Source organism: Pseudomonas sp. GW823-FHT02F05 (assembly GCF_058797315.1).
This window is the reverse complement of record NZ_JBXAJM010000003.1, coordinates 117,850-173,999: the sequence shown is the minus strand read 5'-3', so window position 1 is coordinate 173,999 and position 56,150 is coordinate 117,850. Positions and strand designations below refer to the sequence as shown.

Annotated in this window: 52 protein-coding genes (2 of these 52 only partly in view); 25 read left to right on the top strand and 27 right to left on the bottom strand. The window is 59.9% G+C overall.

What is annotated here, in order from left to right; genetic code table 11:
* Positions 1–442: the 5' end (the start) of an MATE family efflux transporter gene (locus tag AC1RAC_RS05885; protein ID WP_054898797.1), read on the bottom strand. The gene continues 953 nt to the left of window position 1, outside the view; the window shows 442 of its 1,395 coding nt (coding positions 1–442); it begins with the start codon at positions 440–442; its stop codon lies off the left edge, out of view.
* A 250-nt stretch (positions 443–692) separates the two neighbouring features.
* On the opposite strand from AC1RAC_RS05885, the gene pdxB reads away from it, so the two are divergent.
* A complete protein-coding gene (pdxB, locus tag AC1RAC_RS05880) occupies positions 693–1,835 on the top strand; it encodes a 4-phosphoerythronate dehydrogenase PdxB (RefSeq protein WP_492616384.1) in 1,143 nt (380 codons plus the stop codon).
* 154 nt (positions 1,836–1,989) lie between these two features.
* Here the strand turns inward: pdxB and AC1RAC_RS05875 are convergent, their stop codons facing one another.
* Positions 1,990–2,169, bottom strand: coding sequence for a PA1571 family protein (locus tag AC1RAC_RS05875; RefSeq protein ID WP_096143684.1), 180 nt, complete (start codon positions 2,167–2,169; stop codon positions 1,990–1,992).
* 214 nt (positions 2,170–2,383) lie between these two features.
* Between AC1RAC_RS05875 and AC1RAC_RS05870 the strand changes: the two genes are divergently transcribed.
* Complete coding sequence (locus AC1RAC_RS05870) at positions 2,384–4,192, top strand: ABC transporter ATP-binding protein/permease (protein WP_492616383.1); 1,809 nt, start codon at positions 2,384–2,386, stop codon at positions 4,190–4,192.
* A gap of 133 nt (positions 4,193–4,325) precedes the next feature.
* Here the strand turns inward: AC1RAC_RS05870 and AC1RAC_RS05865 are convergent, their stop codons facing one another.
* Positions 4,326–6,254, bottom strand: coding sequence for a transglycosylase SLT domain-containing protein (locus AC1RAC_RS05865; protein WP_034126641.1), 1,929 nt, complete (start codon positions 6,252–6,254; stop codon positions 4,326–4,328).
* Between the two features lie 213 nt (positions 6,255–6,467).
* Between AC1RAC_RS05865 and AC1RAC_RS05860 the strand changes: the two genes are divergently transcribed.
* Positions 6,468–8,390 carry an ATP-binding cassette domain-containing protein gene (locus AC1RAC_RS05860; RefSeq protein ID WP_034126642.1) on the top strand — a complete coding sequence of 641 codons (1,923 nt, stop codon included), beginning with the start codon at positions 6,468–6,470 and terminating at the stop codon, positions 8,388–8,390.
* A 182-nt stretch (positions 8,391–8,572) separates the two neighbouring features.
* Here the strand turns inward: AC1RAC_RS05860 and AC1RAC_RS05855 are convergent, their stop codons facing one another.
* A complete protein-coding gene (locus tag AC1RAC_RS05855; protein WP_034126643.1) occupies positions 8,573–9,013 on the bottom strand; it encodes a universal stress protein in 441 nt (146 codons plus the stop codon).
* Positions 9,014–9,118: 105 nt separating this feature from the next.
* Here AC1RAC_RS05855 and AC1RAC_RS05850 point away from each other — a divergent pair, with 105 nt between their 5' ends.
* The 8 genes from AC1RAC_RS05850 to AC1RAC_RS05815 all read left to right on the top strand — a co-directional run bounded on the left by AC1RAC_RS05850 (position 9,119) and on the right by AC1RAC_RS05815 (position 18,234).
* Positions 9,119–9,556, top strand: a complete 438-nt coding sequence (locus AC1RAC_RS05850) for a hypothetical protein (protein ID WP_072446782.1) — start codon at positions 9,119–9,121, stop codon at positions 9,554–9,556.
* A 21-nt stretch (positions 9,557–9,577) separates the two neighbouring features.
* The gene (locus AC1RAC_RS05845; protein WP_196492034.1) at positions 9,578–9,748 is read left to right on the top strand and encodes a hypothetical protein; all 171 of its coding nucleotides are present in this window, start codon (positions 9,578–9,580) and stop codon (positions 9,746–9,748) included.
* A 365-nt stretch (positions 9,749–10,113) separates the two neighbouring features.
* Complete coding sequence (fadB, locus tag AC1RAC_RS05840) at positions 10,114–12,261, top strand: fatty acid oxidation complex subunit alpha FadB (protein ID WP_003189649.1); 2,148 nt, start codon at positions 10,114–10,116, stop codon at positions 12,259–12,261.
* A 29-nt stretch (positions 12,262–12,290) separates the two neighbouring features.
* A complete protein-coding gene (gene fadA, locus AC1RAC_RS05835; RefSeq protein ID WP_003189650.1) occupies positions 12,291–13,466 on the top strand; it encodes an acetyl-CoA C-acyltransferase FadA in 1,176 nt (391 codons plus the stop codon).
* A 98-nt stretch (positions 13,467–13,564) separates the two neighbouring features.
* Positions 13,565–13,801, top strand: a complete 237-nt coding sequence (locus AC1RAC_RS05830) for a DUF1653 domain-containing protein (protein ID WP_003189651.1) — start codon at positions 13,565–13,567, stop codon at positions 13,799–13,801.
* Positions 13,802–13,915: 114 nt separating this feature from the next.
* Positions 13,916–16,537 (top strand): type I DNA topoisomerase, encoded by a 2,622-nt coding sequence (gene topA / locus AC1RAC_RS05825; protein WP_003189652.1) that lies wholly within the window; start codon positions 13,916–13,918, stop codon positions 16,535–16,537.
* 219 nt (positions 16,538–16,756) lie between these two features.
* On the top strand, positions 16,757–17,278 hold the full coding sequence (locus AC1RAC_RS05820; protein WP_054898792.1) for a DUF6586 family protein: 522 nt from the start codon (positions 16,757–16,759) through the stop codon (positions 17,276–17,278).
* A gap of 722 nt (positions 17,279–18,000) precedes the next feature.
* On the top strand, positions 18,001–18,234 hold the full coding sequence (locus AC1RAC_RS05815; RefSeq protein ID WP_003189656.1) for a hypothetical protein: 234 nt from the start codon (positions 18,001–18,003) through the stop codon (positions 18,232–18,234).
* 37 nt (positions 18,235–18,271) lie between these two features.
* Here AC1RAC_RS05815 and sulA read toward each other — a convergent pair whose 3' ends face one another.
* Together sulA and lexA are read right to left on the bottom strand one after the other, a co-directional pair.
* On the bottom strand, positions 18,272–18,745 hold the full coding sequence (sulA, locus tag AC1RAC_RS05810) for an SOS-induced cell division inhibitor SulA (RefSeq protein WP_005786162.1): 474 nt from the start codon (positions 18,743–18,745) through the stop codon (positions 18,272–18,274).
* A gap of 10 nt (positions 18,746–18,755) precedes the next feature.
* Positions 18,756–19,364 carry a transcriptional repressor LexA gene (gene lexA, locus AC1RAC_RS05805; protein ID WP_003172575.1) on the bottom strand — a complete coding sequence of 203 codons (609 nt, stop codon included), beginning with the start codon at positions 19,362–19,364 and terminating at the stop codon, positions 18,756–18,758.
* A 263-nt stretch (positions 19,365–19,627) separates the two neighbouring features.
* Between lexA and AC1RAC_RS05800 the strand changes: the two genes are divergently transcribed.
* The gene (locus AC1RAC_RS05800; RefSeq protein WP_034126647.1) at positions 19,628–20,335 is read left to right on the top strand and encodes a TetR/AcrR family transcriptional regulator; all 708 of its coding nucleotides are present in this window, start codon (positions 19,628–19,630) and stop codon (positions 20,333–20,335) included.
* A gap of 135 nt (positions 20,336–20,470) precedes the next feature.
* Positions 20,471–21,481 (top strand): beta-N-acetylhexosaminidase, encoded by a 1,011-nt coding sequence (gene nagZ, locus AC1RAC_RS05795; protein WP_492616382.1) that lies wholly within the window; start codon positions 20,471–20,473, stop codon positions 21,479–21,481.
* 101 nt (positions 21,482–21,582) lie between these two features.
* Here the strand turns inward: nagZ and AC1RAC_RS05790 are convergent, their stop codons facing one another.
* The 3 genes from AC1RAC_RS05790 to mfd are packed head-to-tail and all read right to left on the bottom strand — an operon-like array spanning position 21,583 to position 28,309.
* A complete protein-coding gene (locus tag AC1RAC_RS05790; RefSeq protein WP_492616381.1) occupies positions 21,583–24,273 on the bottom strand; it encodes a DEAD/DEAH box helicase in 2,691 nt (896 codons plus the stop codon).
* A 9-nt stretch (positions 24,274–24,282) separates the two neighbouring features.
* A complete protein-coding gene (locus AC1RAC_RS05785; RefSeq protein WP_492616380.1) occupies positions 24,283–24,849 on the bottom strand; it encodes a CsiV family protein in 567 nt (188 codons plus the stop codon).
* 10 nt (positions 24,850–24,859) lie between these two features.
* Complete coding sequence (gene mfd / locus AC1RAC_RS05780) at positions 24,860–28,309, bottom strand: transcription-repair coupling factor (RefSeq protein WP_057975694.1); 3,450 nt, start codon at positions 28,307–28,309, stop codon at positions 24,860–24,862.
* A 340-nt stretch (positions 28,310–28,649) separates the two neighbouring features.
* Between mfd and AC1RAC_RS05775 the strand changes: the two genes are divergently transcribed.
* Positions 28,650–30,113, top strand: a complete 1,464-nt coding sequence (locus tag AC1RAC_RS05775) for a glyceraldehyde-3-phosphate dehydrogenase (RefSeq protein WP_032873405.1) — start codon at positions 28,650–28,652, stop codon at positions 30,111–30,113.
* Positions 30,114–30,284: 171 nt separating this feature from the next.
* Here AC1RAC_RS05775 and AC1RAC_RS05770 read toward each other — a convergent pair whose 3' ends face one another.
* Positions 30,285–30,818, bottom strand: a complete 534-nt coding sequence (locus AC1RAC_RS05770) for a chalcone isomerase family protein (RefSeq protein ID WP_492616379.1) — start codon at positions 30,816–30,818, stop codon at positions 30,285–30,287.
* A gap of 214 nt (positions 30,819–31,032) precedes the next feature.
* On the opposite strand from AC1RAC_RS05770, the gene sthA reads away from it, so the two are divergent.
* The gene (gene sthA / locus AC1RAC_RS05765) at positions 31,033–32,427 is read left to right on the top strand and encodes a Si-specific NAD(P)(+) transhydrogenase (protein WP_003189670.1); all 1,395 of its coding nucleotides are present in this window, start codon (positions 31,033–31,035) and stop codon (positions 32,425–32,427) included.
* 42 nt (positions 32,428–32,469) lie between these two features.
* Here sthA and AC1RAC_RS05760 read toward each other — a convergent pair whose 3' ends face one another.
* Both AC1RAC_RS05760 and AC1RAC_RS05755 read right to left on the bottom strand, forming a co-directional pair.
* On the bottom strand, positions 32,470–33,192 hold the full coding sequence (locus tag AC1RAC_RS05760) for a glycerophosphodiester phosphodiesterase (protein WP_054919943.1): 723 nt from the start codon (positions 33,190–33,192) through the stop codon (positions 32,470–32,472).
* A gap of 44 nt (positions 33,193–33,236) precedes the next feature.
* Positions 33,237–33,815, bottom strand: coding sequence for a PilZ domain-containing protein (locus AC1RAC_RS05755; protein WP_054899069.1), 579 nt, complete (start codon positions 33,813–33,815; stop codon positions 33,237–33,239).
* Between the two features lie 94 nt (positions 33,816–33,909).
* On the opposite strand from AC1RAC_RS05755, the gene AC1RAC_RS05750 reads away from it, so the two are divergent.
* The 3 genes from AC1RAC_RS05750 to AC1RAC_RS05740 are packed head-to-tail and all read left to right on the top strand — an operon-like array spanning position 33,910 to position 37,156.
* Positions 33,910–35,160 (top strand): lipoprotein-releasing ABC transporter permease subunit, encoded by a 1,251-nt coding sequence (locus AC1RAC_RS05750; protein WP_072446773.1) that lies wholly within the window; start codon positions 33,910–33,912, stop codon positions 35,158–35,160.
* 7 nt (positions 35,161–35,167) lie between these two features.
* Positions 35,168–35,851: a lipoprotein-releasing ABC transporter ATP-binding protein LolD gene (gene lolD / locus AC1RAC_RS05745; RefSeq protein ID WP_019818240.1), complete on the top strand. Its 684-nt coding sequence runs from the start codon at positions 35,168–35,170 to the stop codon at positions 35,849–35,851.
* 60 nt (positions 35,852–35,911) lie between these two features.
* On the top strand, positions 35,912–37,156 hold the full coding sequence (locus tag AC1RAC_RS05740; protein ID WP_492616378.1) for a lipoprotein-releasing ABC transporter permease subunit: 1,245 nt from the start codon (positions 35,912–35,914) through the stop codon (positions 37,154–37,156).
* A gap of 116 nt (positions 37,157–37,272) precedes the next feature.
* On the opposite strand, the gene AC1RAC_RS05735 is transcribed toward AC1RAC_RS05740, so the two are convergent.
* Together AC1RAC_RS05735 and AC1RAC_RS05730 are read right to left on the bottom strand one after the other, a co-directional pair.
* Positions 37,273–38,622: a heavy metal sensor histidine kinase gene (locus tag AC1RAC_RS05735; RefSeq protein ID WP_492616377.1), complete on the bottom strand. Its 1,350-nt coding sequence runs from the start codon at positions 38,620–38,622 to the stop codon at positions 37,273–37,275.
* Positions 38,619–39,299 carry a heavy metal response regulator transcription factor gene (locus AC1RAC_RS05730; protein ID WP_019818238.1) on the bottom strand — a complete coding sequence of 227 codons (681 nt, stop codon included), beginning with the start codon at positions 39,297–39,299 and terminating at the stop codon, positions 38,619–38,621. Before AC1RAC_RS05730 ends, AC1RAC_RS05735 begins: the two co-directional genes overlap by 4 nt.
* A 260-nt stretch (positions 39,300–39,559) precedes the next feature.
* On the opposite strand from AC1RAC_RS05730, the gene copI reads away from it, so the two are divergent.
* Both copI and queF read left to right on the top strand, forming a co-directional pair.
* Complete coding sequence (gene copI / locus AC1RAC_RS05725) at positions 39,560–40,081, top strand: copper-resistant cuproprotein CopI (protein ID WP_057975697.1); 522 nt, start codon at positions 39,560–39,562, stop codon at positions 40,079–40,081.
* A gap of 66 nt (positions 40,082–40,147) precedes the next feature.
* A complete protein-coding gene (gene queF / locus AC1RAC_RS05720) occupies positions 40,148–40,978 on the top strand; it encodes an NADPH-dependent 7-cyano-7-deazaguanine reductase QueF (RefSeq protein WP_034126657.1) in 831 nt (276 codons plus the stop codon).
* Positions 40,979–41,113: 135 nt separating this feature from the next.
* Here the strand turns inward: queF and AC1RAC_RS05715 are convergent, their stop codons facing one another.
* Both AC1RAC_RS05715 and pcrP read right to left on the bottom strand, forming a co-directional pair.
* Positions 41,114–41,380 (bottom strand): DUF4404 family protein, encoded by a 267-nt coding sequence (locus AC1RAC_RS05715; RefSeq protein ID WP_014717525.1) that lies wholly within the window; start codon positions 41,378–41,380, stop codon positions 41,114–41,116.
* 111 nt (positions 41,381–41,491) lie between these two features.
* Positions 41,492–42,100 carry an HAD superfamily inactivated hydrolase PcrP gene (gene pcrP / locus AC1RAC_RS05710; RefSeq protein WP_034126658.1) on the bottom strand — a complete coding sequence of 203 codons (609 nt, stop codon included), beginning with the start codon at positions 42,098–42,100 and terminating at the stop codon, positions 41,492–41,494.
* 195 nt (positions 42,101–42,295) lie between these two features.
* Here pcrP and AC1RAC_RS05705 point away from each other — a divergent pair, with 195 nt between their 5' ends.
* Positions 42,296–42,985, top strand: coding sequence for an MlaA family lipoprotein (locus tag AC1RAC_RS05705; RefSeq protein ID WP_003189688.1), 690 nt, complete (start codon positions 42,296–42,298; stop codon positions 42,983–42,985).
* A gap of 136 nt (positions 42,986–43,121) precedes the next feature.
* On the opposite strand, the gene AC1RAC_RS05700 is transcribed toward AC1RAC_RS05705, so the two are convergent.
* Complete coding sequence (locus AC1RAC_RS05700; protein WP_060764547.1) at positions 43,122–43,418, bottom strand: PilZ domain-containing protein; 297 nt, start codon at positions 43,416–43,418, stop codon at positions 43,122–43,124.
* A gap of 276 nt (positions 43,419–43,694) precedes the next feature.
* Here AC1RAC_RS05700 and rssB point away from each other — a divergent pair, with 276 nt between their 5' ends.
* Both rssB and rssC read left to right on the top strand, forming a co-directional pair.
* The gene (rssB, locus tag AC1RAC_RS05695; protein ID WP_014717527.1) at positions 43,695–44,876 is read left to right on the top strand and encodes a two-component system response regulator RssB; all 1,182 of its coding nucleotides are present in this window, start codon (positions 43,695–43,697) and stop codon (positions 44,874–44,876) included.
* A complete protein-coding gene (rssC, locus tag AC1RAC_RS05690; RefSeq protein WP_003172602.1) occupies positions 44,876–45,358 on the top strand; it encodes an anti-sigma factor antagonist RssC in 483 nt (160 codons plus the stop codon). The genes rssB and rssC overlap by 1 nt, the downstream gene beginning before the upstream one ends.
* Before the next feature lie 196 nt (positions 45,359–45,554).
* On the opposite strand, the gene tal is transcribed toward rssC, so the two are convergent.
* On the bottom strand, positions 45,555–46,481 hold the full coding sequence (gene tal / locus AC1RAC_RS05685) for a transaldolase (protein WP_019818234.1): 927 nt from the start codon (positions 46,479–46,481) through the stop codon (positions 45,555–45,557).
* 412 nt (positions 46,482–46,893) lie between these two features.
* Here tal and AC1RAC_RS05680 point away from each other — a divergent pair, with 412 nt between their 5' ends.
* On the top strand, positions 46,894–47,640 hold the full coding sequence (locus AC1RAC_RS05680) for a hypothetical protein (RefSeq protein ID WP_054919936.1): 747 nt from the start codon (positions 46,894–46,896) through the stop codon (positions 47,638–47,640).
* Between the two features lie 194 nt (positions 47,641–47,834).
* On the opposite strand, the gene dusA is transcribed toward AC1RAC_RS05680, so the two are convergent.
* Positions 47,835–48,845, bottom strand: a complete 1,011-nt coding sequence (gene dusA / locus AC1RAC_RS05675) for a tRNA dihydrouridine(20/20a) synthase DusA (protein WP_492616376.1) — start codon at positions 48,843–48,845, stop codon at positions 47,835–47,837.
* A gap of 103 nt (positions 48,846–48,948) precedes the next feature.
* Here dusA and AC1RAC_RS05670 point away from each other — a divergent pair, with 103 nt between their 5' ends.
* Positions 48,949–50,100, top strand: a complete 1,152-nt coding sequence (locus AC1RAC_RS05670) for a tyrosine-type recombinase/integrase (RefSeq protein WP_492616375.1) — start codon at positions 48,949–48,951, stop codon at positions 50,098–50,100.
* Here the strand turns inward: AC1RAC_RS05670 and AC1RAC_RS05665 are convergent.
* The 8 genes in view from AC1RAC_RS05665 to AC1RAC_RS05630 are tightly spaced (at most 58 nt apart) and all read right to left on the bottom strand, a layout consistent with a single transcriptional unit that may run on beyond the window.
* Positions 50,075–50,350 (bottom strand): pyocin activator PrtN family protein, encoded by a 276-nt coding sequence (locus tag AC1RAC_RS05665; protein ID WP_492616374.1) that lies wholly within the window; start codon positions 50,348–50,350, stop codon positions 50,075–50,077. The genes AC1RAC_RS05670 and AC1RAC_RS05665 overlap by 26 nt on opposite strands.
* A gap of 10 nt (positions 50,351–50,360) precedes the next feature.
* Positions 50,361–50,870: a class I SAM-dependent methyltransferase gene (locus tag AC1RAC_RS05660; protein ID WP_492616373.1), complete on the bottom strand. Its 510-nt coding sequence runs from the start codon at positions 50,868–50,870 to the stop codon at positions 50,361–50,363.
* Positions 50,867–52,618 (bottom strand): DNA cytosine methyltransferase, encoded by a 1,752-nt coding sequence (locus tag AC1RAC_RS05655; RefSeq protein WP_492616372.1) that lies wholly within the window; start codon positions 52,616–52,618, stop codon positions 50,867–50,869. Before AC1RAC_RS05655 ends, AC1RAC_RS05660 begins: the two co-directional genes overlap by 4 nt.
* Complete coding sequence (locus AC1RAC_RS05650; RefSeq protein ID WP_492616371.1) at positions 52,611–53,078, bottom strand: DUF2528 family protein; 468 nt, start codon at positions 53,076–53,078, stop codon at positions 52,611–52,613. The genes AC1RAC_RS05655 and AC1RAC_RS05650 overlap by 8 nt, the downstream gene beginning before the upstream one ends.
* Positions 53,079–53,136: 58 nt before the next feature.
* Positions 53,137–53,343 carry a hypothetical protein gene (locus tag AC1RAC_RS05645; protein ID WP_492616370.1) on the bottom strand — a complete coding sequence of 69 codons (207 nt, stop codon included), beginning with the start codon at positions 53,341–53,343 and terminating at the stop codon, positions 53,137–53,139.
* On the bottom strand, positions 53,340–53,687 hold the full coding sequence (locus AC1RAC_RS05640; protein ID WP_492616369.1) for a DUF7673 family protein: 348 nt from the start codon (positions 53,685–53,687) through the stop codon (positions 53,340–53,342). The genes AC1RAC_RS05645 and AC1RAC_RS05640 overlap by 4 nt, the downstream gene beginning before the upstream one ends.
* 25 nt (positions 53,688–53,712) lie before the next feature.
* Entirely contained in the window at positions 53,713–54,531 is an 819-nt protein-coding gene (locus AC1RAC_RS05635; protein ID WP_492616368.1) for a DUF5906 domain-containing protein, read from the bottom strand.
* 25 nt (positions 54,532–54,556) lie between these two features.
* Positions 54,557–56,150 carry the 3' portion of a toprim domain-containing protein gene (locus AC1RAC_RS05630; protein WP_492616450.1) on the bottom strand. The gene runs 1,124 nt beyond the window's last position, so 1,594 of the gene's 2,718 nt are visible here — the last part of the coding sequence; the start codon falls outside the window, past its right edge; its stop codon occupies positions 54,557–54,559.

Sequence of the window (56,150 nt, the reverse complement as noted above, 5' to 3'; positions counted from 1 at the left end):
GCATACCGGCGGCGATGCCATGCAGGTAGCCCATGGACGGCTCGATCAAGTCGGGTTCGACCTTCATCGCATGCAGGATCGGCTCGGCGCATAGCAACAACAGCGCCCCTGCGATGCCAACCACGACGGCCAGCCACAATGACTGACGCACCAAGGGCCCGATCTCGCTGAACTGGCCCGCACCGTAGCGCTGGGCGACTTTCGGCGTGGTGGCAAGCAGAGTGCCGGTCATCAACAGGTACACCGGGATCCAGATCGAATTACCCAGGCCCACCGCCGCCAGGTCCTGCGGGCTCACGCGCCCGGCCATCACCGCGTCGACGAAGCTCATCGCGGTGGTGGCCAGTTGGCCGATCATGATCGGCAAGGCCAGCGTCAGCAGGCCGCGCACTTCCCGGCTGATGCGGGCGGGGCGGGAGAGGGGAGCGGTGGCAGTGTTCACGTACAGGTGTCCAATAAAAAGGCAGTCGCAAGGACGGCGGATTCTACGCGTTGACGCAGCGGTCAGGAAAAAACCTGTGTTAGGGATTTGTAAGCGATGCGCCCAGGCCAGCGCTGACCCCTGTGGGAGCTGGCTTGCCTGCGATGCGGGCACCTCGGTCCATCAGGCAAACCGGGTCGATGCAATCGCAGGCAAGCCAGCTCCCACACAGGATCTTCTGTACACTGCCAATCCGCCAAAGGAGCCTGCCATGCTGATTGTTGCCGACGAAAATATCCCGCTGCTCGATGCATTCTTCGAAGGGTTTGGCGAGATTCGCCGGGTGCCCGGCCGTTCCATCGACCGCGCCACCGTCGAGCAGGCCGATGTACTGCTGGTGCGCTCGGTGACCAACGTCAACCGTGCCTTGCTTGAGGGCAGTAACGTGCGCTTTGTCGGCACCTGCACCATCGGCACCGACCACCTGGACCTCGACTACTTCAAGCAAGCGGGTATCCAGTGGTCCAGCGCGCCCGGCTGCAATGCGCGTGGGGTGGTGGACTACGTGCTTGGCAGCTTGCAGACCCTGGCTGAAATCGAAGGCGCTGACCTCAAGCAGCGCACCTACGGCATTGTCGGCGCGGGTGAAGTCGGCGGGCGTTTGGTCAAGGTGCTCAAGGGCCTGGGTTGGAATGTGTTGGTGTGCGATCCGCCGCGCCAGATTACCGAGGGCAGTGATTACGTCAGCCTGCAGCAGATCATCGAGCAATGTGACGTGATCAGCTTGCATACGCCGCTGATCAAGTCCGGCAACGGTTCTACCTGGCACCTGCTTGATCGCCAGCGCCTGGAACAGCTCAAGCCGGGCACATGGCTCATCAATGCCAGCCGGGGTGCGGTGGTGGATAACGCGGCCCTGCGCGAGGTGTTGCTGGCGCGCGAAGACCTGCAAGCGGTGCTGGACGTGTGGGAAGGCGAGCCCGAGGTGGACGTCGACCTGGCTGACCTGTGCGTGCTGGCCACGCCCCATATCGCCGGTTACAGCCTTGATGGCAAGCAGCGTGGCACTGCGCAGATTTACCAGGCGCTGTGCGCGCACCTGGGCCATGAACCGAGTATTCACTTAAGTGATTTGCTACCGGCCCCCTGGCTGGCCGAGATGCACCTGCATCCTGAGACTGACCCGGCCTGGGCGCTGGCGACCTTGTGCCGCAGTGTGTACGACCCACGCCGTGACGACGCGGATTTCCGTCGCAGCCTGGTGGGTACCGTGCAGGAGCAGCGCCAGGCCTTCGACCTGCTGCGCAAGCATTACCCGGAACGTCGCGAGATCGATGGCTTGAAGGTGCGCATCAAGGGGGAGTCGGCGGTGCTGTCACAGATCGTGACTGCTCTGGGTGCCGAACACCTATAACTGTAGGAGCGAGCTTGCTCGCGAAAAACGTCAACGATAACGCAGCGTTTCTGATTTAACGCGGCGCCCGCATGTTTTTCGCGAGCAAGCTCGCTCCTACAGGGGGCACAAAAAACCCGGCCACCTGGGCCGGGTTTGAAAGAGCGTGGGCGCTTCAGCCTTGCTGGGCAGGCTTGACCAGTCGCTGTTCCAGCTCGCTGCAGGCTTGCTGGATCATGTCCTCGGTAATCGGCACTTCGCGCCCATTGGCGTCAATGAATGAGCAGCGTAGATTGGCTTGATGCTCAATGCGGATTACTTCCACTTTGTCGGTGCTGCTAGTCTGCAAGGTCATGGCCTGTCTCCTCATCAGGTTGTGTACCTACTTTAATTCCCCCACATGAACGCGCTGTTACAACTCCTTACACGCTCGTCGGTTCGAACACCCAGTCCACCAGAAACCGGTACATATTTCCAGATGAGTCTTAGACCGATAGCCTCTAGGGGCCTGCATCGGTGGGCATAATTAACCTGACTCATTGTTATTTGTGCAAGTTCCCCCAATGTTGATGGATAGACTCTCCATTGGTGATCCTTCCATGTTCTCAATCCGTCAACGCCGTGCGATTCGCCTGGCCAGCCGCTTTATCGCGCCCTACCGCTGGCAGGCGCTTGGCGCACTGTTGGCGCTGATCGTCACCGCTGGCATCACCTTGTCCATGGGGCAGGGCATACGCCTGTTGGTGGACCAGGGCTTCATGACCCAGTCGCCGCATCTGCTCAACCAGTCTATAGGCCTGTTCATGCTGCTGGTGCTCGGCCTGGCCGTGGGCACCTTCACGCGGTTTTACCTGGTGTCGTGGATTGGCGAGCGGGTGGTGGCCGATATTCGCCGGCAGGTGTTCAATCACCTGATCTACCTGCACCCCGGCTTTTACGAGAACAACCGCAGCTCGGAAATCCAGTCGCGGCTGACCACCGATACCACCTTGCTGCAATCGGTGATCGGCTCATCACTGTCGCTGTTTCTGCGCAACGCCCTGATGGTGATCGGCGGCATCGTGTTGCTGTTTATCACTAACCCCAAGCTCACCAGCATCGTGGTGGTGGCGTTGCCGCTGGTGCTGGCGCCGATTCTGATCTTCGGGCGCAGGGTGCGCAGTCTGTCGCGTTTGAGCCAGGACCGTATCGCGGACGTCGGCAGCTATCTCGCCGAGACGCTGGGCCAGATCAAGACCGTGCAGGCCTATAACCATCAGGTGCAGGACGAACAGCGCTTCGCCGTTACCGTCGAGGACGCCTTTGTCACGGCACGTAAACGCATCTTGCAGCGTTCCTGGCTGATCACCCTGGTGATCATGCTGGTGCTCGGCGCGGTAGGCGTGATGCTGTGGGTGGGCGGCATGGACGTGATCAGCGGACGCATTTCCGGCGGTGAGCTGGCGGCGTTCGTGTTCTACAGCCTGATTGTCGGCAGCGCCGTCGGCACCCTGAGCGAAGTGCTTGGCGAGTTGCAGCGTGCCGCCGGGGCAGCCGAGCGTATCGGTGAGCTGTTGCAGTCAGGCAACGAGATCCAGGCGCCGACCACAGGCGGCGTACGTTTGCCGGAACGCGTCAGTGGCCGCATGGAACTGCAGGACCTACGCTTTTCCTATCCTTCGCGACCGGACAGCTACGCCATCGACGGCTTGAACCTGACCATCAACCCGGGCGAAACCCTGGCGTTGGTAGGGCCGTCCGGTGCGGGCAAGTCGACGATTTTCGATATGCTGCTGCGCTTCTACGACCCCCAGCAAGGCCGCATCCTGCTCGAAGGCCAGCCGCTGACCGAGCTTGACCCGTTAGACCTGCGGCGCCACTTCGCTCTGGTGTCCCAGAGCCCGGCGTTGTTCTTCGGCAGCGTCGAGGACAATATCCGCTACGGCAACCCCTCTGCCACCATCGCCCAGGTAGAAGCCGCCGCCCGAATCGCCCACGCCCACGACTTCATCCTGCAAATGCCCGACGGCTACCAAACCCACCTCGGCGAAAGTGGCCAAGGCCTCTCCGGCGGTCAGCGCCAACGCCTGGCCATCGCGCGCGCCTTGCTGGTCGACGCGCCGATCCTGCTGCTGGACGAAGCCACCAGCGCCCTCGACGCCCAGAGTGAACACCTTATCCAGCAAGCGCTGCCGCAGCTGATGCAGGGGCGCACCACGCTGGTGATCGCCCACCGTTTGGCCACGGTGAAGAATGCCGACCGCATTGCGGTGATGGACCAGGGCAAGCTGGTGGCGGTGGGCACGCATCAGCAGTTGATTGCGAGCAATCCGCTGTATGCGCGGTTGGCGGCGTTGCAGTTCAGTGATGGAGATGAACAGGTGAATCAGCGCCCATAAAAAATGCCCGCATCTTTCGATGCGGGCAATGAAACCTCTGTAGGAGCGAGCTTGCTCGCGAAAAACTCACAGGCGCCGCGTTTATCCAGGAAGCACGCGTTAGCGTTGACGTTCTTCGCGAGCAAGCTCGCTCCTACTGGTCGTCGAAGTACCGCTCATGCCAATCCACCAAAGGCTGTGGTGAGTTGAGCTTCTGCCCGTAGATCACCGAATAAGACAGCACGTTCTGCACATACTGGCGGGTTTCGTCGAAGGGGATGCTTTCCACCCATACGTCGAAACTCAGGTGGTCTGCGCCGCGCAGCCATTGGCGCACGCGGCCTGGGCCGGCGTTGTAGGCAGCGGAGGCGAGCACGCGGTTGCCGTTGAACTGGCTGTGCACCTGGCTCAGGTAAGCAGCGCCGAGCTGGATGTTTTTATCCGGGTCCAGCACCTGGGCCGGGGAGGCCAGGGGGATGCTGAACTTGCGTGCAGTTTCCTTGGCGGTGCCGGGCATCAGTTGCATCAGGCCGCTGGCGCCGACGCCGGAGCGGGCATCGTCCATGAACGCGCTTTCCTGACGGGTGATGGCAAAGATCCAGCTGGAGTGCAGGCCACGTACCTTGGCTTCGCGCACCAGGGTGTCGCGGTGGGCCATCGGGAAGCGGATGTCCAGATCGTCCCAGTACTGCGCCTGGCTGATGGTGCGGATGGCCGGAAAGTACCACTTCATGTCGTAGGCCAACTTGGCCTGGGCGACCATCTCGTCACGGTTGAAATGACGGCTGACGTGGTACCACTCACGGCGACCGTCGACGATCTGGCCACGGGCGTAGAACTCCAGGGCACGCCGCACCCCAGGGGTATTGCGCACCTTGTTGACCAGCGCCTGGCTCATCACCAGCGGCTTGTTGTTCAACTGGTAAGGAGATTTGGAGCGGTCAGCGGCGAGGAAACCGTAGAAGTCCCGCTCCTTGGCCACGTTTTTGTACAGGACCAAGGCTTGCGGGTTCTTCGGCTCGGCCAGCTCCAGGCTGCGTGCCTGCCAGTAGCGCCAACGGTTGGTGGTGGCCAGGTCCTGTGGGAGTTTGCGGGTCAACTGGTAGGCGTCTTCCCAGCGCGCCAGGCGCAACAGCAGGCGCAGACGCCACTCTGAAACCGTATTGTCGCGCAACTCTGGGTCGTACTTGGTCATGACCTCCAGCGCGCGCGGGTCGAAGCGCTTGGCCAGGGTCAAGCCGATCTCGCGGGCAATCGACACCTTTTCGTCACGGGAGAAGTGCATGCTGCTGGCGTAGCCATCGAGCAGCGACATGGCTTTGTCCGGATCCTGGCGCGCCAGGCGACGCAGGCCCAGGCCCACGGCGTCAGACATGGCCTCGGTGGCCGGCTGGAAGCGTGACGGGTCGCTGAGCATGTCTGGCTTCTGTGCCACATCCACCATCAGGCGGCCCTGGGCGCCAAGAGTCGGCAGGGTTTTCACCAGGCTGTTGGCCAGCGCGTAGTTACGCGCTTCGGCGGCGAGCTTGGCGCGGTCCCAGATCTTCTGCTCGGTGAGTTGGCCGGCAGCGGCCCATTGGCCAAACGTGACGTCACAGGCGGCTGGCTGGGATTTGCCGGTCATCCACAGTTTTTCGGCGGTCTTGTAGCCTTCGGCCTTCAGGTTGTGGCTGAGCTGGTATTGGCCATGCAGGCAGTCCAGCTCGACGAAATTGAGCTTGGTGTCGTAGTACTTTTCGAAAGTCTGCCAATCGCCGCGTTCGGCCAGCCAGCGCAGCCAACGCAGTTTCATCCAGTTGGCCTGGGGCAAGTCGCCGTGTTTGGCGAGGAATTGTTCGATTTCCTCGTTACTTGCGGTTTTCAGGCGCGCGGTCAGTTCGTCGTAGGCCAGGTAGGGCGTGAGCGGGTAATCGGCCAGGGCCTGGCTGTATTGCATGTAAGGGCCGGTGTCGCCCTTGGCCAGGGCGCGTTTGGCTTGATCGTAATACTGGCGTTGAGTGGTGAGATCCACCGCCTGGGCGGATTGAACGGCAGTGGCGGAAAGAAGCAGACAAGACAAAAAGTTGAAAAGGCGACTGCGCATGAGACGTCCGTGCAGAGAAATCACGACTAGCACCGGCACCGCCGACACTGATTGCCCCTAGCTTAGCCTTTTGCCAGCGGCCCGCGAAAGCTTTGCCGGCTGGTTCGTTCAAGTTCGCCGGAAATGTCCTACAGAACGTGTCTATACAGAAAATCCCGACCGCATCCCACCTTCAACTCAGGTAGAATGCGCGCCCAGTTTTTGGAGAAGCGTATGACCCTGCTCAAATTCAGCGATGTGTCCCTTGCTTTCGGCGCCATGCCGTTGTTGGACAAGGTGTCCTGGCAGATCGCCCGTGGTGAGCGGGTGTGCATCATCGGCCGCAACGGCACCGGCAAGTCCAGCATGATGAAGCTGGTAAAAGGCGACCAGAAGCCCGATGACGGCTCTGTCTGGCGTGCCCCGGGCCTCAAGATCGGCGAATTGCCGCAAGAATTGCCGGTGGCCGACGGACGGACAGTGTTCGACGTGGTAGCCGAAGGCCTGGACGGCGTAGGCGAGTTGCTCGCGCAATACCATCACCTGGCACAGAACTGCGTCACCGAAGAAGACCTGGACAAACTGATGCACGTCCAGCAAGACCTCGAAGCCCGTGATGGCTGGCGCTTGCAGCAACTGGTGGACAGCACCCTGAGCCGCCTGCAACTGCCGGCCGACAAGACCCTCGCCGAATTGTCCGGCGGCTGGCGTCGTCGCGTGCTGCTGGCCCAGGCCCTGGTGTCCGAGCCGGACCTGCTGCTGCTCGACGAACCGACCAACCATCTGGACATCGGCGCCATCGCCTGGCTTGAAGAAGCCATCAAGGACTTCCAGGGCGCCGTGCTGTTTATCACGCACGACCGTGCATTCCTGCAGAGCCTGGCCACGCGCATCCTCGAGCTGGACCGTGGCGGCCTGATCGACTGGAACGGCGACTACGCCAGCTTCCTGGTGCACAAGGAAGCCGCCCTGGCGGCTGAAGAAACCGCCAACGCGCTGTTCGACAAGAAGCTGGCCCAGGAAGAAGTCTGGATCCGCCAGGGCATCAAGGCCCGTCGCACCCGTAACGAAGGCCGCGTGCGTGCCTTGAAAGCCTTGCGCGTCGAGCGCAGTGAGCGCCGCGAGCGTACCGGCAAGGCCAATATCCAGCTCGATACTGCCGACAAGTCGGGCAAGCAAGTGATGGTGCTGGAGAACGTCAGCTTCCATCACCCGGACGGCCCGTTCCTGATCAAGGACTTCTCCATGGTCCTGCAGCGTGGCGATCGTATCGGCCTGCTGGGCGCCAACGGTACCGGCAAGACCACCTTGCTCAAGCTGATGCTCAGCGGTCTGCAACCGACCAGCGGCAAGGTAGAAGAGGGCACTCGCATCGACGTGGCCTACTTTGACCAGTTGCGCCACCAGTTGGACCTGGAAAAGACCGTGATCGACAACGTCGCCGAAGGTCGCGACTTTATCGACATCGACGGCCAGAGCCGCCACGTACTCAGCTACCTGGGCGACTTCCTGTTCAGCCCGCAACGTGCGCGCACGCCGGTCAAGGCTCTGTCTGGTGGTGAGCGCGCGCGCCTGCTGCTGGCCAAGCTGTTCAGCAAGCCGGCCAACCTGCTGGTGCTCGACGAACCGACCAACGACCTCGACGTGGAAACCCTGGAACTGTTGGAAGAGGTCTTGCTGACCTTCAACGGCACCGTGCTGATGGTCAGTCACGACCGGGAATTCCTCGACAACGTGGTCACCAGCACCCTGGTTTTCGAAGGCGAAGGCAAGGTGCGCGAATACGTGGGCGGTTATCAGGACTGGCTGCGTCAGGGCGGCTCGCCGCGCCTGCTGGGCGTGACCGAGAGCAAGTCGGGCAAGGCCGACCTGAACACGGCGGTGGTGGCGCCGGTCGCTGCCGAAACGCCTGCACCGGCTGCTGAAGCTGCGCCTGCCAAGAAAAAGCTCAGCTACAAGTTGCAGCGTGAACTGGAAGCCTTGCCAGGCGATATCGATGCCAAGGAACAGCAGATCGCTGCGGTCGAAGCGGAAATGGCTGACGCCGGCTTCTACCTGCGCCCTGCGGCAGAAACCGCCAAGGTCATCGCCTCTCTGGAGACGCTGAACCAGGAGCTGGAAGCGTTGGTTGAGCGTTGGGCCGAGCTGGATGCCTGACTGATCGACCCGCAATAAAAAAGCCCGGCGCTCTTCTATGAGCGCCGGGCTTTTTAATATGAAATGCGATTCAACTGTGGGAGCTGGCTTGCCTGCGATAGCAGTCTGTCAGTTGATGCATCGGGTGGCTGATACACCGCTATCGCAGGCAAGCCAGCTCCCACATTAGACCTTCATCGGTCTTACGAACTCTTTACCAGTTTGACGGCCAGTACATCGCACGGTGCGCCGTGCAATACATCATTGGCGGTCGAGCCCAGCAGCAGTGCCAAACCGTGTCGCCCATGACTACCCACTACGATCAGGTCACAACCCTGTTCTTTGGCCAAGTGGTGGATTTCCTGGCGCGGTTGGCCGTAGGTAAGATGGGAATTTTCCTTGCTGACCTTGGGATACTTGAGAATCAAGCGGTCAAGGCGCTCCTTGGCCTGGTCGAACTGTTGCTGCTGCAGTTGGGAAAGGTCCATTGGCACGTCACCACCAAAGGCCATAGCCATGGGCTCGACGATGTGTACCAACGACAGTTTGGCGCCATTGGCAATCGCGGATTCCTGTGCGCGCTTGATCACTGGATCGCACTCTTCGGTCAGGTCGACAGCGACCAGAATATGTTCGTAGGGCATGAGGCGTTCCTCCAGGGGGCTGCAATAAGTTCAGTATGGCTGCTTTCAAGCGGATGGGGTTGCCGCAGATCAAATCCGCTCATCTAGAAATTCGGGAGTACACATATGACGGTCTGGATAGTGGTGTCAATCCTTGCGGTGGTTTTAAGCCCCCTGGTATGGCTGCGCCCTTCGCGCCAGCAGAGTGGGCGCATGGCCCTGCGCATGGAGGCACGCCGCATCGGGCTGGCCATGCAGTTGGCGCCCCAGGAGTGGCCGCACTGGCTCAAACAGGAGCCGCCGAGCCCGTGCGCGCAGTATTGCCGGCCACGACGCGGCAACGCGCCCGCAACCTGGAGCTACTGGCAGCTGGAGCCCGGGCTGTGGGTCAATCAGTGGCGTGAACCCTGTGTGGATGAGAAGTTGTTGCCGCATTTTGCAACGCTGCCGGCAAACGTCTACAAGGTCGAGGCCGACAAACAAATGATTGCCCTGTATTGGGGCGAAAAGGGCGACGCGAGCGTCCTGAAAGATATTGATACGCTGCTCAAGGCCCTGGCCTGACCCACACCTGTAGGAGCGAGCTTGCTCGCGAAAATCGCCAACGATAACGCGGATAACCAGGCTATACGCGGCGCTCTCCAGGTTTTCGCGAGCAAGCTCGCTCCTACAGAAAAGCCGGCCAATAAAAAGCCCGACATCATCATCGGGCTGGAGCTGGCCAGGCAGGCCGGTAAATCTGTAGGTTGCCGCTAGCCTAGCCGTGTATTGCGTTCTGTACAGCTTTTTCCCACACCTTTTCTATTATTGATCCTGTGAATATTTGAATATTGGCGGGTGGCCAGCCGGTGGGCCGGGTTCTGAAATGACCGGAAAGTCGCGTTTTTCCTAGCCTTTGGAGCGATTGACAATTGCTCGGAATTGGATGAAGGTGGCGTACCCAAATCAAACGGGCGTATGAATTGAGCGTTTGCCTGTCAGACGACTCATACAAAACCCGACTATCGCACTGGCGGGTGTGCCTGGCGGATTGGCGTGAGCATTGATTCAACTGTCAATGTCAAACCAGAGACCAGCGTCCAGTGTGTACTGTTCAGCTTCCATATCGTGGAGATCAGTTGATGATTTACGAAGGTAAAGCCATCACGGTTAAGGCTCTTGAAAGTGGCATCGTCGAACTCAAATTCGACCTCAAGGGTGAGTCCGTCAACAAGTTCAACCGTCTAACCCTGAACGAACTGCGTCAGGCCGTAGACACCATCAAAGCAGATGCTTCGGTCAAGGGCGTGATCGTCTCCAGCGGCAAGGACGTGTTTATCGTCGGCGCTGACATCACCGAATTCGTCGACAACTTCAAGCTGCCCGATGCCGAGCTGGTGGCTGGCAACCTCGAAGCCAACAAGATCTTCAGCGATTTCGAAGACCTCAACGTGCCGACCGTTGCTGCCATCAATGGCATCGCGTTGGGCGGCGGCCTGGAAATGTGCCTGGCGGCAGACTTCCGCGTCATGTCTGCGACGGCCAAGATCGGCCTGCCGGAAGTCAAGCTGGGCATCTACCCAGGCTTTGGCGGTACCGTGCGCCTGCCGCGCCTGATCGGTGCCGACAACGCGATCGAATGGATCGCCGCCGGCAAGGAAAACAAAGCTGAAGATGCACTGAAAGTCGGTGCTGTCGACGCTGTCGTTGCCCCGGACAAATTGGCCGAAGCCGCGCTGAACCTGATCAAGGGCGCCATCAGCGGCGAATTTGACTACAAGGCCAAGCGTCAGCCGAAGCTGGAAAAACTCAAGCTCAACGCCATCGAACAGATGATGTCGTTCGAAACCGCCAAAGGTTTCGTGGCCGGCCAGGCCGGCCCGAACTACCCGGCGCCGGTGGAAGCGATCAAGACCATCCAGAAGGCCGCGAACTTCGGTCGCGACAAAGCCCTGGAAGTGGAAGCGGCAGGCTTCGTCAAACTGGCGAAAACCTCGGCGGCCCAGAGCCTGATCGGCCTGTTCCTGAACGATCAGGAACTGAAGAAAAAGGCCAAGGCCTACGACGAAATCGCCAAGGACGTGAAACAGGCCGCCGTACTCGGCGCCGGTATCATGGGCGGCGGTATCGCCTATCAGTCGGCGTCCAAAGGCACGCCGATCCTGATGAAAGACATCAACGAACACGGTATCGAGCAGGGCCTGGCCGAAGCCGCCAAGCTGCTGGTGGGCCGCGTTGATAAAGGTCGCATGACCGCTGCAAAAATGGCTGAAGTGCTTAACGGCATTCGCCCTACGCTGTCCTACGGCGATTTCGGCCACGTCGACCTGGTGGTCGAAGCGGTTGTCGAAAACCCGAAGGTCAAGCAAGCCGTACTGGCTGAAGTGGAAGCCCAGGTCAAAGATGACACCATCCTGGCCTCCAACACCTCGACCATTTCCATCTCGCTGCTGGCCAAGGCCCTCAAGCGTCCGGAAAACTTCGTCGGCATGCACTTCTTCAACCCGGTGCACATGATGCCGCTGGTGGAAGTGATCCGTGGCGAGAAGTCCAGCGAGCTGGCCGTTGCCACCACCGTTGCCTACGCCAAGAAAATGGGCAAGAACCCGATCGTCGTCAACGATTGTCCGGGCTTTTTGGTCAACCGTGTGCTGTTCCCGTACTTTGGCGGTTTCGCCAAGCTGGTCAGCGCCGGTGTAGATTTTGTGCGCATCGACAAGGTCATGGAAAAATTTGGCTGGCCCATGGGCCCGGCGTACCTGATGGACGTGGTCGGCATCGACACCGGCCACCACGGTCGCGACGTCATGGCTGAAGGCTTCCCGGACCGCATGAAAGACGACCGTCGTTCGGCTGTCGATGCACTCTACGAAGCCAAGCGCCTGGGCCAGAAGAACGGCAAGGGCTTCTACGCCTACGAGACCGACAAGAAGGGCAAGCAGAAGAAAGTGGCCGACCCGTCGGTGCACGAAGTACTCGCTCCGGTCATCTACGAACAGCGTGAGGTGTCCGACGAGGACATCATCAACTGGATGATGATCGCCCTGTGCCTGGAAACCGTGCGTTGCCTGGAAGACGGCATCGTCGAAACCGCCGCCGAAGCCGATATGGGCCTGGTGTACGGCATTGGTTTCCCTCCATTCCGTGGTGGTGCGCTGCGTTACATCGACTCCATCGGTGTGGCCCAGTTCGTTGCCCTGGCTGATCAGTACGCTGATCTGGGCCCGCTGTACCACCCGACCGCGAAGCTGCGTGAAATGGCCAAGAATGGCCAGAGCTTCTTCGGTTAAGTGCCCAGACGACTAGAGCGAGAATATTTATGAGCTTGAATCCAAGAGACGTCGTGATCGTCGACTTCGGTCGTACGCCGATGGGCCGCTCCAAGGGCGGCATGCACCGCAACACCCGCGCCGAAGACATGTCGGCGCACCTGATCAGCAAAGTGCTGGAGCGCAACACCAAGGTCGACCCGAACGAAGTCGAGGACGTGATCTGGGGCTGCGTCAACCAGACCCTGGAGCAGGGCTGGAACATCGCACGCATGGCGTCGTTGATGACCCAGATCCCGCACACTGCGGCCGGCCAGACCGTCAGCCGTCTGTGTGGTTCGTCGATGAGCGCGCTGCACACCGCTGCGCAAGCGATCATGACCGGCAACGGCGATGTATTCGTGGTCGGCGGCGTGGAGCACATGGGCCACGTCAGCATGATGCACGGCGTCGATCCTAACCCGCACATGTCCCTCTACGCGGCGAAAGCCTCGGGCATGATGGGCCTTACCGCGGAAATGCTCGGCAAAATGCACGGCATCACCCGTGAAGCCCAGGACGCCTTCGGCCTGCGCTCCCACCAGCTCGCCCACAAGGCGACTGTGGAAGGCAAGTTCAAGGATGAAATCATCCCGATGAACGGCTACGACGAGAATGGCTTCCTGAAACTGTTCGACTACGACGAAACCATTCGTCCGGACACTACCTTGGAAAGCCTGGCGGCCCTCAAGCCAGCCTTCAATCCAAAGGGCGGCACCGTGACAGCCGGTACTTCCTCGCAAATCACCGATGGTGCTTCGTGCATGATCGTGATGTCGGCACAGCGTGCCCAGGACCTGGGTATCCAGCCGCTGGCGGTGATTCGTTCGATGGCAGTGGCGGGTGTGGATCCGGCGATCATGGGCTATGGTCCAGTACCGGCCACACAAAAAGCCTTGAAGCGCGCAGGCCTTTCCATCTCCGATATCGACTTCTTCGAGCTCAACGAAGCTTTCGCCGCACAGGCCCTGCCAGTGCTGAAAGATTTGAAAGTACTCGACAAGATGAACGAGAAGGTTAACCTGCACGGCGGTGCGATTGCCCTGGGCCACCCATTCGGTTGCTCCGGTGCGCGTATCTCTGGCACTTTGCTTAACGTGATGAAGCAAAATGGCGGCAACCTTGGGGTTGCAACCATGTGCATTGGTCTCGGCCAAGGCATCTCTACCGTCTTCGAACGCGTCTAAACGTTCGGTTGACGGAAGCCGGGGCCCAGTGCCCCGGTTTTTGTTTTTTGGAACTTTTAAATATTTTTTTTCAACAAATTTTGCATGAGGGCCAGAGCATGAAAGTCGAACCAGGGCTCTACCAGCATTACAAGGGGCCGCAGTACCGTGTTTTCAGCGTGGCGCGCCACTCTGAAACCGAAGAAGAAGTGGTGTTTTACCAAGCGCTGTATGGCGAATACGGCTTTTGGGTGCGCCCTTTGAGCATGTTCCTGGAGACCGTCGAAGTTGACGGCGAGCAGGTCCCGCGCTTTGCTTTGGTCACGGCCGAACCCAGTCTTTTTACAGGGCAATAACGGCAGGTCGCGCAGAATGCTGCGCTTGACCTCATCCGGTTGCCACTATATATAGCGTTGCCGCGTCAGGCGCCAACTGCCTTTCACTTCTCGAATTCAGGAATTTTCCGATCCATGGGCAAATCGCTGGTCATTGTGGAATCCCCGGCTAAGGCCAAGACCATCAACAAGTACTTGGGCAACGAGTACGTGGTGAAGTCGAGTATCGGCCATATCCGAGACCTGCCCACCAGCGGTTCGGCTAGCGCCAGCAAGGAGCCTGCCGCCAAGCGCGGCAAGGCCGCCGCGGGCGAGGGTCCGGTACTCACGCCTAAAGAAAAAGCGCGCAAGCAACTGGTTTCGCGCATGGGTGTGGACCCGGACCATGGCTGGAAGGCCAAGTACGAAATCCTTCCGGGCAAGGAAAAGGTCATCGAAGAGCTGCGCCGGCTCGCCAAAGATGCTGACACCATCTATCTCGCGACGGACTTGGACCGCGAAGGGGAAGCCATTGCCTGGCACCTGCGCGAAGCCATTGGCGGTGATGACAGCCGCTACAAGCGCGTGGTGTTCAACGAAATCACCAAGAAAGCCATTCAGGAAGCCTTCTCCAAGCCGGGCGAGCTGGACATCGACCGTGTCAACGCCCAGCAGGCCCGTCGCTTCCTCGACCGCGTCGTCGGCTACATGGTCTCGCCACTGCTGTGGGCGAAGATCGCTCGTGGCCTGTCCGCCGGCCGTGTGCAATCGGTTGCGGTGAAGCTGGTGGTGGAACGTGAGCGCGAGATCCGTGCGTTCATCCCTGAAGAATACTGGGAAGTCCACGCTGACCTGGGTACCGCCAAGGGCGCCAACGTGCGCTTTGAAGTGGCCCGCGAGAAAGGCGAGGCCTTCAAGCCGCTGAACGAAGCCCAGGCCATGGCCGCGCTGGAAAAGCTCAAGGCTTCCAGCTACAGCATCGTCAAGCGTGAAGACAAACCGACCAGCAGCAAGCCGTCGGCGCCGTTCATCACCTCCACCCTGCAACAGGCCGCGAGCAACCGCCTGGGCTTCGGGGTGAAGAAGACCATGATGATGGCCCAGCGTCTGTATGAGGCTGGCTACATCACCTATATGCGTACGGACTCCACCAACCTCTCGCAAGACGCGGTGGCGATGGCGCGTACCTATATTGAAAGCGAATTCGGCAAGACCTACCTGCCGGAGAAGCCGAACGTCTACAGCAGCAAGGAAGGCGCACAAGAGGCTCACGAAGCGATTCGTCCTTCTGACGCCAACACCACGCCTGCCAAGCTGAGCGGCATGGAGCGCGACGCTGAGCGCCTCTACGAGCTGATCTGGCGCCAGTTCCTGGCTTGCCAGATGCTGCCGGCGCAATACCTGTCTACTACCGTCAGCGTGGGCGCGGGCGATTTCGAGTTGCGTGCCAAGGGCCGTATCCTCAAGTTCGACGGCTACACCCGTGTGATGCCGCAGATCGCCAAGCCTGGCGATGATGATGTGCTGCCGGACATGGCCCAGGGAGACACGCTGAAGCTGATCAAGCTCGACCCGTCCCAGCACTTCACCAAGCCGCCGGCGCGTTATTCCGAAGCCAGCCTGGTGAAAGAGATGGAGAAGCGCGGTATCGGTCGTCCGTCGACCTACGCGGCGATCATCTCCACCATCCAGGACCGTGGCTACGTTGCGTTGCACAACCGTCGTTTCTATTCGGAAAAGATGGGTGACATCGTGACCGAGCGTCTGTCGGAGAGCTTCTCCAACTTGATGGACTACGGCTTCACTGCCGGCATGGAAGAGAATCTCGATGACGTGGCCCAGGGCGAACGCGACTGGAAAAACGTACTGGACGAGTTCTACGGCGACTTCAAGAAAAAGCTCGAAGTGGCTGAGAACCCCGAGAACGGGATGCGCGCCAACCAGCCGGTGATGACGGATATTCCGTGCACTACCTGCGGTCGACCGATGCAGATTCGTACCGCCTCCACCGGCGTGTTCCTCGGTTGCTCGGGCTACAGCCTGCCGCCCAAAGAGCGCTGCAAGGCGACCGTCAACCTGGTACCGGGCGATGAAATCGCGGCTGACGACGAGGGTGAGTCCGAGTCGCTGGTGCTGCGTGGCAAGCATCGCTGCCCGATCTGCAGCACGGCGATGGACGCCTACCTGCTGGACGAGAAGCACAAGCTGCACATCTGTGGTAACAACCCGGATTGCAACGGCTACGAGATCGAAGAGGGCACCTATCGCATCAAGGGCTATGAAGGCCCGAGCCTGGAATGCGACAAGTGCGGCAGCGAGATGCAGCTCAAGACCGGCCGTTTCGGCAAGTTCTTCGGGTGCACCAACCCAACCTGCAAGAACACCCGCAAACTGCTGAAAAGCGGTGATGCGGCGCCGCCGAAGATGGACCCGGTGAAAATGCCCGAGCTCAAGTGCGAGAAGGTCAACGACACCTACATCCTGCGTGACGGCGCTTCGGGGCTGTTCCTGGCTGCGAGCCAGTTCCCGAAAAACCGCGAGACCCGTGCGCCACTGGTGATGGAGATCGTGCCGCACAAGGACGAGATCGATCCGAAGTACCACTTCCTGTGTGAAGCGCCGAAGAAGGACCCGGATGGTCGTCCAGCCGTGATCCGCTACAGCCGCAAGACCAAGGAGCAGTACGTGCAGACCGAAGTGGACGGCAAGCCTACTGGCTGGAAAGCGTTCTACGACGGCGGCAAGTGGAAGGTCGAGGACAAGCGCCAGGGCGCTTGATCCGCTAGTCTGTTAACGCCAAAAGCCGTCTGTATAGACGGCTTTTGCTTACTGTAGGATTGAGTTTGTTGTGGCGAGCAAGCTTGCTTGCGCTGGGGTGCGAAGCGCCCCCAATAGCTGGCGACTGCTACGCAGTCGAGCGGGAGCAAGCTCCCTCGCCACAGCAAGCTCGCTCCTACGCAGTCAGCATCACGCCTATTCGTTGTGGAGATTGCCGTCATGGCCAACGAACTCTATACCCGTACCAATCAGAAAATTTACTTCGCGGGTTTATCCCTGGAGGCCCTTGGCCGTGCCGAGGAAGGGAAAGAGATGAACGCCATCGCGCTGGTACAGGCGGGGCGCGAAGCGGCGTTGTTCCACCTGTACGGTGCCTTGCTGGGGCTGTGCCATGAAATCGCCGGGTTCTACCGCCTACCCCAGGCCGGTGCGCCGCGTGCAGAAATGATCATGAATCGTGAAGTGCTGGACGCCATGGCGATCCCCGAGTTGGCCGAACTGGTGGAAATGGCCCAGAGCCCCGACAGTTGGGTGGCGCGGCTGCTCAAAGCACATGCGGATATGTTTCAGCCGCCGCGTATTCCCCATGTGCCCAAGGGGGATGTCACCCAGCCGCTGATCGTCGCCGTGGCCTTGGAACAGGATGAGCCCAAGCCTTTGAGCCGCGAAGAGTTGGAAGGCTGGCGCCAGGAGTTGAAGAAGATGGCGCTGCGCTTTCGTGAAGGGCTCAACGAGTGTTGAAGGAGTAAATGAGGGGGCTGGCTGCGCAGCGACGCTGAACCTGTGGCGATGGAGCTTGCTCCCGCGACGGCCGGACGGCCGACGCTTATCTACCTGACGCCCTAGGATCCAAATGTGGGAGCTGGCTTGCCTGCGATGGCGGCCTGACAGGCGACCCTGTTATACCGAGTACATATCCATTCCTGCGGTAACGGCCACTTAGGGTTCCGCCTGACGTGGGGTCACTTTCGAAAAGCGCGAAAGTAACCAAAGCGCTCTTGCCCCACCACTCGGCACCTCGCTTAGGCTCGGTGTGCCCGAACACAGCCTTGAATCCGTGGGCCGCCGCCACGCGCCATCCATGGCGCGGGGCGGCTAACCCGGCGTCCTGCCGGGTTACCCACGAATTCAAGCCTGCGTACGGCCAGCGTGGTTTAACGGGGCGTCTAAAGCCAGATCAAGATCACAAGCAGATCAAGATCAAGAGCGGCTCGCTTCGCATCGTGGTTACCGTTGGCTGCTACAGCTTGCAAAGTTCTGTGATGCCCATGCTGAGATAGAGGCGAGTCAGAAAAGCCCTGAGATAACTGACCCACCGCCATCGCAGGCAAGCCAGCTCCCACATTGATTAGCGTTTTGCCAGGGCACCATTCATCAAGCCGTCAACAAACCTGTCCATATCTCCTGCGAGGCTGGGTGGATGACTGATATAATCCCAGGCCTTTCGTGGAGAACAGACTTTTATGCCAACGTCCTTTCTGGAAATTGTTGAACTGCCTGACGGCCGAATCGAACTGCGCCGGGCGGAGGACGAGGGTTCTCTGGTTATTCTGGATTTCTCCGAAGACGCCAAAGTCTTCCTGCAAGGCCAGCACGTCGAAGTGGCTAAAGCCATGTTGAGCGTGGGTGTGCAGATGGCAGGTCGCCTTGCCGAAGGCGAGCCGGAGAAAGAAGAAGGGCCGCGCGTTCTTCACTGAGTCCTTCGTGAAGGCTGCTTCTGTGGCGCGCCCATCATTACCCCAATCGAATATTCAAACTCTGTGCATCACCCGTGCGCGCAGCGCTGATAAGTTGCTGCTTGGCGCTGGCATTCAGTGGGTTCAACCAGCTCACCACCGTATGGCTACGGCCCAGGCGCAAGGCTTCGCAAGTTAGTTGCTGGGCGCTTTGTGCGCCGCGTGGTTGCAGCAACAGGATACGCTCGCGGTTGAGTCCGGCGTCCCGCAGCCAGGCCTGGGTGAGGCTGGCGGGCGGGGCGATCAATGTCAGCCAGCGGGCGTCCTGATCTTCGCTCAATTCGCGCAGGATAGGTGCCAGCAGGTTCAGGCAGCTCTCAGCCGCACCGCGCAACGACAATTCACTGAACGCCTCAGGTTCGCCGCCCCAGGGGGCTTCGACCGTTTCCTTGAGGATTGGCGCAAGGGGCTGGGCCATGAAGGCCTCGAACAGCGACAGTTGTGTGTGTTGTGGGGTGTGCACGAGCTGCATGATGCCTCCTTTAACGGCGAATGACGCCGACACTCAAGCCTTCGATCACCAGGTCCTGGTCTTTCAGGTTGACTTCGATCGGGGCAAACTCAGGGTTTTCGGCCAGGAGCCAGACCTTGCTGCCTTCGCGCTTGAAGCGTTTGACCGTGACTTCGTCGCCGATACGGGCAACGACGATCTGGCCATTGCGGGCTTCGCGGGTGGTATGCACGGCCAGCAGGTCACCGTCGAAGATGCCCACGTCCTTCATGCTCATGCCGTGCACACGCAACAGGTAGTCGGCACGCGGATGGAAGAAGGTCGGGTTGATGTTGCAGGATTCCTCGACGTGCTGCTGCGCCAGGATCGGCGCACCTGCGGCGACGCGACCGATGATCGGCAATGTCGACTCGTCTGCCTTGGCTTCGAAGCCAGGGATGCGAATACCCCGCGAAGCACCGGGGGTCATCTCGATCGCACCTTTGCGAGCGAGTGCCTTGAGGTGTTCCTCGGCGGCGTTCGGGGACTTGAACCCCAATTCCAGGGCAATCTCCGCACGGGTAGGCGGGTAACCATTGTCATCAAGGCAGCGCTTGATAAAAGCCAGAATCTCAGCTTGGCGTGGCGTCAGTTTTAGCATGTTGATCGCTCTGTCTTTTTATACAGTGACTGGGATTATATACAGTGAACTGCGCTTGGCAATCATCCTTTTTGGCGGCTCCGCTGGACGGTCATCCGTCAGCCGTCCTACAGAGCAGAAGCGGCGCTGCCTACAGAGCTGCGAGGATATGATTAAATAGCGGTGAAACAGATGACCGACCAGCCGCAAAGCGGACCCGCAGGCTTGACAAGACACACTCTGAAACGTATGTTTCAAACAAGTGTTTGTCAGGCGGAGTAGCCATGGCCCAGTCGGAAACCGTTGAACGCATTCTCGATGCTGCCGAGCAATTGTTCGCGGAAAAAGGATTTGCTGAAACTTCATTGCGTCTGATCACCAGCAAGGCTGGGGTCAACCTGGCCGCCGTGAATTACCACTTCGGCTCGAAAAAGGCTCTGATCCAGGCGGTGTTCTCACGCTTTCTGGGCCCGTTCTGCGCAAGCCTCGACCGTGAGCTGGAACGCCGCCAGGCCAAGGCCGATCACAAGCCCAGCCTGGAAGAGCTGCTGGAAATCCTCGTGGAGCAAGCGTTGGTCGTGCAGCCCCGTAGCGGCAACGATTTATCGATCTTCATGCGCCTGCTTGGCCTGGCGTTCAGCCAGAGCCAGGGCCACTTGCGCCGTTATCTGGAAGACATGTACGGCAAGGTGTTCCGCCGCTATATGCTGCTGGTCAACGAAGCGGCGCCGCGTATTCCGCCTATCGAACTGTTCTGGCGTGTGCATTTCATGCTCGGTGCCGCAGCTTTCAGCATGTCGGGTATCAAGGCGTTGCGGGCAATTGCCGAGACCGATTTCGGTGTGAACACGTCCATCGAGCAAGTCATGCGCCTGATGGTGCCGTTCCTTGCCGCTGGCATGCGCGCCGAAACCGGCGTCACCGACCCGGCCATGGCCACCGCCCAGTTGCGCCCGCGCAGTAAAACCGTACCGGTCGCCGCCAAGGTTTGATCGCTGCGGGTGGGCGCGGTCGCTTGCATCCGCTAAGCTAGCCGCCATGCCGATTTCAGCTATTTATTCACAACCCGTCGTCCTTGCCCTGCCTGGTAGGGACCACGGGTTGTGTGCGTTATTTAAGGAAGGTTTATGACTGCTGCCCTGCAAGGTTCTTTGATGGTCGACGTCGCCGGTACCTGGCTCACGGCCGAGGATCGTCATCTGTTGCGCCAACCGGAAGTGGGCGGCCTGATCATTTTTGCGCGCAATATCGAGCACCCGCGTCAGGTTCGCGAATTGAGCGCAGCCATTCGCGCAGTGCGCCCGGACCTGCTGCTGGCTGTGGATCAGGAAGGCGGCCGCGTACAGCGTCTGCGCCAAGGCTTCGTGCGCCTGCCGGCCATGCGTGCGCTGGCGGATAACCCCAACGCTGAATACCTGGCTGAGCAGTGCGGCTGGATCATGGCCACCGAGGTGCTGGCGGTGGGCCTGGACCTGAGTTTTGCCCCCGTGCTGGACCTCGACTACCAACGCAGCGCCGTGGTCGGTACCCGTGCTTTCGAAGGCGACCCCGAGCGCGCTGCCGTGCTCGCGGGTGCCTTTATCCGTGGCATGAACAGCGCCGGCATGGCCGCCACCGGCAAGCACTTCCCTGGCCATGGTTGGGCCGAGGCCGATTCCCACGTCGCCATTCCCAATGACGAGCGCAGCCTGGAGCAGATTCGCGCCAACGACCTGGTGCCTTTCGCACGCCTGAGCAAGCAATTAGCCGCCGTGATGCCGGCGCACGTCATCTACCCGCAGGTCGATGCCCAGCCTGCTGGTTTTTCGCGTCGCTGGTTGCAGGACATCCTGCGCGGTGAGTTGCAGTTTGACGGGGTGATCTTCAGCGATGACCTGTCCATGGCCGGCGCCCATGTGGTCGGCGATGCGGGCAGTCGGATCGAAGCGGCGCTGACCGCTGGTTGTGACATGGGCTTGGTGTGCAATGACCGTGCGGCGGCCGAGCTGGCGCTCAGTGCAGCACAGCGGATGAAGGTCACGCCATCGGCGCGGATTGCGCGTATGCGTGGGCAGGCGGTTGCGTCGACTGATTACAAACAGGATCCGCGTTGGCTGACAGCGCTTACTGCGTTGCGTGATGCGCAGTTGATCGACTGAAAACCGAAGCGCGGCCATCGCAGGCAAGCCAGCTCCCACATTTTGATTTGTGAATACATTCAGGTGTGGGAGCTGGCTTGCTCGCGAAGGCGGCCTAACAGTCAGCGCTTCTCTTGCTTATTGGGCAACGGCGCAAACAACGCTTCAATCTCGTCATTGCCCAACTGCCAATCCCCCGTCGTTCGCCCATCCAGCACGCCCGCAGCCAGATCGGACTTCTCCTTCTGCAAATGCTGGATTTTCTCCTCCACCGTGCCCCGGGCAATCATCTTGTACACGAACACCGGCTTTTCCTGCCCGATGCGGTATGCACGGTCGGTGGCCTGGTTTTCCGTGGCCGGGTTCCACCAGGGGTCATAGTGGATAACCGTGTCGGCTTCGGTCAGGTTCAAGCCGACGCCGCCGGCCTTCAGGCTGATTAAAAAGATCTGCAACTTACCGCTCTGGAAATCCTTCACCGGTGTACGTCGATCCCGGGTCTGGCCGGTCAGCAGGGCGTAGGCAATGCCGCGCTTTTTCAGTTCGGCCTCGATCAGGCTCAGCATCGAGGTGAACTGTGAGAACAGCAGGATCCGGCGGCCTTCGGCAAACAGCTCGTCGAGCATGTCCATCAGGCTGTCGAGCTTGCCCGAGCTGCTACCACGGGCGGGCAGGGTGGCGTCGTTGACCAGGCGCAAGTCGCAGCACACCTGGCGCAGTTTGAGCAGGGCTTCGAGGATGATGATCTGGCTGCGGGCCACGCCCTTGCGGGTGATCTCGTCGCGGACCTTTTTATCCATGGCCAGGCGCATGGTTTCGTACACGTCGCGCTGGGCCTCGTTGAGGTCGACCCAGTGGATGATTTCGGTCTTGGGTGGCAGTTCGGTTGCCACTTGTTCCTTGGTGCGGCGTAGCAGGAAGGGTTTGATCCGACCGTTGAGGTGCTGCAATCGCACCTCGCTGGCACGTTTTTCAATCGGCACGCGGTAATCACGGTTGAAGCTCTTCACGTCGCCCAGCCAACCCGGCAACAGGAAGTGGAACAGCGACCACAGCTCGCCCAAGTGGTTTTCCAAAGGCGTGCCGCTCAGGCACAGGCGCTGGCGGGCATTCAGCTCGCGTGCGGCCTGGGCCGCCTTGCTGGACGGGTTCTTGATGTACTGCGCTTCATCCAGGATCAAGACGTGCAGGGGCAGAGCGGCGAGCTGTTCAATGTCCTTGGGCAGCAGGGCGTAGGTGGTCAGCAGCAGGTCGTAGTCATTCAGGTTGGCGAAATGTTTCTTACGTCCTGCGCCATAAAGTGCCTGCACTCTCAGCTGCGGGGTGAAGTGCGCAGCCTCATCGAGCCAATTCGGAATCAGGCTGGTAGGCATCACGACCATGCACGGCCGATCAAGGCGCCCTGCGTTTTTTTCGGTGAGGATGTGCGCCAGGGTCTGCAAGGTTTTGCCCAGGCCCATGTCATCCGCGAGTATCCCACCCACCTCCAGTTGGCGCAGCGACTGCATCCAGCTCAGACCTTCCAGCTGGTAGGGGCGCAAGGTCGCATTCAGACCTTCGGGCGCCACGCAGGTGAAATCCTTGATATCGCGCAGACGCTGGGCGAAGTTGCGGATCTTCTCGCCGCCTTCCCATTGCAGAGGCAGGTCTTCCAGCGGGTTGAGGCGTATGGCGTCGGCCCTGGCCAAGCGCAGCGCGGTGGTGCCGGCTTCCTGCAGGTAAAACTCGCCGAGGGTTGCCAGCACCGGCTTCAAGCGGCCGTAGGGCAGCGCCACTTGCAGCGGGCCGTGGCCGTTGGGCAGGCCGGGGATGTTCACCAGGATCAGCTCTTCATCGCGGCGCCGCGCCAGTTTCTCCGGGTTGAGGATCTCGGTATGAGAGCGCATCAGGTTCAGCAGGATCGGCAGCAGGCTCAAGCGTTCGCCGTTGACGATGATGCCCAGCTCCAGATCGAACCAATCGCGTTCCGGCCCTTCATCGACTGTGGCATACCAGTCATCGACGGGGCTCAGGTCAAAGCCGAAGTCTTCATCGATCTGCAGTTCCCAGCCCTCGGCACGCAAGGTCGGCGACACATTGAGGGTGAAGTTCAGCCAGGCACTGTCATTGACCATCTCGAACAGCTCGCCGGCACTTTCCGGCAGGGCCTTGCTCTGGCGCGTGGCGATCTTGAAGCCAAGCAGGCGCAGGTGTTCGCGATAGGCCTGCTCTTGCTCGGGTTGGCGCTTGATCCGCAGGCTCTGCGTCTCCTGGCGCACAATGATGTCGGCATTTTTTTGCCCGCTGACATAGTTGCCCAGGTAGTTGAACGACAGCGCCGCACGGTGCTGGATATAGCGCTGCATCTTGCCGTTGCGCGGCTCGAACGCGCTGAATTCCACGCTGGCCAGCCACAGGCGTGGCACCGGCTGCACTTCGTCCATCACCACCTGCGGCAGGACAACGCGGTTATCGAGCACGGCCTGGAGTTTTTCCAGCAGTTGCGCATCCTGGGCCGCTGCCGGGTAGGCCAGGGTTTCCTGAACCTTGAGCAGCACCGCCGCGATGTGTTTGCAGTTGGTGTGCACCGGGCACGTGCAGCGGCTGTCCACCAGGATCAGCAGGCCCTTGGCCGATTCGCGCAGTGAGATGGTCTGGCGGTAAACATTACCGCCCGAGCCTTCGCAACTGGCGGTGATGGTGCTGTCGCCGCATTCGACGATGCGCACGCGGTTCTCCAGGGCGTAGCGCCGCCCGCGTTCGAGGCTTTGCTCTTTGAAGCGATTGGCCCACGAAGGGGCCAGGGGTTTGGTCAACGACGACGTCAGGGGCATGGCGCGCAATCAGTCCTGAAGGTCGGGCGGTGGTGCGCTGGGTGGCTTGGCGGTCAGCGAGGTGATCTTGATCAGCAGCGCCAGGTGGCCGCCGTCCAGGTAGTTGAGCTGGTTGTTCTTGGTGCGCACGTCTTTCTGGCTCAAGTGTTCGCTGGTGATCACGCTGCCGTTGTCGTCGAACTGGTTGATCCAGAAATCCGCGTCGATATCGGTAAAGCGCCCCAGTTGCAGGCTCAACACCCCTTCGATAGGGAACTGGCCGAACTGCTCCTGACCGTCGGTGATCGCCACCTTCACCGCTTGCTCGCCCAGCTTCTGTTCCCAGGCCTTGTGGGCGAGCACCGTGTAGTTGGTGTCGGCGCGCAGCTTGTCGACGATATTGCCCAGGCGCGGCGGGCTCATCCGCTCACCCAGGCGCGGCGCTCCGGCATCCCAGTTTTCCGGCGCGGCGCGGCTACTGATCACCGGTTCTGCATTCTGGCGCACCAGGATCATTTCCACCTGATACAGGCTGTCGGCAAAGGCCGAAGGTGCGAGTACCACCAACAACAGGCTCAAAATGCGGAACACGCGCATGGGGGCGTCCTTAAACGGATTTCGGAATGAGGCGTTCAAACAGCGCCTCCAAGGTGTTGAAGCGTTCTTCGGCACGTTCCATCGGCACCATGAACTTGAACAGCGTAGCCCCTTCGAACTTGTAGCGGTTGGGCTGGCCCTGGATCAGCTTGATCAGCACCAACGGGTCGACCGGTGTCTGCGCTTCGAATTCGATACGCCCGCCTTGCGGCCCGGCGTCGACTTTCTTGATGCCCAACTGCTCGGCCTGCAACTTGAGCAGGGTCAGGCGCACCAGGTTCTTGGTCGGTTCCGGCAACAGGCCGAAACGGTCGATCATCTCTACCTGCAAGTCCTTGAGGCCTTCTTCGTCGGCCGCCGAGGCAATGCGCTTGTACAGGATCAACCGTGCATGCACATCCGGCAGGTAGTCTTCGGGAATCAACGCCGGCAAGCGCAGGTTGATCTCCGGGCCGCCGCCCAAGGGTTGGTCGAGGTTAGGTTGTTCGCCTTTGCGGATGGCTTTTACCGCGCGTTCAAGCATCTCCATATACAGCGTGAAACCCACCGCCTGGATCTGCCCGCTCTGGCCGTCGCCGAGCAATTCACCGGCACCCCGGATTTCCAGGTCATTGGTGGCCAATACAAAGCCGGCCCCGAGGTCCTGGGTATTGGCGATCGCTTCCAGGCGTTTTTCCGCATCGGAAGTGATCTGCTGGCGCGGCGGTGTGAGCAGGTAGGCATAGGCCTGGTGGTGACTGCGCCCGACGCGACCGCGCAATTGGTGCAGCTGCGCCAGGCCGAACTTGTCGGCACGCTCGATGATGATCGTGTTGGCGCTCGGCACGTCGATGCCGGTCTCAATGATGGTCGAGGCGATCAGCACGTTGAAGCGCTTGTGGTAGAAGTCGCTCATCACCTGTTCGAGTTCGCGCTCGCGCATCTGCCCGTGGCCGATGGCGATACGGGCCTCAGGTACCAGTTCGGCGAGGTCGGCGGCGCATTTCTCGATGGTTTTCACATCGTTGTGCAGGTAATACACCTGGCCGCCGCGCAGCAGTTCGCGCAGCAGGGCTTCCTTGACCGTGCTCTTGTTCTGCTCCATCACGAAGGTGCGCACCGACAGGCGACGCGCCGGTGGCGTGGCGATGATCGACAGGTCGCGCATGCCCGACACCGCCATGTTCAGCGTGCGCGGAATTGGCGTGGCGGTGAGGGTGAGGATATCGACTTCACTGCGCAGGGCCTTGAGCTGTTCTTTCTGGCGCACACCAAAGCGGTGTTCTTCGTCGATGATCACCAGGCCCAGGTTCTTGATCTTCACATCGTCCGACAGCAGCTTGTGAGTACCGATGACGATGTCGATTTTGCCCTCGGCCAGATCGGCGACGGCGGCATTCACTTCCTTGGCGGACTTGAAGCGGCTCATCACCTCCACGGTCACCGGCCAGTCGGCAAAGCGGTCGCGGAAGCTGTTGTAGTGCTGCTGGGCAAGCAGGGTGGTTGGCACCAGGATCGCCACCTGGCGACCGCCGTGCACCGCAATAAAGGCAGCGCGCATCGCCACTTCGGTCTTGCCGAAGCCCACGTCGCCACACACCAGGCGGTCCATCGGCTTGGGCGCGAGCATGTCGGCGCGCACCGCTTCGATGGTGGTTTGCTGGTCCGGGGTTTCTTCGAAGGCGAAGCCGGCGCTGAAAGTGGCGTAGTCGGCTTTCGGGTCGGCGAAGGCATAACCTTCGCGGGCAGCACGGCGGGCATAGATGTCGAGCAGTTCGGCGGCCACGTCGCGCACCTGTTCGGCGGCCTTGCGCTTGGCTTTCTGCCAGGTCTCGGAGCCCAGGCGGTGCAACGGCGCCAAGGCGTCGTCGCTGCCGGTGTAGCGGGCGATCAGGTGCAGGTTGGCCACCGGCACGTAGAGCTTGGCGCCCTCGGCGTATTCCATGGTGAGGAATTCGGCGGCCTGGTTGTCGATCTCCAGAGTCTGCAAGCCCAGGTAGCGGCCTACACCGTGGTCGATATGCACCACCGGCGCGCCTTCGCGCAGCTCGGTGAGGTTCTTGATCACCGCGTCGTTGTTGGCATCGGCGCGTTTTTCCCGGCGCCTGCGCTGCATCACGCGCTGGCCGAACAGCGGGCTTTCGGCGATCAAGGCCAGCGCCGGGTCATCCAGCTGCAGCCCTTCGTCCAGCGGCGCGATGGTGATTGCCAGGCGTTCTTTGCTGGCGACAAAATCCGGCCAGCTGTCGACGGTTTTTGGCCGCAGCTTCAGGCGTTCCAACAGCTCCAGCAGCACTTCGCGACGCCCGGCGGATTCGGCGGTAAACAGCACGCGGCCCGGGAAGTCACCGAGGAAGTTAGACAGCGCCTCCAGCGGTTGCGTGGCTTTGGCCTGGATCGCCAGATCGGGCAACGCGCTCGCCGGGAAACGCTCGCGGCCGCTGCCGGCGTCCACGTCCTGCTGGCTGGCGACCACACGCGGCCAGTTTTTCAGGCGCGCGAAGCAGTCTTCAACTGGCAGGAACAGTTCAGCGGGCGGCAGTAAAGGCCGTGATGGATCGACGCGGCGTTCTTCGTAGCGGTTGCGCACATCGTTCCAGAAGTTTTCCGCCGCCTGTTCGATACCCGGCAGGGAGAACACCTGGGTGTCCTGCGGCAGGTAGTCGAAGAGGGTGGAGGTTTCGTCGAAGAACAACGGCAGGTAGTACTCGATACCGGCAGGTGTAATCCCGCTGCTCAAGTCCTGGAAGATCGGGCAGCGACGGAAGTCCACATCGAAGCGCTCACGAAAGCGCGCCTTGAAGCGTGTTACCGCGTCTTTTTGCAACGGGAATTCCCGCGCCGGCAGCAGCTTGATCGAGTCGACCTTGTCGATGGAACGCTGGTTCTCCGGATCGAAGGTGCGCAGCGTCTCGATCTCGTCATCGAACAGGTCGATGCGGTACGGCAACTTGCTGCCCATCGGGAACAGGTCGATCAAAGCGCCGCGCACCGCGAACTCACCGTGCTCGTACACCGTGTCGACGCAGCGGTAGCCGCTGGCTTCCAGGCGCGTGCGCATCTGCTCGACGTCGAGCTTCTGGCCCACGTCCAGCACCAGGCTGCTGCCGAGCAGGAACTTGGTCGGTGCCAGGCGGTGCAGGGCGGTGGTGATCGGCACCACCAGCACGCCGTGGGCCAGTTCGGGCAAGCGGTACAGGCTGGCGATGCGCTGGGAGATGATGTCCTGGTGCGGCGAGAACAGGTCGTAGGGCAGGGTTTCCCAGTCGGGAAAATGCAGCACCGGCAAATCCGGGGCGAAGAAGCTCAGCTCCTGCTCCAACCGTTCGGCACTTTGGCTGTCGGCGGTGAGCAGCAGGGTAAAGCGCTTGGCTGCGCTGGCAGCCTCGGCTATGGCCAGGCTCAGGGCGGCACCGGGCAGGTTGCCCCAGTGCTGTTTACCTGCCGCGGCAGGGAGTAACGGTAGACGCAGAACGGGCACGGAAGGTTGAGCTCCAAGCGTTGCGACAAAGTCGGTAATTGTAACGGCCCCAGGTGCCGCCTGTCAGTTGCTGACTGTGCCTATTACGGTTTGCAGGAAATGTAGTGGCTAAGACAAACAATGGCGGGTTTTGACTCAATATGTAGTGCCAAAAAGCGCGAATGTTTAGGAGAGTTACGGATAAGTCGGCCTGCTCGCCAAACTAGTGGCCTTCTGGAACCCGCGTGTTTCCTGGGCTGTAGCGCGGTGGTATTTTTTTGCAAGGGCTTTTTGTTGCCCTTCGCGCATTGCTCAACGCTCAGTCGGGCGACATAATGTAGCCCCTTTTTTCTGCCCCTACATGTGGAAGGTTCCCGTGACTCAGAAGCCCGACCAGTGTCTTGGTGAATGGATCGACCGTGAAGCACTCGCTGAAGCGATGATTCCGCTTATCGGTCAGCTGTACCGCAATAACAATGTGGTGAGCTCGATCTATGGCCGCAGCCTGATCAACCAGTCTGTCATCGCGATTCTCAAAGCGCACCGCTTTGCACGCCATCGCTCCGCCGACGACAGCGAACTCTCCGTCCACGAAACATTCCCACTGCTCAAAGCCATGAGCGAGCTCAAGCTCGGCGCGGCTTCGGTAGACCTGGGCAAGTTGGCCTACAAATTCCGTAAAGAAGGTGCCGGCCGCACTGCCGAGCAGTTCGTACGTGAAGAAATGGCCGATGTGGTTGGCCAGCAAAACGCTGCCGCCCGCAAAGGCACCGATGTGGTGTTGTACGGCTTTGGCCGTATCGGCCGCCTGCTGGCGCGCATCCTGATCGAGAAAACCGGTGGCGGCGACGGCCTGCGCCTGCGTGCCATCGTGGTGCGCAAAGGCGCCGAGAACGACCTGACCAAGCGCGCCAGCCTGCTGCGTCGCGATTCGGTACACGGCTCGTTCAATGGCACCATCACCATTGACGAAGAAAACAACACCATCACCGCCAACGGTAACCTGATCCAGGTGATCTACGCGAAGAACCCGACCGAGGTGGATTACACCCAGTACGGCATCCAGAACGCCCTGCTTGTGGACAACACCGGCGTATGGCGTGATGCCGAGGGCCTGGGCCAGCACCTGGCTTGCCCGGGTGTCGACCGCGTTGTGCTGACCGCGCCTGGCAAGGGCAAGCTCAAGAACATCGTGCACGGCATCAACCACGCTGAAATCACCGCTGACGACAAGATCGTGTCCGCCGCTTCCTGCACCACCAACGCCATCGTGCCGGTGCTCAAGGCTGTGAATGACAAGTTCGGCATCGTTAACGGCCACGTTGAAACCGTTCACTCGTACACCAACGACCAGAACCTGATCGACAACTTCCACAAAGGCGATCGCCGTGGCCGTAGCGCCGCGTTGAACATGGTGATCACCGAGACCGGTGCTGCCACGGCCGCTGCCAAGGCTCTGCCTGAGCTGGCCGGCAAGCTGACCGGTAACGCGATCCGCGTACCGACGCCGAACGTGTCGATGGCCATTCTCAACCTCAACCTTGAGAAAGCCGCCACCCGCGAAGAGATGAACGAGTACCTGCGCTACATGGCGCTGCACTCCGACCTGCATAAGCAGATCGACTTCGTCAATTCCCAGGAAGTGGTCTCCACCGACTTCGTTGGCTCGCGCCATGCTGGTGTGGTGGACGCCGAAGCGACCATCACCCAGGACAACCGTGTTGTGCTGTACGTGTGGTACGACAACGAGTTCGGCTACAGCTGCCAGGTGGTTCGCGTGATGGAAGACATGGCTGGGGTCAACCCGCCTGCGTTTCCGCGCTAAGCCTTTGCGCTGAATGAAGAAGCCCCGACTGGTTCGGGGCTTTTTTATGGCCGTGGGTTTTGTGGTGTCTGGGAGGGCCTTATCGCAGGCAAGCCAGCTCCCACAGTTGAACTGCATTTACCTGTGGGAGCTGGCTTGCCTGCGATGACGATGGAACCGTCCACGCCGCCATCACTTGAATAGCGTGTTGCGCAAACTGTCCGACAGCCCTTTGGGCGCCAGCCAGATACCCAGGTAGGCCTTCGCTAACTCAGCATCCGGGCTGCTGAACACCACCTGCCCATTAATTTCCAGACTCAACCCGCGCCCCGGACGAAAATCCAGGGCATAGCGATCACCGCTGCGAATATCCCGAAAGCGCGCGTGCAGCTTGGCTATCTCTGGGTTCAACCCGGCATTGGCTTGCTGGCGCTCCAAGGTGACGGTGACCGCCTTGATCACATCATCGCGGTCAATGTCGCGAAAGTAATACAGCGCCAGGCGCACAGCCTTCTGCTGGTCCCAGGCCTGCTTTGCCGGCAGGTCAGCGGCTGCATACAGCGCGGCGGCATACACATCCGCCCAGAGATAGTTGAACACCGCCTGGTTTTTCAGGGCCAGCCCCTCGACCTGTGCGGGGAAGCTTGCCTGCTTGAGCCGCTGTGCGTCGTTGGCGTGCGCCGTGAGCGACACCATCAGCATCAAACAGAAAAATAGTTGTCGCATAATGGCTCATCCTGAATTCGGCGCTGGTTTGCGTCCTGTAGTATGGCAACACTGGCCTACGACGCGACCAAGGGTTAATGTTCGCGGCGCTCGGCCTTCTATAGACTGTGCCCCGGTTCACACACTTGAGCCAAATTGTCCTTCATGCACGCTGGCCGCGGCATGATTTAGCCCGGCGTCCAACCGTACGCCTGGCCTGTTCTGAGGAGTACGCATGGCTGTCTACAACTACGACGTGGTGGTACTGGGTTCCGGCCCAGCTGGAGAAGGTGCGGCGATGAACGCTGCCAAAGCAGGGCGCAAGGTGGCGATGGTCGATAGCCGTCGCCAGGTCGGCGGTAACTGCACCCACCTGGGTACCATCCCGTCCAAGGCGTTGCGTCACTCGGTACGGCAGATCATGCAGTTCAATACCAACCCGATGTTCCGGGCCATTGGTGAGCCGCGCTGGTTCTCGTTCCCGGACGTACTGAAAAGCGCTGAAAAAGTCATCTCCAAGCAAGTCGCCTCGCGTACCGGCTACTACGCCCGTAACCGCGTCGACCTGTTCTTCGGCACCGGCAGTTTTGCCGATGAGCAAACCGTCGAAGTGGTCTGCGCCAATGGCGTGGTCGAGAAGCTGGTGGCCAAGCACATCATCATCGCCACCGGTTCGCGCCCGTATCGCCCGGCGGATATCGATTTCCACCACCCGCGTATCTACGATAGCGACACCATCCTGAGCCTGGGCCATACCCCGCGCAAGCTGATCATCTACGGCGCCGGCGTGATCGGCTGTGAATACGCCTCTATCTTCAGTGGCCTGGGTGTACTGGTCGAGCTGGTGGACAACCGCGACCAGTTGCTCAGCTTCCTCGACTCGGAAATCTCCCAGGCGTTGAGCTACCACTTCAGCAACAACAACATCACCGTGCGCCACAACGAAGAGTACGAGCGGGTCGAAGGCCTGGACAATGGGGTGATCCTGCACCTCAAGTCCGGCAAGAAGATCAAGGCCGACGCCTTGCTGTGGTGCAACGGCCGTACCGGCAACACCGACAAGCTGGGCATGGAAAACATCGGGGTCAAGGTCAACAGCCGTGGCCAGATCGAAGTGGATGAGAACTACCGCACCTGCGTGCCGAACATCTACGGCGCCGGTGACGTGATCGGCTGGCCAAGCCTGGCCAGTGCCGCCCATGACCAGGGCCGCTCGGCCGCTGGCAGCATTGTCGACAATGGCAGCTGGCGCTACGTGAACGACGTGCCGACCGGGATCTACACGATTCCCGAGATCAGCTCGATCGGCAAGAACGAGCACGAACTGACCAAGGCCAAGGTGCCTTACGAAGTGGGCAAGGCGTTCTTCAAGAGCATGGCGCGTGCGCAGATTGCCGGTGAGCCGCAAGGCATGCTGAAAATCCTGTTCCACCGCGAAACCCTGGAAGTACTCGGCGTGCATTGCTTCGGCTACCAGGCCTCGGAGATCGTGCACATCGGCCAGGCGATCATGAACCAGCCAGGTGAGCAAAATACCCTCAAGTATTTCGTCAACACCACCTTCAACTACCCGACCATGGCCGAAGCCTATCGGGTAGCGGCCTACGACGGCCTCAACCGGCTTTTTTGAGCGGCTCCGGCCGGTGGCCTGAGCCGGCCGGGGAGACCGATTTCAGTAATTCCCGAGAGTGGCAGTGGCCAAACCGGGAAAGTCTGTAATCAGGCTATCTACGCCGAAGTCGGCGAGCCTGCGCATCAGCGCAGGTTCGTTGACTGTCCACACGGACACATGCAAGCCCTGGCGCTGGGCTTTTTCCAGCCGCTCGGGGGTGCACAGCGTCCAGTTCAATGCCAAATACTCACAGCCGTAGTTCTGCGCGACCTTCAGCGGGTCGAGCCAGGCATATTCGGCGACCAGTCCGCGTGACAGGTCCGGGGTGAGTTCCACGGCGGCCTTGAGCACTTCCCGCGAGCTTGACGTGACCGTGACCTTGTCCATCAAGCCAAAGCGCACAGCCATTTCGCGAATCGCCAGCACAGTGGTTGCGGCACGGGTGCGCGAGGCGCTTTTGACTTCCAGTTGCCAGTGATCGAAGTCGCACTGTTCGAACAACTCCTCCAGGCGTGGAATCGGGCAGGGGCTTACCCAGCCTGGGCCGCCTTTGCGCGCGTCCATCTTGACCAAATCAGCCGCCGAGTACTCGACGACCTTGCCGCGCCGGTCGGTGGTGCGCTTGAGGGTCGGGTCGTGGATGACCATCAACTCGCCGTCCATGGACAGGTGCAAGTCCAGTTCGCAACGACGTACGCCGTGTTTGAGACATTCCTGAAAACTGGTCAGGGTATTTTCCGGTGCTTCGCCTTTGGCACCGCGGTGGCCGTAAATCAGGGTCACAGTTGCTCCTTTGCGCCAGGATGGCTGGCGTCGTGAATACGCATTCAGAGGTCTTCGCTTTGTTCTCGCGCCAGGCGGCGTTCCTGGGCCTGTTTCTGCAGGATATAGCGCGCCAGCAGTTGGCGTTGGGCGTCGGTCATGGACTCGAACTCCGTGCCCACATCAAAGCCGTCGCCCTTGGGGTCGCAATGGGTCACCCGCGCGCGCAGCAACAGGCCGAGCGCCTGGGGCATCAGCACCAGCTTGACCGCCAGGTGAGTGTCGGCGGCCAGCGGTGTCGGGTGCTGGAAGTCGATGCCGCCCTCGGAGAGGATCACCGGTTGCGGCGCACCCACCTCGTTCAGCAAACCGCGAGCCATGACCTGGCTGAGCAGATCCAGGCGTTTGTTCTGCACTTTGAGGAAGGCCGCCAGGCTGCGGTCTTTCTCGCTGATCTGGCGCAGCAGGTGCTGGGCTTCGAATTCGCTCAAGTGCAGCTCGCTGAGCAGATTGAACAGCGGTGAATCATCCAGCAACACTTCCTTGCTCGCCGCGTCGGGGCCCGACAGGGGTTTGATTTGAAGTGCGATCATGTCGTCGATACGGTAGTATTCGCGGCGCTCTTCTTCATCTAATGTCGACATGGCGAACCCCAGGTAACGGTAATGGTCTGAGTGTAAAGCTGCTGACCAGACCCCGCCACCGGGACGTCTTCTTTTCCTCCGAACAAGCCCCGACATGTTCAGACCTCTCTTCGTATTTATCGGCACGCGTTATACCCGTGCAAAGCGTCGCAATCATTTTGTGTCGTTCATTTCCTTGACCTCGATGATCGGTCTCGCCCTGGGCGTGGTCGTGATGATCGTGGTGCTGTCGGTGATGAATGGCTTCGATCATGAGATGCGCACCCGCGTGCTGGGCATGGTGCCCCACGCGACCATCGAGGGCGATGCGCCCATCAACGACTGGCAAAGCCTGGCCGCCAAGGTCCAGCAGAACCCCAAGGTGGTGGCGGTAGCGCCGTTTACCCAGATGCAGGGGTTGCTGACCAATGACGGCAAAGTGCAGAAGATCCTGCTCAACGGCATCGACCCGGCCCAGGAGCGCAACGTCTCGATCATCGACAAGTTCATGCTGCAAGGTAAGCTCGACGAGCTGTCGCCGGGCAGCTTTGGCATCGTCATCGGTGACAAGGCCGCGGCCAAGCTGGGCGTAGAGGTTGGCGACAAGCTGACCTTCGTCGCCCCGGAAGTCACCGTGACCCCGGCCGGCATGTTCCCGCGCATGAAGCGCTTTACCGTGGTGGGCACCTTCCACGTCGGCGCTGGCGAGATCGACGGTTACATCGGCCTGACCAATCTCACCGACCTGGCCCGCCTGCATCGCTGGCAGCCCGACCAGGTGCAGGGCCTGCGCCTGAAATTCAACGACCTGTTCGATGCGCCGCGCGGCGCCTGGGAAATTGCCCAGCACCTGGGTGAAACCGAGTACTACGCTCGCGACTGGACCCGCACCCACGGCAACCTGTATCAGGCCATCCGCATGGAAAAAGCCATGATCGGCCTGTTGTTGTTGCTGATCGTCGCCGTGGCGGCCTTCAACATCATCTCCACGCTGGTGATGGTGGTGAACGACAAGAAGGGCGACATCGCCATCCTGCGTACGTTGGGCGCCACGCCGGGGCAGATCATGGCGATCTTCATGGTGCAGGGCACCGTGATCGGCGTGGTCGGCACCTTGATCGGCACGGCGGTGGGCATTCTGGCCGCGCTGAACGTCAGCGCCGCCATCGCCCTGCTTGAAAAGGTGATCGGCCACAAGTTTCTCAACGCCGACGTCTACTTCATCGATTACTTGCCGTCCCAGGTGCAACCCCAGGACGTGCTGATGGTGGGCGGCGCTGCGTTGGTCCTGAGCTTCCTTGCCACCCTGTATCCAGCCTGGCGCGCGGCACGTACCCAGCCAGCACAGGCATTACGTTATGAGTGAATCGGGCATGAGTGAAAAAGCAATCCTGAGCTGCCGCAACCTGGGCAAATCCTACGAGGAAGGCCCGGAGTCGGTGGTGGTGCTGTCCAACCTGCAGCTTGAACTGCACCCTGGCGAGCGTGTGGCGATCGTCGGCAGTTCCGGTTCCGGCAAGAGTACCTTGCTCAACCTGCTGGGCGGCCTCGATACGCCGTCCCAGGGCAGCGTATGGCTGGCCGGTGAAGAACTGTCGGCGTTGAATGAAAAGGCCCGCGGCCAACTGCGCAATCGCTCGTTGGGCTTTGTGTACCAGTTCCACCACTTGCTGCCGGAATTCACCGCCCTGGAAAACGTGTGCATGCCGCTGTTGATCGGCAAGACCGCGATTCCTGAAGCGCGTCAGCGTGCCACGGCCTTGCTCGAGCGCGTCGGCCTGGGTCATCGCCTGGAGCACAAGCCGGCGGAGTTGTCCGGTGGTGAGCGCCAGCGCGTGGCGATTGCCCGTGCCCTGGTGAACAACCCGGGCCTGGTGATGCTCGACGAGCCGACCGGCAACCTCGACTCCCACACCGCCCAGGGCATCAAGGACTTGATGCTGGAGTTGAGCACCCAGATGCGCACCGCGTTCCTGGTGGTGACCCATGACATGAGCATGGCCCGGCAGATGGACCGCGTACTGCATTTGCAGGAAGGTCATCTGGTCGCTATCTGACCTGTTGCAAGCCCGGTTTTTTGAGGCCGGGCTTTTTCATTTTTCCAACGGTGCCCGCGAATGTTCAGACCGTTATCGATTTTTATCGGCACGCGCTATACCCGCGCCAAGCGCCGCAACCGTTTTGTCTCGTTTATCTCGATGACCTCGATGATCGGCCTCGCCCTGGGCGTACTGGCGATGATCGTAGTGCTTTCGGTGATGAACGGCTTTCAGCGTGAAATGAGCTCACGCATCCTCGGCATGGTGCCCCACGCCACCATCGTCGGCGTAAAGCCGATTGATGATTGGCAGCCGGTGGCAGCGGCCGCGATGAAGAATCCGCAAGTCACCGCCGCTGTGCCCTTCACCCAGATGGATGGCATGTTTTCCTATAAGGGCGCGATGCAGCCCATCGAGATCAGCGGCGTCGACCCGGCCCAGGAAGGCGAGGTGTCGATCGTGGCCCAGCACATCGTGCGCGGCAAACTCGACGACCTCAAACCTGGCGAGTTCGGTGTGGTGGTCGGTGATATCACTGCGCGGCGTTTTCGCCTGAACGTGGGCGACAAGCTGACCCTGATCGTGCCGGAGCTCAGCAGCGCCCCGGGCGGTATCACCCCGCGCATGCAGCGCCTGAATGTGGTGGGCATCTTCAAGGTCGGCGCCGAACTGGATGGCTCCATGGCCCTGATCCACATGGCCGATGCCGCTGAAATCCAGCATTGGCAGCCCAACCAGGTGCAAAGCGTGCGCCTGGCGGTGAAGGACCTGTATGCAGCGCCCAAAGTCTCGGCAGATATCGCCGCCAGCCTGGGCGCGGCTTACAAGGCGGATGACTGGACCCACACCCAGGGCAGCCTGTTCAGCGCGATGAAAATGGAAAAGACCATGATCGGCCTGCTGCTGCTGATGATCGTCGCCGTGGCCGCGTTCAACATCATCGCCACCTTGATCATGGTGGTGAACGACAAGGGCGCGGACATCGCCATCCTGCGTACCATCGGCGCCACACCTCGGCAGATTATGGCGATCTTCATGGTGCAGGGTACCGTGATTGGTGTGGTCGGCACCTTGATCGGCGGCGTGCTGGGGGTGATTGCGGCGCTGAACGTGAGTGAGCTGGTGGGCTGGCTGGAGCGGGTGAGCGGGCAGCATATCTTCAGCTCGGATGTGTACTTTGTCAGCAACCTGCCTTCGGAGCTGCAAGGTGGGGATGTGTTGCTGATTTGCTCGGCGGGGTTTGTGTTGAGCTTCTTGGCGACGATTTACCCGGCGTATCGGGCGGCGAAGATTGAGCCGGCGCATGCGCTCAGGTATTCGTAACCTGATCGTCTGATCGTTCCCACGCTCCGCGTGGGAATGCCTCACCGGACGCTCCGCGTCCGCTGTTGGGACGCAGAGCGTCCCTGAATGCATTCCCATGCAGAGCGTGGGAACGATCAGCAGTCGCCATTGGGCAACTTGATCACAAACCTTGTCCAGCCCGCCTGCGACTCACAATAAATCCTCCCGCCATGCGCGCGTACAATCGACTGGGTAATCGCCAACCCCAGCCCCGCATGTTCACTGCTGCCTGCGCGCCTCGACGGGTCGGCTCGGTAGAACCGGTCAAACAGCCTCGGCAGTAACGACGCAGGAATGCCTTCCCCGCTGTTCTCAACCGTCAGTGTCACGCCACTCTCGATCCGCACCCGCACTTCACCGCCCGGTGGGGTAAACCGCAGCGCGTTATCCAGCAGATTCGACAAGGCCCGACGCAACATACCGCGATCGCCCATCGTCTGGGCGGTGCCTTCGCGCACCAGCGTCACCTGTGCGTCCTCCGCCAGCAGGGTAAAGAACTCCAACAGTGCGTCGACCTCATCGCCCAAATCCAGAGCTTCTCGGCTGGGCATCAGCAAGCCGTGGTCAGCTTTGGCCAGGTACAGCATGTCGTTGACCAGTTGCGCCATCCATTGCAGCTCTTCCAGGTTGCTGTGCAGCGCCTCGCGGTAATCCTCCAGCGGGCGTGGCTGGGTGAGGATGACTTGGGTCTGGGTCAGCAAGTTGGACAGCGGTGTGCGCAGTTCGTGGGCAATATCTGCGCTGAAGGCGGACAGGCGCTGGAACGCATCATCGAGGCGGGCCAGCATGGCGTTGACGGCCTGGGCCAGTTCCGCGAGCTCCACCGGCATTTGTTCTTGGGGTAAGCGTTGCGTGAGGGAGTGGGCGGAGACACTGGCGGCCACTTCGCCCATGCGCCGCAGCGGTCGCAAGCCACTGCGCGCAGCCCAGGCGCCGAGCAGGGCAGTGGCCAGGGCCGAGAGGCCGACGGTCAGCCAGATCAAGCGTTGCATGCGTTGCAGAAAGTGCTGGTGGTGGGTGATGTCGAGGATCAGGGTCAGTTGTGGCGAATCCAGTTGGCTGGGCGTCAAGGGCGCGATGAATACGCGATAGTCGGTGCCTGCGTATTGCAGGCTGTGCAGGCCGGGTGCTTGGGGCAAGGGAAGGTGTGGCGCGCCGTCCAGCCAACGTTGCCCAGCTCCGGTGATGCGCAAGGCGAGGTCGGGCTGGTGATCGAGTTCGGCGCGCAGTTGAGGGGTTCGCCGGGCGAGGTCTTCCGGTGAGGCGACACCCTGCAAGGTGCTGCGCAGGGCCACCAGTTTGCTTTCGAGCTGTTGCTGGTCCAGCTCCATGAAATGCGCCTCGCTGGCCCGGTTGAACAACACCCCGGCGATCAACGAGACCACCGCCGTGCAGGCGGCAAACAGCAGCGCCAGGCGGCTGGTCAGGGACAGGCGCTTGATCACGTGAACCGTTCCTCCAACACGTAACCCATGCCGCGCACGGTGTGGATCAGCTTATTGGGGAAATTGTCGTCGACTTTCAGGCGCAGGCGGCGAATGGCGACTTCGATGATGTTGGTGTCGCTGTCGAAATTCATGTCCCACACCTGGGAGGCGATCAGCGTCTTGGGCAGCACTTCGCCCTGGCGGCGTAGCAGCAGCTCCAGCAAGGCGAACTCCTTGGCGGTGAGGTCGATGCGCTGGCCGCTGCGCTCGACACGGCGGCGGATCAAGTCCAGGCTCAGGTCGGCCAGTTGCAGCGTGGTCTCCTGCGGCATGCTGCTGCCACGGCGCAACAAGGTGCGCACCCGCGCCAGCAGTTCGGAAAACGCGAAGGGTTTGACCAGGTAATCGTCGGCGCCCAGCTCCAGGCCATGTACTCGGTCTTCTACGGCATCGCGAGCGGTGAGGAACAGCACCGGGATGTCCAGGCCGGCACTGCGCACCGCCTGCAGGATTTGCCAGCCATCGCGGCCGGGCAGCATCACATCGAGGATCAATAAGTCATAGTCGCCCGTCAGCGCCAAGTGCTGGCCACTGGTGCCGTCGGCCACCAGTTCGGTGGTAAAGCCTGCTTCGGCCAGGCCCTGGCGCAGGTAGTGACCGGTTTTGGGTTGGTCTTCGACGATCAGCAGTTTCATATCGGGCTCTTGATAGGGGCTATGTAGGAGCGAGCTTGCTCGCGAAAAACGCCAACGGTAACGCGGGCTGTCAGGCTTGACGCGTAGTGCTTAAGCCCTTCGCGAGCAAGCTCGCTCCTACAAAAAACATTGGGCTTTATACCGTGCTCGTCAGGGGATGGGCGCAAGCTGACAAAGTTGTAATCTAGCAGTCAGCTGGCTGGCAGCGAGGCCATCTTAAAGTGTTGCCCAAGCTGGATACCTAATTTGGAGAGTGAAAGATGGCGTTGCGTACACCTCTGTTATTGGCAGGCTGCCTGCTGGCGTTGAGTTTCAATGCCCTGGCAGATGCGACTCACACCTACGCGTTCGGCCAGCCGGCCCCGGCGGATAAAGCCACGCGCACCGTTGAAGTCACGCTGCGGGACATTGCCTTTGAGCCCAAGTCCCTGGACGTCAAGGCCGGTGAAACCGTGCGCTTTGTGCTGGTCAACAAAGGCCAGTTGCTGCATGAGTTCAACCTGGGAGACGCGGCCATGCATGCCGCCCACCAGAAAGAGATGTTGCAGATGCAAGCCAGTGGCATGCTCACCGCCACCGGCATGGGCAAGATGGATCACAGCGCCATGGGCCACGGCGACATGGGCGGCATGAAGCACGACGATCCCAACAGTGTGTTGGTGGAGCCGGGCAAGACGGCCGAACTGACCTGGACGTTCAAGCAGGCCACAGGCCTTGAGTTCGCCTGCAACCTGCCCGGGCATTACCAGGCGGGCATGGTCGGCAAACTGACCGTTGAGTGAGGCGTTTGTTAAGGGCGGGAGCAAAGGCTGGTAGACTGGCGCGGTTTATTTAGCCAGGTTTCCGCCATGCATCCCGCAGCCGAACATTCGCCGCTGGGCAAGTCCAGTGAATACATCAGCACCTACACGCCTTCGTTGCTGTTTCCGATTCCACGCGCCGCCAAGTGGGCCGAGCTGGGCCTGAGCGCCGAGACCCTGCCGTACAAGGGCGTGGATTTCTGGAACTGCTTCGAACTGTCCTGGTTGTTGCCCTCGGGCAAGCCGGTGGTGGCCATCGGTGAGTTCAGCATTCCGGCCGACTCGCCGAACATCATCGAGTCCAAGTCGTTCAAGCTGTACCTCAACTCGCTGAACCAGACCGCGTTTGCCGATACGCAAAGCCTTGAAGCCACCTTGCGCACCGACCTCAGCTCTGCGGCCGGCAAGCCAGTGAGCGTGCGCATTCGCAGCCTGGCCGACATCGAGGCAGAAGGCGTGATGGCGTTGCCGGGCGTGTGCATTGACGGCCTGGATATCAACGTCAGCAGCTACGAACACCCGCGCCCAGAACTGCTGCGTTGCGATGATTCGCGCGTGGTGGAGGAGAGCGTGCACAGCCACCTGCTCAAATCCAATTGCCCGGTGACCAGCCAGCCTGACTGGGGCAGCGTAGTGGTGGAATACCGTGGTGCGGCGCTGGATCACGCCAGCCTGCTGGAATATATCGTCAGCTTTCGCCAGCATTCGGACTTTCATGAACAGTGTGTGGAGCGGATCTTCCTGGACTTGCAGCGCTTGCTCAAGCCGGAGAAGTTGACCGTGTATGCACGGTATGTGCGTCGGGGTGGGTTGGATATCAATCCGTATCGCAGCACTGAGAACACCCAGTTCCTGAACGTGCGGCTGGCGCGTCAGTAAGCCTTCATACAAAAAACTGTGGGAGCTGGCTTGCCTGCGATTGCGATTTTTCAGTCCTTCATCAAGTGACTGATACACCGCTATCGCCGGCAAGCCAGCTCCCACATTTGGTTTTGTGTTTGGCTTGGGCTCGGGTTAGATGCCGATATTGCCAAGGGTCAGCACGATATTGCGCAACGTCCCGGCAATGCCTGGATGGTCCAGTTCAAAACCTTCCACTGCCCGGTTCACATCGTCAGCGATGCTGGGCGTCTGGGTGGCCGGTTCCATTTCCAACTGGACTTCGAACTTGGCGATCAACTCTTCCAATGCTTGACGTTTCTCGGCGGGCAACTCGGGATGATTCTCCAGTTGCTCACGCACAATATCGGCCTGCTGTTGTAACTTCTCGCGATCAGGCATGACGTTCTTTCCTTTTATCGATAGGCACTGGCATAGACCACGGCGCACGGCGAAAGGTCTACGGGCTGACCTGTAGATTAATCCACTGGGGTCAACTGTGCATGATCTCGATCAGGGCTTCTCGCCCTTGAGCTGGCGCAGGCGGATGTCGGCCAGGCAGGTGCCGAGTTCGCCGAGATGGTCGATCACCGAGTGCACGCCCAGGCCATAGAGCGCCACCGTGGCCTTGCCGCGCTTGTGTTCGCGTTGCTGCTCGGTCAGTGCCTGCCATTGCCGGGGCGACAGGCCGCAGAGCGAACCGCAGGAGGCCAGGCCGATGGTCCACAAACCGGCATTCAGGCCCGATTGCAGCAGACGCGGCTCGCCGCTGACCAGTACGCAGCCTTCCAGACGTTCGATGTTCAACTCCATCAGCGCTTGCCAGCAGGCGTGGGGCGCAGGCCAGCGAATGGAGGAGGGCGAGGCGGCCTTGAGCCAGCCCGGCAGGCCGGCGCAGAGTGGCGCGGTCACGGCGGGAGGCAGTTCGTCCAGCCAGGCGCAGGGCACGCCTTGTTCTTTGAGACTGCGCAGGATTTTCAACGCGCCTGGCGTGGCCTCGGCGTCGGCGCAAGGTGAGTCGGTGCGCGCCAGGGAACCAAAATCCACCAGGCAGCCACTCAGGCCAAATAACACGGCGGTCAATGAGGGGGCGGCGGCGACGGCAATCTCGGCGTGTGGCATCTGAACGTCCCTGAAATAGCTGCCACGCTATCGGGGTGGCATGACAAGGGGATGACACTGTCGATATTTGTAGGAATTTTGTGCATTTTCCCTAAGACGATTCTAGGTAGCTGCCTAAATCGACACTTCCGTCATATACTGACAGCCTTATTCAGGGCATAGCGCCCATGACAGACCATTCAAGGAGCAAAAGCTATGCGCTGGAGCCAGTACTTCGCTCAGCTATCGGTGTGTGCCACCATCCTGTTGGCACCTTTCGCTGCCCAAGCGGCCTCGGAAGATGACCCGTGGGAAAGTGTCAACCGCCCCATCTTCACCTTCAACGATACCGTTGACACTTATGCCCTCAAGCCAATCGCCCAAGGCTATCAGTTCGTCACCCCACAATTTGTGCAGGACGGCGTTCACAACTTCTTCCGCAACATCGGTGATGTCGGCAACCTGGCCAACAACGTGCTGCAACTCAAGCCGCACAATGCAGGCGTCGACACCGCCCGCCTGTTGGTCAACACCACATTTGGCGTACTGGGCTTTATTGACGTCGGCACCAAAATGGGGCTGCAGCGCAGCGACGAAGACTTCGGCCAGACCCTCGGCTACTGGGGCGTGGGCAGTGGCCCGTACGTGATGATCCCGTTGCTGGGCCCAAGCACCTTGCGTGATGCGCCGTCCAAATACGTCGACAGCTACACCCAACCGTACCGCTACATGAACGATATCGGCTGGCGTAACAGCACCTTCGGCCTCAACGTCGTTGACGTGCGCGCCAGCCTGCTCGACAGCGAGAAGCTGATCAGCGGCGACAAGTACACCTTCATTCGTAACGCTTACCTGCAGAACCGCGAGTTCAAGGTCAAGGACGGCAAGGTCGTTGACGACTTTTAAGCTGTGACGTTTTGAAATGAAAAAGGCGACCTTTGTAAGGTCGCCTTTTTTGTGCGCGCTGATCGTTCCCCACGCTCCGCGTGGGAATGCATCCCGTGACGCTCCGCGTCACCTTTGCGCAGGGCGGGATGTTGCGTTAGCGCATTTTCAGAATCTTGAGGCCCAGATGCTGGTCATCGCCTACCGCCTTGGCCCACACCACCTCGGTATCCGCCTCAAGACCCCTGAGCGCGGCGTGCTCTGAATCAATGCGCACGGTCAGCAGGTCGCCCACAGTGAACTGGCGAGGTGCCTGCACCTGCATGCCGGAACTGGAGAGGTCCACGCAGGTGCCGGCAATCTCCTGCCCGGCATGGATCAAAGACACATCGGCATCTATTCGCATGCGGATGAAATCGCGTTTTTCGGCGTAGTCGCGCTCGTGTTCGCTCACAGCATCCATCCTTACTTTGCGTTGTGGTTGTGAGGGTTCTTATAACTCCGGGTGATTTGCGGTGTAAAGACGCCCGGCGACCATCGGCATGAGCTTGAAACCCCTCACGGATGGGAGTACCGTCTGCGCCTTAGAAGGGCACCTCTGCTTTACCGTTGTGCATGGGCCAAATCCCATTGCTTTGTAGGACAGAGAGGCTAGAAAGCGAATCCAGTACGTGAGCCCGGCCATTGCCGAGCCGCCTACGCCAACCTAATTCTGGCGCCGTTTGCCCACATGCAAAAAACCAGTGCCACGCTGCTGATTATCGATGACGACGAAGTAGTGCGCGCGAGCCTCGCGGCCTACTTGGAAGACAGTGGCTTCAGCGTCCTGCAGGCCAGTAATGGCCAACAGGGTCTCCAGGTATTCGAGCGCGACAAGCCCGACCTTGTGATCTGCGACCTGCGCATGCCCCAGATGGGCGGCCTGGAGCTGATTCGCCAGGTGACCGACCTTGCCCCGCAAACGCCGGTGATTGTCGTGTCCGGTGCCGGTGTCATGAACGATGCCGTTGAAGCCTTGCGCCTGGGCGCCGCCGATTACCTGATCAAGCCCCTGGAAGACCTGGCCGTGCTGGAGCACTCGGTGCGCCGCGCCCTGGACCGTGCACGCCTGCTCCTGGAAAACCAGCGCTACCGCGAAAAGCTCGAGACCGCCAACCGCGAGCTCGAAGCCAGCTTGAACCTGCTGCAGGAAGACCAGAACGCCGGGCGCCAGGTGCAGATGAACATGCTGCCGGTGAGCCCCTGGACGATTGACGAGTTCAAGTTTGCCCACCAGATCATCCCGTCGTTGTACCTGTCGGGTGATTTTGTCGACTATTTCCGTGTCGATGAGCGCCGTGTGGCGTTCTACCTGGCCGACGTTTCCGGCCACGGCGCGTCTTCCGCGTTTGTTACCGTGTTGTTGAAGTTCATGACCACACGGCTGTTGTTCGAGTCCAAGCGCAACGGCACCTTGCCGGAGTTCACCCCCTCCGAGGTGCTGGGCCACATCAACCGGGGCCTGATCAGCTGCAAGCTGGGCAAGCACGTGACGATGGTCGGCGGCGTGATCGACGAAGAAACCGGTCTTTTGACCTACAGCATTGGCGGTCACCTGCCGATGCCTGTTTTGTACACTCCTGACAGTGTGCGCTACCTGGAAGGGCGTGGCCTGCCCGTAGGCTTGTTTAACGAAGCCACCTACGAAGACCACATCCTGGAACTGCCGCCGACCTTCAGCCTGACGCTGATGTCTGACGGTATTCTGGACCTTCTTCCAGAGCCTACACTCAAAGAGAAAGAAGCCGCCTTGCCCCAAAAGGTCAAGTCGGCGGGCGGCAGCCTGGATGGCCTGCGGCAGGTTTTTGGATTGGCCACGCTAGGGGAGATGCCGGATGATATCGCCCTATTGGTGTTGAGCAGGAATCTTTGATGAGTACCGGAAGAATCCAATTCGCCGAGCAAGACGGGACCTTCGTCCTGAAATTTGTCGGTGAAGTGCGCCTGACCTTGTGTTCGGCCCTGGATGCGACGATCGAGCGGATCTTCACTGCGCTGAACTTCTCGGCGATCGTGATCGACCTGACCGAAACGCGCAGCATCGATAGCACCACCCTGGGCCTGTTGGCCAAATTGTCCATTCTGTCTCGGCAGAAGGTCGGCCTATTGCCGACCGTGGTCACCACCCACGAAGACATCACCCGTCTGTTGCAATCCATGGGCTTTGACCAGGTGTTCAACATCGTTGACCGCCCCATCCCGTGCCCTGAGTGCCTGACCGACCTGCCGTCCCAGGACCAGTCCGAGGAAGTGGTGCGGGTCAAGGTGCTGGAAGCGCACAAAATCCTGATGGGCTTGAATGAGTCCAACCGCGAAGCCTTCCACGACCTCGTCAACGCCCTCGAGCGGCACTGACGGCCTCCCTGCCCAAACACACACAGTCCAATGTGGGAGCTGGCTTGCCTGCGATTACGCAGTGTCAGTCGATGAAGTGTTGGCTGGCCCACCGCTATCGCAGGCAAGCCAGCTCCCACATCGGACGGCGGTGACACCGACGCACAAAAAAGGGCGACACCCTCACAGGTGCCGCCCTTTTTGCTGCTATCTGCTTTTACAGCTTGGCCGACAACAACGCCTCCAGTTTCTCCTGGTCCCGAGCAAACTGACGAATCCCCTCCGCCAGCTTCTCAGTCGCCATCGCGTCCTCGTTGGACTCCCAACGGAACTGCGCTTCAGTCATATGCACACGGGCCTCACCGGCATGGCCTGGCGCCAATTTGCGCTCCAGCTTGCCTTCATCGGCTGCCAGCTTCTCCAACAGGTCCGGGCTGATGGTCAGGCGATCACAACCGGCCAGTTCCTCGATCTGGCTGAGGTTACGGAAGCTCGCACCCATCACTACTGTTTTGTAGCCGTTAGCCTTGTAGTAGTTATAGATGCGCGTCACCGACTGCACGCCCGGGTCATCGGAGCCGGTGTAGTCGTTGCCGTTGGCCTTCTTGTACCAATCGTAGATACGGCCCACGAACGGCGAAATCAAAAACACACCCGCTTCAGCACAAGCCACGGCCTGGGCAAACGAGAACAGCAGCGTCAGGTTGGTCTGGATGCCTTCTTTTTCCAGCTTCTCCGCGGCGCGGATGCCTTCCCAGGTGGAGGCGATCTTGATCAGCACGCGGTCACGGCCAACCCCAGCCTTGTCGTACAGGTCGATCAGACGGTGCGCACGCTTGAGAATCGCGGCCTCGTCGAACGATAGACGCGCATCCACCTCAGTGGAAATACGGCCCGGCACGACTTTGAGAATCTCTTGACCCACCGCCACCGCAAAGCGGTCACTGGCCAGGCCCACATCGCCGTTGCAGTCCTGCACGCACTCATCCAGCAGCTTGGCATAGCCAGGAATCGACGCAGCCTTGAGCAGCAGGGAAGGGTTGGTGGTCGCGTCTTGCGGCTTGAGCTTGGCGAGGGTGGAAAAATCGCCGGTATCGGCTACGACGGTGGTGAATTGCTTGAGTTGTTCCAGCTTGGAAGTCATGGGCGTGCTCTGTCCTGTGGGTCTAGTGACATTACCCGAGCGCTGGCAGGCGCTCAAGGGCGCAAATGCGTTAGGTCGTTTGCGAGGGCAATAACCTGGAAACGGCCGTTTGAATCACCGGCCGTGGTGCTCAATTGGAGGGCAAAATCGCAGCTAGGTTCAACTGGATTCCACCCGTCCTGCGCCACTGGTTTCAAGCCAGTTGATAGAGGCAATATCAATGTTTTGAAGTTGTGAAAAGTTTATTTTCCAGCTCTTTAGTTGTTGCCGTTTTTACTTGTGCTATACCTGACTGGCAAGCGCTAACTTGGGCCGATAAAAACTCTGATGACATAACTGTCCGCGGCGAAGTGTGTGCGTCTGTGCATTAAAATCTGCTGGTTCGTTAGTTTGAAAGCAAAGGAGAGATGTAATGAAACGGAATATATCAACACTATTCGCCGCCCTGGGTTTTATTTGTTCAACAACGGTATTTGCCGATGTGACGGTACAGCAGGCCCTCAGCGCCGGTTGTTACGATACCCAGGAAATGCGTGGCATCATTGACACTGCCAAGGCAGGTAAACCCATGGGGAGCCGCACCCTGGAAAAGGAAAACGAACTGACCTCATCCTACGGCGGCAAGATCACCGATACCAGAGTGACTGCGCCTGCCACCTGGGTGTACCGCGCGTATGAGAGCGCGGACACCAACAATTGGCACGTCCAGAAACTCAAGGCCGGGGTGATCTACTCCAAAGCGCAGAACGACCTGGACAAATACCTCAGGGACGGTGGTACACCCGAAAAATACTGGGCCATCGATGGGCCTGACCTACACGCGCTGGGTTTTATCGGTGCCACCTACACGACAATGCGACTGCTCGCCTTACAGTCCAGCGACACCCCGAAAAGTCAGTTCGTGAGTTTTGCACTGGACTACGCCACCACAGGAACCTTTGGAGACGCCGTGTATGCACTGCAAGTAAACCCGAACTCACCCATTCTGGGGTTGGTTAACTGCAAAACGCCAGGCGGTGAAGTTCAATTTCAAATACTCGGCGGCACCACATTCAACACGCTTTACCGAAAAGTCAGGACCGATAAAGATTGGAAAAGGTACAACCGCGACACCGACCAATGGGTAACTGTGCCCAAAGGAACAGTGCCGGAAAACTAAGCAACAGTGCAGCAAGGGCCGGCAGCACCTGCCGCGCCCTTGCAATCACCGCTAAATATGTGGGAGCTGGCCTGCGATAGCGCCGGTACACCCAGTGAGCACTTACCTGACACTCACCAGGAAAAAATGTGGGAGCTGGCTTGCCTGCGATAACGTCGGTACGCCCAATGAGCATCTACCTGACACTCGACCAATCACCGCCCCTCCAACAACGTCCCCGCCTGATCCAGCAACGCCAACGGATCCGCCGCCTTATGAATATCCACCGACAACAACTGCCTGAACTTGCGCGCCCCTGGAAACCCCGTGCCCAACCCCAACACATGCCGAGTAATGTGATGCATCGTCCCACCACTGGCCAAATGCTCAGCAATATAAGGCCGCAACTGCGCCAACGCCTCCGCCCGGCTAATCACCGGCGCCTCACTGCCAAACAACCGCTGGTCCACCTCCGCCAACAGATACGGATTGTGATAAGCCTCCCGCCCCAGCATCACCCCATCAAACGTCTGCAAATGCTCCTGGCACTGCTCCAGCGTCTTGATCCCACCATTGAGATTAATCTCCAACTCCGGAAAATCCCGCTTCAACTGCGCCGCCACGTCATAACGCAACGGCGGAATGTCCCGGTTCTCCTTGGGCGACAACCCCTCCAGAATCGCAATCCGCGCATGCACGGTAAAACTGGTGCAACCGGCGTTCTTCACCGTCCCGACGAAGTCACACAACTCGGCATAACTGTCCCGACCATTGATGCCGATACGGTGCTTCACCGTCACCGGAATCGACACCGCATCGCGCATGGCCTTCACACAGTCCGCCACAAGGGCAGGGTGCGCCATGAGGATCGCGCCGATCATGTTGTTCTGCACCCGGTCGCTGGGGCAACCGACGTTCAGGTTCACTTCGTCGTAACCGGCGGCCTCGGCCATTCGGGCGCAGGCGGCCAGATCAGCCGGAACACTGCCGCCCAACTGCAGCGCCAGCGGGTGCTCGGCTTCGTTGTGGCGCAGGAAGCGGTCGTGATCGCCATGGAGGATAGCACCGGTGGTGACCATCTCGGTGTAGAGCAGGGCGTGTTTGGAGAGCAGGCGTAGGAAGAACCGGCAGTGGCGGTCGGTCCAGTCCATCATGGGTGCAACGCTAAAGCGCCGAGACAGTGCGGGGCTTGATTCTGCTGGGCTAAAGCTCTGTTTATCTAGCATTTTACTCAACGTGTTCTGGGCGTGTTTTGGGGCGTTTTCAGGCGTTTTTTAAGGCTCGGTGGTACGATGTACCACTCAAAAACTGACGCGTACCACTTTTGATATGGCGACTATCAGGGCAAGAAAACTGGCAGATGGGACAGTGAGCTACACGGCTCAGATCCGCATCAAGCGCGACGGAGTGCAAGTCTACCAAGAGAGCCAGACCTTCGCCCGAAAACAGGCCGCCCAGGCTTGGGCGCGTAAGCGCGGGGCTGAGCTGGATGAGCCAGGTGCGATCGAGCAGGCCAGCCGCAAGGGCGCTACGGTTAAAGAGATGAATGCTCAGTACCTGGTCGAGGTTGAGAAAGCCCGGCCATTGGGCAAGACCAAGCGCGCGACGCTGACAGCCATCGGCGAGACATACCTAGGCCAGTTGACCGATACGGACATCAACCCCCAGACCCTCGTCGACTTTGCCCTTTGGCGAATGAGCAAGGAGGGCGGTGGGGTTCAGCCTCAAACTGCCGGCAATGACCTGGCGCATCTGGGCGCTGTCCTGGCGATTGCCAAAGATGCGTGGGGGTACCAGGTAGATCCGCTCGCGATGGGCGGTGCTCGGCGGGTACTTAGGAAGCTGGGCTACAACCTCAAAAGCCGCGAACGTGACCGCCGGCCGACGTTGGACGAACTGGGCAAGGTGCTGACGCACTATCAGGCCATGCAAAAGAGGCGACCGACTGTCACAAACATGCTGAAGGTCGTGGGTTTTGCCCTGTTCTCCACGCGACGGCTGGATGAAATAACCCGTATTCGCTGGGCGGACGTCGACGAGCCAGGCCAGCGGGTGCTGGTGCGCGACATGAAGAACCCTGGGCAGAAGATCGGTAACGATGTTTGGTGTTACCTGCCTGACGAGGCGTGGCAGATCCTCCAGACAATGCCAAAGGCCGGCGAGGACATATTTCCCTACAGCCCTGAGTCAATCTCCACATCCTGGGCGAAAGCGTGCAAGTTCTTGGAGATTGCAGATCTGCACTTCCACGACCTTCGCCACGAAGGTATCAGTCGCCTGTTTGAAATGGATTGGGATATCCCGCGTGTGGCGAGTGTTTCCGGCCACAGGGATTGGAACTCAATGCGGCGCTACACGCACTTGCGTGGTAAGGGAGACCGCTATTTGGGGTGGGAATGGCACGAGAAGATATTGAGGGCGCCCGTCCAACTGGGCGCCGCATCAATTAAGTGGCTTAAACGACGTGTTTTAACCCGTTGAGCTGGTTGTGCTCTTTAACTGCAGCTGCACGCTGTAGATCCAGGTACGCGGCCAGGTCGGTTAGGTGGATGCCTTTGGCCGATTTCTGGCTTGGTTCCAGGCGGGTGATGGGCAGCTTGATCTGACCGCCCATCACCTTGCGCTGGAACATGTCCGGCGTCAGGTGCGTGAAGTAATCACGACAAACTATCTCCAGCGGGATAATCGCCTGGCCATCGTATTGGGCCATCAGGATAAAAGCTGTGTTCATGGTGACTTCCTCACAGCCGAAACGATTGATGAATTGGAGGTCCGGATGCCTCGGTCTTCATGAAAACAAACCAGTGCGTTCCGCCTTTCTTTCCGCTTGGGTGACCGAACAGTGGCTGCTGATCAGTAAGTGACAGAATCTGGCTGGTGCGGATCTGCGTTTCGTTCCACTTGAAAACCAGTACACCGTCGGTGGCCAACACCCGAAAACACTCTGCGAAGCCCCTCCGTAGGTCTTCCTGCCATGTTTCCGGGTTTAGTATTCCGTACTTAGCTTTCATCCAACTCTCAGCCCCGGCCCGCACCAGGTGCGGCGGATCAAACGAAACCAACTTGAAGGATCCATCTGCATAGGGCAGATCACGAAAATCAAGTGTGACGTCTGGGCAGACGCTCAGTGTCCGCCCATCACACAAAGCTTTGTGCTCGGTCCTGATGTCACCGAAGATGACCGCTGGATGCTTCTTGTCGAACCAAAACATTCGGCTCCCACAGCACGGGTCAAGAATTGTCTTGATCATGGTTGTAACTCCAGCTGGGCCACGCTCAACGCGATAGCAGCAGGTTGAACCCAAATCGGCATGCTGTTGAGCATGAAGGTCTCACCAGCCTCGGCCAGTAAGATGGTGGTGCCCATCACATATCCGATTGCCTCGGCTGCATTCGGTGGTACGGCATTACCGATCCGTTCGCGCCAGGCTTGGTCGCTGGCTCCGTCCAATTCGAAGAAACGAGCCTGCTCAATTTTGCGAACGTACTGCTCAAGGTGGATTTCGTGGGCGGTCTTTGGATCTGCGGACCAAAGCTCGTCAGGGTTGATGAGCGATTGAAGCGCGGCCAGCTCAAGAGTGGTAAACGGGCGGTGCCAAGTGCCGTCGAGACTTTCAATAACGCAGGTGAGCCGGTCGTTGGCCGCGGGCATGCGAGGATCGGCGACCGACCACCGACCATTGTCCTGACGGGCACTCGCCGAAACGGCGCCACACTGGTCATTCCAATCAACAACCCCATAGTGTCCACCGGTCAGGTAGGCATCGCCTTTGCCACGTTTCATACCAGGACGCGGATCTTGAACAGCAAAGGCACCTTGGCCCGTGGTGCTGCCGGCGATGACAGTACGCGAGACACCATCCCATTGGGCTACGTTGTATTTGGCATGTCCAATGCCGGGATCGCGTGGGTCAGCAACGCTGAATGTCCCTTGCCCGGGCGATTTGACGCCGATCACCGCGCCGCTTGTTTCATCCCAGCGTCGAACACCGTATTGCTGATATTGCAAGGCACCGGCCCTGGCGCGTGGGTCGGCCACCGAGAATTTGCCGTTGGTGGGACCGCTGCGTGCGGCGACGGTACCGGCGGTTTCGTTCCAGTCGTGCACACCCAGAAAACCGTCGCGGAATTTTGGGACGATAACTAGGTCGCGCAGGTAGCCGTCCTCGATCACTAAATCGTTCAGGCAGCGCCAGTCTTTGCCAGCGTCGACCAGGGCTAACCGTACCCATGTTTTCCATTGCAGCGCTGGCACTCGGTGCATCGGCCCCGCTGCTTCCATATCCCCGGCCATAGGCATGCGACCGAGGACCGAACCGACAGACTTGAGGGTTTTCCTTTCCGGCTCGTACAGGAAAGGCGGCACCTTTTCGATATGGCGAGCTACCAGCAAGAAGCGCTTGCGGCTTTGGGCCAGGCCACCGATGACGCCACAGTCGTGGGTAGTTTCCGCAACTGCATAATGGTAGTGGTTCAGCAACTTGTTGATCTGATCCAACAGGTGTCGGCCACGGGTTGCCAGGCGGGGTACGTTCTCGAAAACGATCAATAGCACTGGATCATCCTTCCAGGCTTCGCACATCAGCCACACGCAGCGCAACGTCAGTTCGTTGAGCGCCTGGTACTTTGGCGTCAGACTCATGGATTCCGACAGCAAGCCCGACGCGCCTTTGCAGGGGCTGGAAATGAATACGGCGTCCGGTCTACGTCCGCCGGCAGCACGGCGAATATCTTCCGGGGTTGCTTCACGCCACCCGGGCGGTGGTTCTTTGCCGTGGAAACGAATGTATTGATCGCGGGTGAACAGGTCCAACAGCGAGCCTTTCACACCGCTTAAACGTTCGAAGTCGCGCAGCCCGGCCGGGTCTACATCGATGCCACCAATGCATTCCCATTCCGCCTGAACGTTACCAACCTTGGGTTTTGCCCGATTGAAGCCTTTGGCTCCGCCACCGACACCGCAGCAAAAATGGAAGTGAGTGAGGGTGCGCTTAAGCATCGGACACCTCCACCAGCTCGACGTCGTCGTAACCAGGTGCGTCCACGTCAGCTGCAATTACGCGGATTCCGCATACGCCGTATGGCCCAGGCTCAGTGCCACCCCAGCCTTCCTCGTTGTGAATGTCTTCGGTCCAAAAGGGTCCAGGGTGTTCACCCGTCATACGGTTTTTGGTGGTGATGCTGAAGCTTGCTCCGCCTTCGCTCAGCATCCGATAGATCATCGTCTGACCAAACAACCGGATAACGGTCCTGATGACATCACCGTTTTCAGCGGCGAGCCGGTCTGCGGCGTTCGACCAAAAGCCATTGATCATGGAGGCGATTTCTTCGGTCAATACGTCGTGATTCACCTCAAGTGTGACTTCGTATTCCTTCCACGTTTCCTTGACCAGGTATCGCTTGATGCTCGGTGGGGTGCTAGCCTCTACGGCGCTGCTGCTTGGGTTCTGTGCTTGCATGGTGCTGCTCCTTAGTAGTGGTAGGTGTCGGGGAGTTGGCGCTCCTCGACACCATCTTTCAGGCCGGTTTGGCCTGGTCTTGCTCAATGATCGTTATGACTTCGTCTCGGTCTTTCGCATAAGCGAAGGGCAGTTCGCCCCCTGGGCGAGTGATGGGGTAGCGCGACTCAGGCAACCGGCACAGCGCGACGGTGTAGCCGTTGTCGGTAACCCAGCAGTTCTGCTGGACTTGCCCGTCCCTATTGCGTTTCAGCGCCCATTTCATGCCCATGTCCCGATCAATTCTTCCCAGATGGCATCGCCGTTGGGGAGGTACGTGTGCACCTCTTGCTCCGGCACGTAGTCGAGTTGCAGTACTGCCAGGCAGTCGTCGAAAAGAGCGGTGTCGAGGCCGCGCAGGCTGGTCAGAACGAAGGGGTAGTCGCGGCCGTTGTAGAGCCCTAGCAGGAAGCGACCGATCACTGCGCTCTGGCCTGTATCACGCTGGGCGACAGGGACCAGTCGGGCCAGCGCTTCGATACCGGCCTTGCGGACGGCAGGGCGCTTGGCTTCGAACTCCTGCAGTTGTTGGAACCAGTTGGGCTGCTGTTTTTGGGCAGGCGTAGTCATACGGATTCTCCTTTTAAAGGCCGGATCAATAGGGAATGGTGTCGAGGAAGGCAATGTCGTGAACCAGCTTCCTGGTCTCAAGCTGGAGGCCCTGCGGGATCGCCAGAAGATTGCAAAGCAGATCGATCAGACAGATCATTTGTGCGCAGTTGAGGGCCGTACGTCCGTTCAGGCATGCCCCGTATTTCCGCGTGAGTTGGCCTTGGTATGCGGGTAAAAATGCCTTAAGGCTGCTGCAAATCCAGTCTCCGGACTGGGCAATTTCGATACCGAATGCACTTGCCTCAGCTGCGTTGAGGCCAGCGATGAATTCAGGCCGGACTCTGGGCGTATGGGCGTCGGCAGAAGAAAGATCGAGCGTAACCATTCTGCTGGTGACCGCATCACTGCATTCCAGCGGTTGATTTGCGGTGATCACCAGAGCGCCGCGAAATGTCACTTCTTCACTGCGGCCATCCCCCGAGCGCAGACTCACGCTGCCCGAGCTAAAAAGCGGCTTCAATTCATCCCAATCGATGGACTGGCCTAACTCGCCTTGTTCCTCGCAAATGACAATCCGTTGCCCCGCGCTGGCAAACGTGCGCGCTCGCCCGGCTGGAGTGGAGTGCCCCAGAAAATTGGAATACGGCGTTTGCCCGTTCAGCTTTTGGAGGTAGTCCAGCAGCAGACTCTTGCCACTGCCGGCGGCGCCGACGATCTGCAGAAACGGGAAGCTGGTTTGGTCCTCACGAATTCGGCCGGCATGCACAGCCCCCATCCACCAGGCCATAGCCAGTACCCCCCGCGCGCCGAAGTAGGCGACAAAGTCGTTGAAGCGAATGGCCGATTTGAGTTCGTTTTGCATGGTGCTGCTCCTGTTGTTGCTGTGGTTACACGCCCTGGAATACCCAGCAGCGAATGGTTTTCGGTTTGTCGAACGCGTCGAGCAACCGGGCTGAGTTGACGGCTTTGTTCGAATCCAGAAACTTGGGTGACTTGCTGGTCTTGAGCAGGCGCTTCAGGTCACTGAGGGCGGGCACCTGCTGGCGTTTGTTGGCTGCCATCTCCACGAACTCGTTGAGGTTCACGGCGATCAGGCCATCACGGCGCGCGTGGTTCAGTGCCCCTTTCTCATCCATGCCATTCAGGAAGTCGTACAAATCCCAAAACTCAGTGACGGTCGGGTGGTCAGCGTTGATTGCCTGCTGCCGCTCCAAGGCCATGCGGCTGATTTCGGCGTGAGCGAGGGCTTTGCGGTGTTCGCCGAGCGGCACAACACCGGCCAGCGCATCCACTAGGCTGCGCAGTTGGGCGTGGTTCTTGGCGATACGCACGGTGCGCACGCCGGGCTGGGCCAATAGCTCCTGTTCATAGCCGGAGGTGTTTTCCTCCATCAGGCGCATGGTTTCGGCTTCACGTTGCAGCGCCTTGATCAGGAAGCCGCTGATGTTGTCCATCGGCATGCGCTCCAACTGCTCGGCGTACTGCTTGGTTTCCGGGGTGTGGTGCTCGCGTGTCAGATGGACATGACAGATACGCTGCAGGATCGGTTCAGAGGCGTTTACTGGGTTGTTCTGGGCGATCAGCAGGGCGGCGCGGAACGGCGGTTCGTGTGTGTCGTTGCCGTTGTTTTTTACGCCAGTGGAGCGAACGCTGCGGCCGTTGTAGGCGGTTTTCAGTTCGTCCCAGTCGAAGTGTTTAACCGGCTGACCTTCTTTTTGTTCACGCTCCGACTCGATCAGCACCACGGGCAGGTTGCTGACCTGCGAAAAGTTGCGTGCGCGGCTTGCGGCGGTCGCTTTGGACGGATCGAAGCCTTCGTAATCAGTACGCCCGGCCGACTTCCATAGCAGTTCTACCAGAGTGGTCTTGCCCGATCCGGCTTCACCCACCAGTTCCAGGAACATAAATGATTTATGGATCTGGCGGATCTGCTCGGCGTGCAACGCGCCCAGCCACCAGGCCAGCACTACCAGACCCTGTACGCCAAAGCAGCGCCAGTAAATGTCGAACCAACCTTCGTTGTAGGCATTGAGGTCGGTATTGATGTGCAGCACTGGCGATTGGCTTTGCGACTTGATGCTCAGCTTGCCCAGGTCGAAAAAGTCTTCTTTGTTGCGCACCTGCACCTTGCCGCCATGGAAGGCAAGGTCATTGAAGACATAGGCACCGTGGTCGCGGCTGTAGCCGATCCATTCGATGGTGTTGACGGCTTTCAGGCAGTCCAGCTGTGGCGCCAAGATCCGTTTCAGTTGCTGGGCGCTGCCATCAAACCAAGCACCATTGGCGACGTTGAGCAGGCGATTCGAGAACTCAGACGCTGACGTGAGTTGTTTGGCTGTGAACGTGCTCTTGATGGCAGCACCTTGTGGGCGCTCAATGCGGAAGTAATACCAGGCCTCGTCAGTCAGGTCGTTGCGCATGTAGTACAGCGCCTGGAAATTACAGTTGGCGATGCTGGTGACTGAACCGGATTGGCGCAAC

What these genes read in the sequence shown, in the direction of transcription:
- AC1RAC_RS05820 (WP_054898792.1), top strand. Translation starts at nt 16,757, where the DNA reads ATGGCCAACGAACTCTATACCCGTACCAATCAGAAAATTTACTTCGCG.
- AC1RAC_RS05670 (WP_492616375.1), top strand. Translation starts at nt 48,949, where the DNA reads ATGGCGACTATCAGGGCAAGAAAACTGGCAGATGGGACAGTGAGCTAC.
- rssB (WP_014717527.1), top strand. Translation starts at nt 43,695, where the DNA reads ATGCAAAAAACCAGTGCCACGCTGCTGATTATCGATGACGACGAAGTA.
- pdxB (WP_492616384.1), top strand. Translation starts at nt 693, where the DNA reads ATGCTGATTGTTGCCGACGAAAATATCCCGCTGCTCGATGCATTCTTC.
- AC1RAC_RS05830 (WP_003189651.1), top strand. Translation starts at nt 13,565, where the DNA reads ATGAAAGTCGAACCAGGGCTCTACCAGCATTACAAGGGGCCGCAGTAC.
- AC1RAC_RS05850 (WP_072446782.1), top strand. Translation starts at nt 9,119, where the DNA reads ATGACGGTCTGGATAGTGGTGTCAATCCTTGCGGTGGTTTTAAGCCCC.
- fadA (WP_003189650.1), top strand. Translation starts at nt 12,291, where the DNA reads ATGAGCTTGAATCCAAGAGACGTCGTGATCGTCGACTTCGGTCGTACG.
- AC1RAC_RS05705 (WP_003189688.1), top strand. Translation starts at nt 42,296, where the DNA reads ATGCGCTGGAGCCAGTACTTCGCTCAGCTATCGGTGTGTGCCACCATC.
- AC1RAC_RS05775 (WP_032873405.1), top strand. Translation starts at nt 28,650, where the DNA reads ATGTGGAAGGTTCCCGTGACTCAGAAGCCCGACCAGTGTCTTGGTGAA.
- AC1RAC_RS05790 (WP_492616381.1), bottom strand. Translation starts at nt 24,273, where the DNA reads ATGCCCCTGACGTCGTCGTTGACCAAACCCCTGGCCCCTTCGTGGGCC.
- AC1RAC_RS05815 (WP_003189656.1), top strand. Translation starts at nt 18,001, where the DNA reads ATGCCAACGTCCTTTCTGGAAATTGTTGAACTGCCTGACGGCCGAATC.
- AC1RAC_RS05800 (WP_034126647.1), top strand. Translation starts at nt 19,628, where the DNA reads ATGGCCCAGTCGGAAACCGTTGAACGCATTCTCGATGCTGCCGAGCAA.
- AC1RAC_RS05715 (WP_014717525.1), bottom strand. Translation starts at nt 41,380, where the DNA reads ATGCCTGATCGCGAGAAGTTACAACAGCAGGCCGATATTGTGCGTGAG.
- AC1RAC_RS05650 (WP_492616371.1), bottom strand. Translation starts at nt 53,078, where the DNA reads ATGCAAGCACAGAACCCAAGCAGCAGCGCCGTAGAGGCTAGCACCCCA.
- AC1RAC_RS05860 (WP_034126642.1), top strand. Translation starts at nt 6,468, where the DNA reads ATGACCCTGCTCAAATTCAGCGATGTGTCCCTTGCTTTCGGCGCCATG.
- AC1RAC_RS05665 (WP_492616374.1), bottom strand. Translation starts at nt 50,350, where the DNA reads ATGAACACAGCTTTTATCCTGATGGCCCAATACGATGGCCAGGCGATT.
- dusA (WP_492616376.1), bottom strand. Translation starts at nt 48,845, where the DNA reads ATGCTAGATAAACAGAGCTTTAGCCCAGCAGAATCAAGCCCCGCACTG.
- AC1RAC_RS05755 (WP_054899069.1), bottom strand. Translation starts at nt 33,815, where the DNA reads ATGTCGACATTAGATGAAGAAGAGCGCCGCGAATACTACCGTATCGAC.
- rssC (WP_003172602.1), top strand. Translation starts at nt 44,876, where the DNA reads ATGAGTACCGGAAGAATCCAATTCGCCGAGCAAGACGGGACCTTCGTC.
- lexA (WP_003172575.1), bottom strand. Translation starts at nt 19,364, where the DNA reads ATGCTAAAACTGACGCCACGCCAAGCTGAGATTCTGGCTTTTATCAAG.
- pcrP (WP_034126658.1), bottom strand. Translation starts at nt 42,100, where the DNA reads ATGCCACACGCCGAGATTGCCGTCGCCGCCGCCCCCTCATTGACCGCC.
- nagZ (WP_492616382.1), top strand. Translation starts at nt 20,471, where the DNA reads ATGACTGCTGCCCTGCAAGGTTCTTTGATGGTCGACGTCGCCGGTACC.
- AC1RAC_RS05785 (WP_492616380.1), bottom strand. Translation starts at nt 24,849, where the DNA reads ATGCGCGTGTTCCGCATTTTGAGCCTGTTGTTGGTGGTACTCGCACCT.
- AC1RAC_RS05730 (WP_019818238.1), bottom strand. Translation starts at nt 39,299, where the DNA reads ATGAAACTGCTGATCGTCGAAGACCAACCCAAAACCGGTCACTACCTG.
- queF (WP_034126657.1), top strand. Translation starts at nt 40,148, where the DNA reads ATGCATCCCGCAGCCGAACATTCGCCGCTGGGCAAGTCCAGTGAATAC.
- AC1RAC_RS05660 (WP_492616373.1), bottom strand. Translation starts at nt 50,870, where the DNA reads ATGATCAAGACAATTCTTGACCCGTGCTGTGGGAGCCGAATGTTTTGG.
- AC1RAC_RS05640 (WP_492616369.1), bottom strand. Translation starts at nt 53,687, where the DNA reads ATGACTACGCCTGCCCAAAAACAGCAGCCCAACTGGTTCCAACAACTG.
- AC1RAC_RS05875 (WP_096143684.1), bottom strand. Translation starts at nt 2,169, where the DNA reads ATGACCTTGCAGACTAGCAGCACCGACAAAGTGGAAGTAATCCGCATT.
- AC1RAC_RS05740 (WP_492616378.1), top strand. Translation starts at nt 35,912, where the DNA reads ATGTTCAGACCGTTATCGATTTTTATCGGCACGCGCTATACCCGCGCC.
- AC1RAC_RS05865 (WP_034126641.1), bottom strand. Translation starts at nt 6,254, where the DNA reads ATGCGCAGTCGCCTTTTCAACTTTTTGTCTTGTCTGCTTCTTTCCGCC.
- AC1RAC_RS05645 (WP_492616370.1), bottom strand. Translation starts at nt 53,343, where the DNA reads ATGAAATGGGCGCTGAAACGCAATAGGGACGGGCAAGTCCAGCAGAAC.
- AC1RAC_RS05855 (WP_034126643.1), bottom strand. Translation starts at nt 9,013, where the DNA reads ATGCCCTACGAACATATTCTGGTCGCTGTCGACCTGACCGAAGAGTGC.
- sthA (WP_003189670.1), top strand. Translation starts at nt 31,033, where the DNA reads ATGGCTGTCTACAACTACGACGTGGTGGTACTGGGTTCCGGCCCAGCT.
- AC1RAC_RS05655 (WP_492616372.1), bottom strand. Translation starts at nt 52,618, where the DNA reads ATGCTTAAGCGCACCCTCACTCACTTCCATTTTTGCTGCGGTGTCGGT.
- fadB (WP_003189649.1), top strand. Translation starts at nt 10,114, where the DNA reads ATGATTTACGAAGGTAAAGCCATCACGGTTAAGGCTCTTGAAAGTGGC.
- tal (WP_019818234.1), bottom strand. Translation starts at nt 46,481, where the DNA reads ATGACTTCCAAGCTGGAACAACTCAAGCAATTCACCACCGTCGTAGCC.
- AC1RAC_RS05750 (WP_072446773.1), top strand. Translation starts at nt 33,910, where the DNA reads ATGTTCAGACCTCTCTTCGTATTTATCGGCACGCGTTATACCCGTGCA.
- AC1RAC_RS05680 (WP_054919936.1), top strand. Translation starts at nt 46,894, where the DNA reads ATGAAACGGAATATATCAACACTATTCGCCGCCCTGGGTTTTATTTGT.
- topA (WP_003189652.1), top strand. Translation starts at nt 13,916, where the DNA reads ATGGGCAAATCGCTGGTCATTGTGGAATCCCCGGCTAAGGCCAAGACC.
- AC1RAC_RS05870 (WP_492616383.1), top strand. Translation starts at nt 2,384, where the DNA reads ATGGATAGACTCTCCATTGGTGATCCTTCCATGTTCTCAATCCGTCAA.
- AC1RAC_RS05770 (WP_492616379.1), bottom strand. Translation starts at nt 30,818, where the DNA reads ATGCGACAACTATTTTTCTGTTTGATGCTGATGGTGTCGCTCACGGCG.
- AC1RAC_RS05635 (WP_492616368.1), bottom strand. Translation starts at nt 54,531, where the DNA reads ATGCAAAACGAACTCAAATCGGCCATTCGCTTCAACGACTTTGTCGCC.
- copI (WP_057975697.1), top strand. Translation starts at nt 39,560, where the DNA reads ATGGCGTTGCGTACACCTCTGTTATTGGCAGGCTGCCTGCTGGCGTTG.
- sulA (WP_005786162.1), bottom strand. Translation starts at nt 18,745, where the DNA reads ATGCAGCTCGTGCACACCCCACAACACACACAACTGTCGCTGTTCGAG.
- lolD (WP_019818240.1), top strand. Translation starts at nt 35,168, where the DNA reads ATGAGTGAAAAAGCAATCCTGAGCTGCCGCAACCTGGGCAAATCCTAC.